This is a genomic window from Sphingobacterium lumbrici, assembly GCF_006476045.1.
Taxonomy (GTDB): domain Bacteria; phylum Bacteroidota; class Bacteroidia; order Sphingobacteriales; family Sphingobacteriaceae; genus Sphingobacterium; species Sphingobacterium lumbrici.
On the sequence record NZ_SRZY01000011.1, the window covers coordinates 57,672 to 115,342 of the forward strand.

56 protein-coding genes (2 of these 56 cut by a window edge) are annotated in these 57,671 nt (G+C 37.2%); 33 read left to right on the forward strand and 23 right to left on the reverse strand.

What is annotated here, in order from left to right; all coding sequences use genetic code 11:
- From miaA to E4F24_RS02245, 3 genes are all read right to left on the reverse strand, one after another.
- On the reverse strand, positions 1-209 hold the 5' portion of the coding sequence (miaA, locus tag E4F24_RS02235; RefSeq protein WP_140936969.1) for a tRNA (adenosine(37)-N6)-dimethylallyltransferase MiaA. 736 nt of this gene lie to the left of the window's left edge; 209 of the gene's 945 nt are visible here — the first part of the coding sequence; it begins with the start codon at positions 207-209; its stop codon lies off the left edge, out of view.
- Entirely contained in the window at positions 206-1,378 is a 1,173-nt protein-coding gene (locus E4F24_RS02240; RefSeq protein WP_140936970.1) for a Gfo/Idh/MocA family protein, read from the reverse strand. Before E4F24_RS02240 ends, miaA begins: the two co-directional genes overlap by 4 nt.
- Before the next feature lie 100 nt (positions 1,379-1,478).
- Entirely contained in the window at positions 1,479-2,234 is a 756-nt protein-coding gene (locus E4F24_RS02245) for a hypothetical protein (RefSeq protein WP_140936971.1), read from the reverse strand.
- A gap of 161 nt (positions 2,235-2,395) precedes the next feature.
- Between E4F24_RS02245 and def the strand changes: the two genes are divergently transcribed.
- On the forward strand, positions 2,396-2,983 hold the full coding sequence (def, locus tag E4F24_RS02250) for a peptide deformylase (protein WP_140936972.1): 588 nt from the start codon (positions 2,396-2,398) through the stop codon (positions 2,981-2,983).
- 61 nt (positions 2,984-3,044) lie between these two features.
- Here def and E4F24_RS02255 read toward each other — a convergent pair whose 3' ends face one another.
- Positions 3,045-4,097, reverse strand: coding sequence for a sugar phosphate isomerase/epimerase family protein (locus E4F24_RS02255; RefSeq protein WP_140936973.1), 1,053 nt, complete (start codon positions 4,095-4,097; stop codon positions 3,045-3,047).
- Between the two features lie 214 nt (positions 4,098-4,311).
- Positions 4,312-5,541, reverse strand: coding sequence for a glycosyltransferase (locus E4F24_RS02260; protein WP_140936974.1), 1,230 nt, complete (start codon positions 5,539-5,541; stop codon positions 4,312-4,314).
- Positions 5,542-5,614: 73 nt separating this feature from the next.
- Between E4F24_RS02260 and miaE the strand changes: the two genes are divergently transcribed.
- Entirely contained in the window at positions 5,615-6,196 is a 582-nt protein-coding gene (gene miaE / locus E4F24_RS02265) for a MiaE family protein (protein ID WP_140936975.1), read from the forward strand.
- Here the strand turns inward: miaE and E4F24_RS02270 are convergent, their stop codons facing one another.
- Positions 6,197-6,838: a DUF6266 family protein gene (locus tag E4F24_RS02270; RefSeq protein ID WP_140936976.1), complete on the reverse strand. Its 642-nt coding sequence runs from the start codon at positions 6,836-6,838 to the stop codon at positions 6,197-6,199.
- Positions 6,839-7,124: 286 nt separating this feature from the next.
- Between E4F24_RS02270 and E4F24_RS02275 the strand changes: the two genes are divergently transcribed.
- From E4F24_RS02275 to E4F24_RS02300, 6 genes are all read left to right on the forward strand, one after another.
- On the forward strand, positions 7,125-8,162 hold the full coding sequence (locus tag E4F24_RS02275) for an LLM class flavin-dependent oxidoreductase (protein ID WP_140936977.1): 1,038 nt from the start codon (positions 7,125-7,127) through the stop codon (positions 8,160-8,162).
- A 99-nt stretch (positions 8,163-8,261) separates the two neighbouring features.
- Positions 8,262-8,648, forward strand: a complete 387-nt coding sequence (gene apaG, locus E4F24_RS02280) for a Co2+/Mg2+ efflux protein ApaG (protein WP_140936978.1) — start codon at positions 8,262-8,264, stop codon at positions 8,646-8,648.
- Positions 8,649-8,730: 82 nt separating this feature from the next.
- On the forward strand, positions 8,731-9,396 hold the full coding sequence (locus E4F24_RS02285; protein WP_140936979.1) for an NAD-dependent epimerase/dehydratase family protein: 666 nt from the start codon (positions 8,731-8,733) through the stop codon (positions 9,394-9,396).
- A complete protein-coding gene (locus E4F24_RS02290) occupies positions 9,393-11,261 on the forward strand; it encodes an ABC-F family ATP-binding cassette domain-containing protein (RefSeq protein ID WP_140936980.1) in 1,869 nt (622 codons plus the stop codon). Before E4F24_RS02285 ends, E4F24_RS02290 begins: the two co-directional genes overlap by 4 nt.
- Before the next feature lie 53 nt (positions 11,262-11,314).
- Entirely contained in the window at positions 11,315-13,174 is a 1,860-nt protein-coding gene (gene mnmG / locus E4F24_RS02295; RefSeq protein ID WP_140936981.1) for a tRNA uridine-5-carboxymethylaminomethyl(34) synthesis enzyme MnmG, read from the forward strand.
- 86 nt (positions 13,175-13,260) lie between these two features.
- Positions 13,261-14,931, forward strand: a complete 1,671-nt coding sequence (locus E4F24_RS02300; protein ID WP_235891137.1) for an Ig-like domain-containing protein — start codon at positions 13,261-13,263, stop codon at positions 14,929-14,931.
- Between the two features lie 10 nt (positions 14,932-14,941).
- Here the strand turns inward: E4F24_RS02300 and E4F24_RS02305 are convergent, their stop codons facing one another.
- Positions 14,942-15,454: a gamma carbonic anhydrase family protein gene (locus E4F24_RS02305; RefSeq protein WP_140936983.1), complete on the reverse strand. Its 513-nt coding sequence runs from the start codon at positions 15,452-15,454 to the stop codon at positions 14,942-14,944.
- Between the two features lie 3 nt (positions 15,455-15,457).
- Complete coding sequence (gene nadB, locus E4F24_RS02310) at positions 15,458-17,050, reverse strand: L-aspartate oxidase (protein ID WP_140936984.1); 1,593 nt, start codon at positions 17,048-17,050, stop codon at positions 15,458-15,460.
- 487 nt (positions 17,051-17,537) lie between these two features.
- On the opposite strand from nadB, the gene nadA reads away from it, so the two are divergent.
- From nadA to E4F24_RS02325, 3 genes are all read left to right on the forward strand, one after another.
- Positions 17,538-18,536 (forward strand): quinolinate synthase NadA, encoded by a 999-nt coding sequence (gene nadA / locus E4F24_RS02315; RefSeq protein WP_140936985.1) that lies wholly within the window; start codon positions 17,538-17,540, stop codon positions 18,534-18,536.
- A 93-nt stretch (positions 18,537-18,629) separates the two neighbouring features.
- Positions 18,630-19,679: a thiamine-phosphate kinase gene (thiL, locus tag E4F24_RS02320; protein ID WP_140936986.1), complete on the forward strand. Its 1,050-nt coding sequence runs from the start codon at positions 18,630-18,632 to the stop codon at positions 19,677-19,679.
- A 20-nt stretch (positions 19,680-19,699) separates the two neighbouring features.
- Positions 19,700-20,086: a hypothetical protein gene (locus tag E4F24_RS02325; RefSeq protein WP_140936987.1), complete on the forward strand. Its 387-nt coding sequence runs from the start codon at positions 19,700-19,702 to the stop codon at positions 20,084-20,086.
- Between the two features lie 46 nt (positions 20,087-20,132).
- On the opposite strand, the gene E4F24_RS02330 is transcribed toward E4F24_RS02325, so the two are convergent.
- Positions 20,133-21,740, reverse strand: coding sequence for an acyl-CoA carboxylase subunit beta (locus E4F24_RS02330; RefSeq protein ID WP_140936988.1), 1,608 nt, complete (start codon positions 21,738-21,740; stop codon positions 20,133-20,135).
- 164 nt (positions 21,741-21,904) lie between these two features.
- Here E4F24_RS02330 and E4F24_RS02335 point away from each other — a divergent pair, with 164 nt between their 5' ends.
- The 3 genes from E4F24_RS02335 (at position 21,905) to E4F24_RS02345 (ending at position 24,671) form a co-directional block, all read left to right on the forward strand.
- Positions 21,905-23,029, forward strand: coding sequence for an acyl-CoA dehydrogenase family protein (locus E4F24_RS02335; protein ID WP_394344447.1), 1,125 nt, complete (start codon positions 21,905-21,907; stop codon positions 23,027-23,029).
- Positions 23,019-23,870 carry a beta/alpha barrel domain-containing protein gene (locus E4F24_RS02340; protein ID WP_140936990.1) on the forward strand — a complete coding sequence of 284 codons (852 nt, stop codon included), beginning with the start codon at positions 23,019-23,021 and terminating at the stop codon, positions 23,868-23,870. Before E4F24_RS02335 ends, E4F24_RS02340 begins: the two co-directional genes overlap by 11 nt.
- Positions 23,871-23,966: 96 nt before the next feature.
- A complete protein-coding gene (locus E4F24_RS02345) occupies positions 23,967-24,671 on the forward strand; it encodes an enoyl-CoA hydratase/isomerase family protein (protein WP_140936991.1) in 705 nt (234 codons plus the stop codon).
- Here E4F24_RS02345 and E4F24_RS02350 read toward each other — a convergent pair.
- On the reverse strand, positions 24,668-25,420 hold the full coding sequence (locus E4F24_RS02350) for a segregation and condensation protein A (protein WP_140936992.1): 753 nt from the start codon (positions 25,418-25,420) through the stop codon (positions 24,668-24,670). The two genes, E4F24_RS02345 and E4F24_RS02350, sit on opposite strands and share 4 nt — an antisense overlap.
- A 204-nt stretch (positions 25,421-25,624) precedes the next feature.
- On the opposite strand from E4F24_RS02350, the gene dxs reads away from it, so the two are divergent.
- Both dxs and dnaA read left to right on the forward strand, forming a co-directional pair.
- The gene (gene dxs / locus E4F24_RS02355) at positions 25,625-27,553 is read left to right on the forward strand and encodes a 1-deoxy-D-xylulose-5-phosphate synthase (protein ID WP_140936993.1); all 1,929 of its coding nucleotides are present in this window, start codon (positions 25,625-25,627) and stop codon (positions 27,551-27,553) included.
- Between the two features lie 361 nt (positions 27,554-27,914).
- Positions 27,915-29,342 (forward strand): chromosomal replication initiator protein DnaA, encoded by a 1,428-nt coding sequence (gene dnaA / locus E4F24_RS02360; RefSeq protein ID WP_140936994.1) that lies wholly within the window; start codon positions 27,915-27,917, stop codon positions 29,340-29,342.
- 72 nt (positions 29,343-29,414) lie between these two features.
- Here dnaA and E4F24_RS02365 read toward each other — a convergent pair whose 3' ends face one another.
- The 6 genes from E4F24_RS02365 to E4F24_RS02390 all read right to left on the reverse strand — a co-directional run bounded on the left by E4F24_RS02365 (position 29,415) and on the right by E4F24_RS02390 (position 34,644).
- Positions 29,415-29,789, reverse strand: a complete 375-nt coding sequence (locus E4F24_RS02365; RefSeq protein ID WP_140936995.1) for a hypothetical protein — start codon at positions 29,787-29,789, stop codon at positions 29,415-29,417.
- A 185-nt stretch (positions 29,790-29,974) separates the two neighbouring features.
- Entirely contained in the window at positions 29,975-30,361 is a 387-nt protein-coding gene (locus E4F24_RS02370; protein WP_140936996.1) for a hypothetical protein, read from the reverse strand.
- A gap of 151 nt (positions 30,362-30,512) precedes the next feature.
- Positions 30,513-31,556 (reverse strand): tetraacyldisaccharide 4'-kinase, encoded by a 1,044-nt coding sequence (gene lpxK, locus E4F24_RS02375; RefSeq protein WP_235891138.1) that lies wholly within the window; start codon positions 31,554-31,556, stop codon positions 30,513-30,515.
- Positions 31,553-32,017, reverse strand: a complete 465-nt coding sequence (locus tag E4F24_RS02380) for a gliding motility lipoprotein GldH (protein WP_140936997.1) — start codon at positions 32,015-32,017, stop codon at positions 31,553-31,555. Before E4F24_RS02380 ends, lpxK begins: the two co-directional genes overlap by 4 nt.
- A 21-nt stretch (positions 32,018-32,038) precedes the next feature.
- Positions 32,039-33,388, reverse strand: coding sequence for a PSP1 domain-containing protein (locus E4F24_RS02385; protein ID WP_181182339.1), 1,350 nt, complete (start codon positions 33,386-33,388; stop codon positions 32,039-32,041).
- A gap of 137 nt (positions 33,389-33,525) precedes the next feature.
- Positions 33,526-34,644 carry a DNA polymerase III subunit gene (locus E4F24_RS02390; protein WP_140936998.1) on the reverse strand — a complete coding sequence of 373 codons (1,119 nt, stop codon included), beginning with the start codon at positions 34,642-34,644 and terminating at the stop codon, positions 33,526-33,528.
- A 154-nt stretch (positions 34,645-34,798) separates the two neighbouring features.
- On the opposite strand from E4F24_RS02390, the gene dnaN reads away from it, so the two are divergent.
- The 7 genes from dnaN (at position 34,799) to E4F24_RS02425 (ending at position 40,714) form a co-directional block, all read left to right on the forward strand.
- Positions 34,799-35,923 carry a DNA polymerase III subunit beta gene (dnaN, locus tag E4F24_RS02395; RefSeq protein WP_140936999.1) on the forward strand — a complete coding sequence of 375 codons (1,125 nt, stop codon included), beginning with the start codon at positions 34,799-34,801 and terminating at the stop codon, positions 35,921-35,923.
- Between the two features lie 11 nt (positions 35,924-35,934).
- Complete coding sequence (locus E4F24_RS02400; protein WP_140937000.1) at positions 35,935-36,594, forward strand: DedA family protein; 660 nt, start codon at positions 35,935-35,937, stop codon at positions 36,592-36,594.
- 168 nt (positions 36,595-36,762) lie between these two features.
- Positions 36,763-37,341 (forward strand): CAP domain-containing protein, encoded by a 579-nt coding sequence (locus E4F24_RS02405; RefSeq protein ID WP_140937001.1) that lies wholly within the window; start codon positions 36,763-36,765, stop codon positions 37,339-37,341.
- A 53-nt stretch (positions 37,342-37,394) separates the two neighbouring features.
- Positions 37,395-38,270 (forward strand): YicC/YloC family endoribonuclease, encoded by an 876-nt coding sequence (locus E4F24_RS02410; protein ID WP_140937002.1) that lies wholly within the window; start codon positions 37,395-37,397, stop codon positions 38,268-38,270.
- Between the two features lie 2 nt (positions 38,271-38,272).
- Positions 38,273-38,851, forward strand: a complete 579-nt coding sequence (gene gmk, locus E4F24_RS02415; RefSeq protein WP_140937003.1) for a guanylate kinase — start codon at positions 38,273-38,275, stop codon at positions 38,849-38,851.
- The gene (gene nadD / locus E4F24_RS02420) at positions 38,841-39,422 is read left to right on the forward strand and encodes a nicotinate (nicotinamide) nucleotide adenylyltransferase (protein WP_140937004.1); all 582 of its coding nucleotides are present in this window, start codon (positions 38,841-38,843) and stop codon (positions 39,420-39,422) included. Before gmk ends, nadD begins: the two co-directional genes overlap by 11 nt.
- 11 nt (positions 39,423-39,433) lie before the next feature.
- Positions 39,434-40,714, forward strand: coding sequence for a chloride channel protein (locus E4F24_RS02425; RefSeq protein ID WP_140937005.1), 1,281 nt, complete (start codon positions 39,434-39,436; stop codon positions 40,712-40,714).
- 63 nt (positions 40,715-40,777) lie between these two features.
- Here the strand turns inward: E4F24_RS02425 and E4F24_RS02430 are convergent, their stop codons facing one another.
- Both E4F24_RS02430 and kduI read right to left on the reverse strand, forming a co-directional pair.
- Positions 40,778-41,542, reverse strand: a complete 765-nt coding sequence (locus E4F24_RS02430) for an SDR family oxidoreductase (RefSeq protein WP_181182370.1) — start codon at positions 41,540-41,542, stop codon at positions 40,778-40,780.
- Between the two features lie 20 nt (positions 41,543-41,562).
- Positions 41,563-42,411, reverse strand: coding sequence for a 5-dehydro-4-deoxy-D-glucuronate isomerase (gene kduI, locus E4F24_RS02435; protein WP_140937007.1), 849 nt, complete (start codon positions 42,409-42,411; stop codon positions 41,563-41,565).
- 262 nt (positions 42,412-42,673) lie between these two features.
- On the opposite strand from kduI, the gene surE reads away from it, so the two are divergent.
- The 7 genes from surE to E4F24_RS02470 all read left to right on the forward strand — a co-directional run bounded on the left by surE (position 42,674) and on the right by E4F24_RS02470 (position 50,467).
- Complete coding sequence (gene surE, locus E4F24_RS02440; protein ID WP_140937008.1) at positions 42,674-43,453, forward strand: 5'/3'-nucleotidase SurE; 780 nt, start codon at positions 42,674-42,676, stop codon at positions 43,451-43,453.
- A 104-nt stretch (positions 43,454-43,557) separates the two neighbouring features.
- The gene (locus E4F24_RS02445; RefSeq protein WP_140937009.1) at positions 43,558-43,818 is read left to right on the forward strand and encodes a hypothetical protein; all 261 of its coding nucleotides are present in this window, start codon (positions 43,558-43,560) and stop codon (positions 43,816-43,818) included.
- Positions 43,819-43,822: 4 nt separating this feature from the next.
- Positions 43,823-44,689: a menaquinone biosynthesis family protein gene (locus E4F24_RS02450; RefSeq protein ID WP_140937010.1), complete on the forward strand. Its 867-nt coding sequence runs from the start codon at positions 43,823-43,825 to the stop codon at positions 44,687-44,689.
- Between the two features lie 214 nt (positions 44,690-44,903).
- Positions 44,904-48,203 (forward strand): preprotein translocase subunit SecA, encoded by a 3,300-nt coding sequence (secA, locus tag E4F24_RS02455; protein ID WP_140937011.1) that lies wholly within the window; start codon positions 44,904-44,906, stop codon positions 48,201-48,203.
- A 13-nt stretch (positions 48,204-48,216) separates the two neighbouring features.
- Positions 48,217-48,669 carry an SPOR domain-containing protein gene (locus E4F24_RS02460; RefSeq protein WP_140937012.1) on the forward strand — a complete coding sequence of 151 codons (453 nt, stop codon included), beginning with the start codon at positions 48,217-48,219 and terminating at the stop codon, positions 48,667-48,669.
- A 12-nt stretch (positions 48,670-48,681) separates the two neighbouring features.
- Positions 48,682-49,872, forward strand: coding sequence for a M20 metallopeptidase family protein (locus E4F24_RS02465; protein WP_140937013.1), 1,191 nt, complete (start codon positions 48,682-48,684; stop codon positions 49,870-49,872).
- Between the two features lie 28 nt (positions 49,873-49,900).
- On the forward strand, positions 49,901-50,467 hold the full coding sequence (locus tag E4F24_RS02470; RefSeq protein WP_140937014.1) for a hypothetical protein: 567 nt from the start codon (positions 49,901-49,903) through the stop codon (positions 50,465-50,467).
- Between the two features lie 55 nt (positions 50,468-50,522).
- On the opposite strand, the gene E4F24_RS02475 is transcribed toward E4F24_RS02470, so the two are convergent.
- Positions 50,523-51,821, reverse strand: a complete 1,299-nt coding sequence (locus E4F24_RS02475) for a M20/M25/M40 family metallo-hydrolase (protein ID WP_140937015.1) — start codon at positions 51,819-51,821, stop codon at positions 50,523-50,525.
- Positions 51,822-52,071: 250 nt separating this feature from the next.
- Here E4F24_RS02475 and E4F24_RS02480 point away from each other — a divergent pair, with 250 nt between their 5' ends.
- The 3 genes from E4F24_RS02480 to E4F24_RS02495 all read left to right on the forward strand — a co-directional run bounded on the left by E4F24_RS02480 (position 52,072) and on the right by E4F24_RS02495 (position 54,660).
- Positions 52,072-52,386, forward strand: coding sequence for a rhodanese-like domain-containing protein (locus E4F24_RS02480; RefSeq protein ID WP_140937016.1), 315 nt, complete (start codon positions 52,072-52,074; stop codon positions 52,384-52,386).
- A gap of 250 nt (positions 52,387-52,636) precedes the next feature.
- A complete protein-coding gene (locus tag E4F24_RS02485) occupies positions 52,637-54,052 on the forward strand; it encodes a Glu/Leu/Phe/Val family dehydrogenase (protein ID WP_140937017.1) in 1,416 nt (471 codons plus the stop codon).
- A gap of 422 nt (positions 54,053-54,474) precedes the next feature.
- On the forward strand, positions 54,475-54,660 hold the full coding sequence (locus E4F24_RS02495; RefSeq protein WP_140937019.1) for a DUF6358 family protein: 186 nt from the start codon (positions 54,475-54,477) through the stop codon (positions 54,658-54,660).
- Positions 54,661-54,748: 88 nt separating this feature from the next.
- Here E4F24_RS02495 and gcvT read toward each other — a convergent pair whose 3' ends face one another.
- The 4 genes from gcvT to E4F24_RS02515 all read right to left on the reverse strand — a co-directional run.
- Positions 54,749-55,828 (reverse strand): glycine cleavage system aminomethyltransferase GcvT, encoded by a 1,080-nt coding sequence (gene gcvT / locus E4F24_RS02500; protein ID WP_140937020.1) that lies wholly within the window; start codon positions 55,826-55,828, stop codon positions 54,749-54,751.
- Positions 55,829-56,024: 196 nt separating this feature from the next.
- A complete protein-coding gene (locus E4F24_RS02505) occupies positions 56,025-56,858 on the reverse strand; it encodes a DUF6929 family protein (protein ID WP_140937021.1) in 834 nt (277 codons plus the stop codon).
- Positions 56,840-57,550 carry a pseudouridine synthase gene (locus E4F24_RS02510; RefSeq protein ID WP_140937022.1) on the reverse strand — a complete coding sequence of 237 codons (711 nt, stop codon included), beginning with the start codon at positions 57,548-57,550 and terminating at the stop codon, positions 56,840-56,842. Before E4F24_RS02510 ends, E4F24_RS02505 begins: the two co-directional genes overlap by 19 nt.
- Positions 57,550-57,671: the end of a hypothetical protein gene (locus tag E4F24_RS02515; RefSeq protein WP_140937023.1), read on the reverse strand. It continues 247 nt past the right edge of the window; 122 of the gene's 369 nt are visible here — the last part of the coding sequence; its start codon lies beyond the right edge, outside the window — the gene reads right to left on this strand; its stop codon occupies positions 57,550-57,552. The genes E4F24_RS02510 and E4F24_RS02515 overlap by 1 nt, the downstream gene beginning before the upstream one ends.

Below are 57,671 nucleotides of genomic sequence, written 5' to 3' on the forward strand. Positions count from 1 at the left end.
TCTTGCAGATCTTTACCTGTGCCAATATCCATACCGCGGTAAACTTGGCGGGAATCGGCACTGATGATTTCAGCATCGAATATCTGTGCTAATGCTACGGCTAATTTAGTTTTTCCACTGGCTGTGGGGCCTAATACAATTAATATATCTTCAGACAGAAAGGCTGTTTCTGTCTGAAGATAGTTGACTACAGATTGGATGTTTATCACACCACAAATTTAGTCCATTTTTCTGTACCACTGTTGCTTTCTAGTACCGTATCAATAAATGCCATACCACGTACACCGTCTGCTACATTCGGAAAATCCAATTCCTCAGGTTTAGGTTGAATACCATCCCTTTTTGCAGACACTGTTGATGCAAAGTTCCGGTAAATATTAGCAAAAGACTCTAACAATCCCTCGGGGTGACCGGCCGGAATGCGTGTATTGTGTATTGCAAAAGAGCTCAATGTGTAAGGTGCTGCATACGCATTGCCCGTGCGATAAATCTGACGCGGTTGATCCAACATTTTTATAATAAGATTATTAGGGTCCTCATTAGCCCATTCCAATCCACCATTTTCACCATAGATACGTATACGAATAGCATTTTCTTCACCTGCAGATATTTGTGAGGCCATCAATACACCTTTGGCACCATTATCAAACCTAAGTAATACAGAACCATCGTCGTCCATTTGGCGTCCTTCTACGAAAGTGGTCAAATCCGCACATAATTCAGTTATCCGCAATCCCGAAACATACTCTGCTAAATGAGCAGCATGTGTACCAATATCCCCCATTACCAAAGACTTTCCCGATCGCTTTGGGTCTGCTCTCCATGCAGCACCGGAATTGCCTTCCCGTTCCGTCAAACGGCTTAACCAACCTTGGGGATATTCGACAACAATTTTTCGGATTTTTCCAAAATGGCCGTCTTTCACCATAGCTTTCGCTTGCTTTACCATTGGGTATCCGGAGTACGTATGCGTAAGACATAAAGTCCTTCCTGTACGATCCGTGATCTCTTGAAGTTGCTTTGCCTCTTCTAACGATACCGTCATTGGTTTTTCGACCACGACATCAAACCCATTTTCTAACGCCAGTTTTGCCGGTTCAAAATGTAAAAAGTTGGGCGTCACAATAGTTAGAAAATCCATTCTCTCTCCTTCTGGCAGAAGAGCTTCCTTCTCGATCATTATTCTATAATCTGGATAGATTCGATCTTCTGCTACAAATAACTCTCTACCTGATTTTTCGGAAACAGAGGGATTTACACTAAAAGAACCACAAACGAGTTCAATTTTTCCATCCATAAAAGCAGCTATTCGGTGCACAGCACCGATAAAGGCGTCATTTCCACCGCCTACCATTCCCATACGAAGTTTACGTGTCATATTATTTTTGTTTGTTTTGTTTCGTTGATGTAATCTTAAATTTAGGCAAAATTGCTTTTAAATGCAATTTCTTTAAAAAGGACAAAATACTAAAAAGAGTTTAAAGGATAAGCTTTAATTTTAAACTTCCTTTATTTTCAACCCAATAATCACCTTCTTGATTGTTAGCAACTAAACTCTTGTCAAATACGCGAAAGCCATTTCTTACGAGAATCAGCTGTGGTTGGGTTTTATGGATTGGCTCGAAACCAATTTTTTCCAATGAAGAATCTTGACACCAATCCAGATCAGCATAAGTCATAATGTCTCCTGGTTTAAAGTTATTACTAAATGCCTTTATTAATTTAGACAACCCACCAATTACGATATAGGGCCGTTTGTGACAAAACCGAAGCAATTCAAAAGATCGGTAATCTAGCGGTGTATCATTCATTTTTCTACCCCCACTGAATACAGCTATCGATACCAGATCTCCCTTATAATATAGACCATACCTGTATTTTCCGGGTAAAGCAGATTGGAGATGATGGTCTTCCTGAAATTCCATAGATACCCGCTTATCAATCCGGGCGACCACGGTATCTCTAGCATAAATTCGATTGCCAAACCCAAAAACACTTACTAACCGAGCTACTAATTTTTCGGATGAAGAGACTACTATATCGTAATCGATATGAATTGTTTTTCGGAGAGGGTCATTCGGTAGACGTGAAGACTGCGGATAATAAAAAACCAGATGGAAATTTTCAAAACGCAAAGCAATTGTTCTTTCCTCCACAAACACCGTAAAATCCAGCGGAATCCGCTGACTTATTTTTTGGATAAATCCCAATACTATTTGCTCGTGATCGCTCATGGCTATAAAATTACTAATTATTCGTTCAGAACCTTATCACAAATAATTGGTAACTTTGCGCTTTAAAAATAAGCAGATGGAATCTGCATGAGCTGGCAAAAAAAGGCCGTTGTAAATATAACTCATGCAAGCTTCATCACCTTTAAGACAATTTATTTGAGATGAAATTACCTATTGTAGCGTATGGCGATCCCATATTACGAAAAAAGACCGCCGAAATAGATGAAGATTACCCAAATTTAAAAGAGTTGATCGACAATATGTTTGAAACAATGTATTCGGCTCGCGGTGTGGGCCTTGCTGCCCCACAAGTAGGTTTGCCGATTCGACTTTTTGTTATTGACGCATCACCCTTTGCGGAAGATGATGAAGACGGAGCGGGAGATCCATCGTTGATGGATTTCAAAAAAGTATTAATAAATCCAATTATAATAGAGGAAACTGGAGATAAATGGGGGTTCAACGAAGGTTGTTTAAGCATCCCGGACATTACCGAAGAAGTACAACGACCCGCTAATATTATCATCAATTATTTGGACGAAGATTTTGAAGAGCATGAAGTTGCTTTATCCGGACTTGCGGCACGTATTGTACAACATGAATACGATCATATCGAAGGAAAACTATTTATTGATAAATTAGGCCCTGTAAAAAAGGCGATGTTAAAAAGCAAGTTGGATGCTATTTCAAAGGGAAATGTTAGGGTATCCTACAAAATGAGATTCCCTTTTGAGAAAAAAGGGCGATAATTATAGAAAGGTCATTAAAGTTTTTAATGGCCTTTCTATAAAATAATAAACTAACAATCGGTTATAATCCTAATATCTTTCTGTTAAAATTCGCATCGGTTTCCGCTCCGGCAAAATCATCAAATGCCTTGTCTGTTACATGTATTATATTTTTGCGAATAAATTCTGAGCCTTCGCGGGCTCCGTCTTCTTGGTTTTTGATACAACATTCCCATTCCATTACCGCCCATCCGTCGAAATCGTATTGCGTTAACTTGCTGAAAATAGTTTTGAAGTCTACTTGACCATCGCCTGGGGAACGGTACCTTCCTGCACGATCTGCCCAGCTCTGATATCCACCAAAAGTCCCTTGTCTTCCCGTCGGATTAAATTCTGCATCTTTCACATGGAAAGCCTTAATTCGTTCATGGTAAAAATCGATGTATTGAATATAATCTAATTGCTGCAATACAAAGTGTGATGGATCATATAATAGACATGCCCGAGGATGTTGATTCACTTTATCTAAAAACATTTCATAGGTAACTCCATCGAATAAATCTTCTCCCGGGTGTATTTCATAACACACATCTACTCCACATTCGTCAAATACATCTAAAATAGGTGTCCATCTTTTCGCCAATTCCGTAAAAGCTTCATCTACTAATCCTTGTGGACGTTGTGGCCAGGGATGAAAATATTGCCACAACAACGAACCACTAAATGTTGCATGTGCGTTCAATCCCAAATTCTGTGATGCCTGAGCAGCATATTTTAGCTGCTGAATAGCCCATTCCGTTCTCGCTTTTGGATTATTTTTCACTTCAGGCACAGCAAAAGAATCAAATAATTCGTTATATGCCGGATGAACAGCGACCAATTGCCCCTGCAAATGCGTAGATAATTCCGTAATATCCAAACCATAAGAAGCTATTTTACCCTTTAGTTCGTCGGCATAGGTCTTACTCTCTGCGGCAAGCTGCAGATCAATAAACCGCTTATCCAATGTAGGTATTTGAATTCCCTTAAAGCCCAAATCGGCGGCCCATTTACAAATACTATCCAATGAATTGAAAGGAGCTTTATCTCCTATAAATTGTGCTAAAAAAATACCTGGTCCTTTGATTGTTTTCATTTAGTTTGATTTTAGATAGTTGATGAAGTCTTCTTTCTGTAAAGCTGCCTTACAACAACTGTATGTCTCTTTGATGATTAAACTTACGATGATAAAGATAATAAATATCATGCTAGAATTTAAGCTAAACATCGTCGAATAATAATTTAGAAGAAGGATTAATTTACGATTAACACAACTTACCCAAAATTTAATCAACGACTAGAACACACAGCTAAAGTTCCGTCTTCTTGTTTTTTTCTGCTATCCAAAGCGCCATATATTTTATGGCCTGATGTTGATGATGAAGTAGAATCTGCCCCATAAAGTTTTCATCTCTATCCTCCATCAAACGGCTTATTTTAACTGCACACAGGGATAAAAGTACAGTACCATAAGTTGGGTTAGCATAGCGATCATTCAGAATTTGCACCCCCTTACATTGGCTATTACTCCAAAGCTCTTTATTATGATATAGCTCAACTGCCTTTTCCACAAACTCGGAATATTCATTGCATATAAAACCATTCCATTCGCCTTCTACCGACATGGATTCGGCACCTACAGAAGAACTCACAGTAGGTGTTCCCGCTTGCATACTATCCACAAATTTACCCTTTGCCCCTGCCCCAAAAGGAATAGGAGCCAACAGTACCCGGTATCGTTCTAATTCCCGCCGTGCATCTTCAGCTCTTCCTTTTATATAAAATCCTTCCTCGGGTTTATGCAACTGGAACACTTTCTGTGAAGCATAAGCTCCATAAATATGTAATTCAGCAGAAGGAATCCTCTTTCTCAATGCAGGCCAAATTATCCTTTTCAAAATCTCAACAGTTCGCCAATTCGGTTCATGAATAAAATTACCAATAAACACAAAGTGTCGACGTTCTTCAAAACTCAACCACTTCTCGACCTTATCCGCTAAAATTTCATCTTCCTGAAAAGGCAAATAGTACAAAATGTTTGACGGTATATTAAATTCACTCTCTAAAAGGTCCATTTCATTTTCTGATATGATAAGTGAAATATCGGAACGTAGAATAGAAGCTATTTCCCTTTTTGCGGTGTCTGATTTTATATTAAGAGGTTGTCCCTTTTTGTACACTTCCTGTCTGGCCAGTCGTAAAAAATGTAAATCTTCTGTATCTAATATACGTAGTGCCTTAGGACAATATTCTGCAACACGCCAGCCATACTGTTCTTCGGCCATGAAACGATCGAATAATACCACATCCGGTTGAAGTCGACTAATGAACTCATCAAACGAGCTGTGATTTAACCGAATAACATGTTCGTGAACACCTAATTCTATTAAATTATGTGCATAATCTGATTTTCCTGCAGCAGAAGCAAAATGTACTTCATAGGAATCCAAGAACAATTTAATCAGTTGTAACATCCTCCACCCCGCAGCAGATGACGTTGGCTCTGGCCAAACAAGTCCTATGAATAAGATTTTTCTCATCTTCCGAAATTAACTATTTTATTTTGCGTATAACATATCTTTATCTAAGTTTGGATTCAGAAATCGAATGACTATGCTTGGTTTAAAACTATTAACAGATCCGCGTTGGGCAAATATTGCAGAATCAAATTTGGAAGAAATCTTGACCGATCATGCCTGGTGTGAACAAAAAGCAGCATCTAATGCCATTTCATTGATTACTCAAAATTCAGAATACGAGGATTTGGTACATGAACTGACTGCTATCGCTATCGAGGAAATGGAACATTTTAAGATGGTGATCGACATTATCAAAGAAAAAGGATATACATTAGGTCGCGAACGTAAGGATGATTATGTCGGCCAATTGATGAAATTTTCTAAGAAAGATGGCTCGCGCAATCAGGCCTTTATCGATAGACTACTATTTGCCGCAATGATTGAAGCCCGAAGCTGCGAGCGTTTCCGTGTGCTGACCCAAAATATAAAAGACGAGAGCCTGGCTAAATTCTATTATGATCTTATGGTATCAGAAGCCAATCACTATACCACCTTTTTAAACTTTGCGCGCAAATATACGGTTGACGTAGATGTGGATAAGCGGTGGAAAGAGTGGCTGGACTTTGAGGGTCAGCTTATTCAATCGTATGGAAACAAGGAATACATACACGGATAATTATCCCACAACTCCTAGATAAACTGAATCAGATAAAACTTCCTTAAATGTGTTAACAATGCCTACGTACACATGTACCGGATTTTGGCTAATCGCCAACAGCTTAGATTCTATAATGCATTGACCCGCATTTACTTCGGTCACTGCAATCTTCAGATCAGCCTCAACACCATCAACTTCATAAATAAGTACGTTCAATTTATAAAAGGAACTTTGATAAGCTGGATTCACCTGCCAACGAAAATGCAGACTGTTCCCCTCCTGTTGCACTTCACATTCCCTGGGAGGCTCTAAGCTACCCCTAAAGACCAAAACCTTTTCTGGGTTAACAAACGGCTTCTGTTGCTCGTTTAACTCCATACAATCTTTGCGCACATGCGATTGGGCTAATTGTACTGCTCCTACACGGGATCCTTTAGGTGCGATCTCTTTATAACCGTAACGTAATACGGGGTAAATTGGACCCAAAAAATTTGCCATGACTTTCATCTTTTCCCTATTCAATAACTCAGCTTCGCTTGGTTCCCTTGTTCGATGCTTTCGTGGTGATCGAATAATATTCTGTCCGTTCAATATGTACCCAAACACACTGCCTACTTTTCCGACAAAAGCACCATTTGGTCCATCTTTTTGTATTGCCATAATTCTTATTGGATTAGTTATCTGTTAAAATTAGCTATAATTTCGCACTTTACGATCCAATTAATTCACTTTTAAATAGTAATAGTAAAGGTATATTATGGTTATACCCCTATTAACCCCCTGTAATACCCCTGTTATATCTAGATTATACCCTAGTTAATTCGGAAAACAAACCCTTGTTATATTCCAACAAAAGCAAAAAAGTTACAATTCTCAAATTCTTAATCTAGTTCAAGAATTATTCGCAATCCCGGACGTACCTTTGTTTTATAAAGGAGGAAAAATTATGCTAGAATTAGGAATAGGTATGTTTGGCGATCTTCAAATAGATCCCAAAACAGGAGAAATCCAATCCACTCAACAACGTCTTCAAGAAATTATTGAAGAAATTAAGTTAATGGATGAAGTTGGTTTAGATTTTTTCGGAATGGGAGAACACCACAGACCAGACTACGCTGTTGCTTCCCCTGAAATTATTTTGGCAGCGGCTTCAACTGTTACCAAAAACATTAAACTAGGAAGTGCGGTGTCTGTATTGAGTTCTACAGATCCGGTAAAACTATACCAAGATTTTGCAACCGTAGATTTACTTTCAAATGGCCGAGCTGAATTGATGGCAGGCCGAGGCTCCTTTATTGAATCATTTCCTCTGTTCGGATATGACCTGAAAGATTATAGTGAACTTTTTGAAGAAAAATTAGACCTACTCCTAAAAATAAATAATCAGAACCCGATTAACTGGACGGGAAAATTCCGTAAATCGTTGATTAATCAGGACGTATTGCCCCGTGCTGTGGACAATCATTTGCCGATTTGGGTGGCTGTTGGGGGAACTACTTCGTCTGTTATCCGAGCTGGAAAACTAGGTCTACCGGTTATGTTTGCCATTATAGGTGGAGCTTGGGAGCAATTTAAACCGCTCTTTGAATTGTACGAACAGGCATACGCTGATAACGGTCATGATATATCCAAATTTCAGGTTGGTGTTCACATGCACGCTTTTTTCGGAGAGAGTAGCCAAGCTATAGCCGATCAATATTATCCGGTCTATTCTGCTCAGATGAATAGAATAGGAGCATCAAGAGGTTGGCCTCCCTATCAACGTTCTCAATTTGATTTCGGCAGATCTCCACACGGTCATTTGATTATAGGAGATGCGAATGAGGCTATAGAGAAAATCCTCCGCGTGAAAGAAGCCTTTGGTTTGACCCGTTTTTCGGCACACATGGATGTGGGCAGTCCATCTCATAAAGAGATGATGAAAGCGATTGAATTATATGGGAATAAAATCGTACCAAAAGTGCGCGAAGCAAGTAAAGTGTAGATACATCTTTGCAGATTTGCGAATCTGCAAAGATGTTATCATATTCACCGCGACTATATTTTGTATATAAAAACAAATTTATCTAAGTTTGATCCAAATATGATTACGCAATCAACATTTGGAATAAAAGTCTCCGTAGAATGTATCTATCAGCCGGAATATTCTAATCCTACTAATATGCATTTTATGTTTGCCTATCGGATTACGATCGAAAACACCAGTGATCATACCGCTCAGCTGATCAGCAGGCATTGGGAAATTTTCGACTCTATTGGCGAACATAAAAAGGTTGACGGTGAAGGTGTGGTAGGCGAACAGCCTACGTTGGCTCCAGGAGAACTACATCAATATGTTTCCGGTTGCAATTTGAAAAGCGATATTGGCTACATGGAAGGGTTTTATACAATGGTCCGCGAAGTCGATGCGGCTATTATTCATGTTGATATTCCACGTTTTCATTTAATAGCTGACTTCCGGCTCAATTAACAGACATTTGTAAAAACATTACCTCTCCTGTTATTTTCCCCTCTAAAAAAGAATATTTCATTACTTTTGTACTTGGGTAAGTATGTCTACGAAAAAGTATAACGCATTAGTATTGGGTGCCAATGGATTAGTTGGGAGCCAACTTCTCGATTTATTATTGAAAAATGATAAATATAATACCGTATATGCTGTATCCAGAAAAGGAATAGATCGGGATAATCCTAAGCTGGTACAAATTATAGCAGATTTTGAAACTATAGGAGAAAAAATCACATCTATAGAAGTCGATCATTTGTTCTCCTGTTTGGGAAGTACAAAAAACAAGACACCAGACAATGCGGCATATTATCAAATAGACCACGGCTATCCCATTAAAGTTGCAGCTATTCTTAAGAAGAACGGCTGCCAATTCGTTGCAATAGTTTCCAGTATGTTAGCAAATCCTGATTCTAAAAACTTCTATTTACGATTAAAGGGAGAGACAGAAAGAGATTTGATTGCAGAAGCGATCGAAAGCACAAATATTTTTCGTCCTTCCCTGCTTAAGGGAAATAGAAGTGAAAGTAGATTTTTTGAAAAAATTGCAAGCATATTCAGTAGTTTAATGGATATGCTATTGATCGGTAGATTCAAAAGTTTACAGAGCATAGATTCGGCCAAGGTAGCTTCGGCAATGGTACATATCGCTACTTTTTCGAGCAAAGGGGTTTACATTTACAAAACAGAAGAAATAAAAAAAATAGCGTGAGTATATTAGGTACAGAACAGGTAAGTCATTCTTTCAACGACAAATGGCTCTTTAAAGATTTACATTTCGCACTACAGCGAGGTGAGAGGGTCGCTTTGGTAGGGATTAATGGCACAGGAAAATCCACCCTTTTAAAAATACTTGCTGAAGTATTTCCGCCGAATCAAGGTAAAGTGGTGAAAGAAAAAGGAATTCGCATAGGTTATCTACCTCAGGAACCTGATTTCACCGGATTAAATACAATCAATGATTTTATATATAGTGCAGATAACGAACAGCAACAGCTAATAAAAGAATATGAACAACTAATTGACAGTCAGATCATTGACAATAACAAATTAGCTGATATTACCGATAAACTAACGGCCTTAAACGCCTGGGAATACGAACATAATATCAAGACTATTCTTAACAGATTACAGATTTCCAATTTTGATCAACGAATAGATAATCTTTCTGGTGGGCAGAAAAAACGTCTTTCATTGGCTAAGCTATTAATTGACGAGCCGGATGTATACATTTTAGATGAGCCAACCAATCATTTGGATATAGAGACCATTGAATGGCTGGAGAAGTTGCTAACTACTGGCAACAAAACTGTACTAACAGTTTCACATGACAGGTATTTTCTGGACAATATCTCTTCCGAAATCCGCGAATTAGATAAAGGGCAACTTTTCATTTACAAAGGTAATTACGCCTATTATTTAGAAAAGAAATCTGATCGAGAATACAATGATGTGCTTTCTGCAGAAAAAGCCCGGAATCTATTACGAAAAGAATTAGAGTGGATGCGAAGACAACCTCAAGCTCGAGGAACGAAATCCAAGGCACGGATTGAAGCTTTTTATGATTTAGAAGACAAATCTAAAGGGCCCCGTCAAAACGATAAAGTACAATTGAGTGTTAAGGTATCCCGTCAAGGATCAAAGATTCTTGAAATTGAAAATATAAATAAATCCTATAACAACAAAGACGTTATATCTAGCTTTAGCTATATCTTCAAAAAAGGGGATCGTATTGGATTGGCTGGTAAAAATGGCTCTGGTAAAAGTACATTTTTAAATCTTATTACGAATGAGATCCTACCAGATCATGGTAAGATTGAAATTGGAGAAACAACAAAGTTTGGATACTACAAACAAAGTGGTCTTCAATTTAATGAAGGTGAACGTGTATTGGATGTAGTAAAGAACATCGCCGAATATATCCAAATGGCAAACGGAGATACACTTACAGCGTCCCAGTTATTGACGTTATTTCTCTTCCCTCCCGAAAAGCAGTTTGGAATGGTAAGCAAACTAAGTGGAGGGGAAAAGAAACGGCTTCATCTTATGCGGGTTTTAATGGCTAATCCTAATTTTTTAATTTTGGATGAGCCTTCTAATGATTTAGACATAGACACATTAAATGTACTGGAAGAGTTTTTACTTAATTTTCCCGGAGTACTTGTTTTAGTATCACACGACAGGTATCTAATAGATAAATTAACCGAACAACTTTTTATTTTCGATGGAGAAGGAACTATCACTATTTATAATGGTAATTATGCCGATTTCAAATTGGAGCAAGAACAAAAAATAAAAGAAGAAAAGGCACTTAGCAAAAACAAGAACACGGCAACGATCCTCCCTCCTGTTGAAAACACATCAAAAAAGAAATTGAGTTACAAGGAGATCAAAGAGTACGAAAATTTAGAACTGGAAATCACTAAACTGGAAAATAGTATAGTTGACAAAACTAATTTATTGTCTGAAATAACGGATCATATTAAGTTAGCTGACATCGCCTCCGAAATTGAAAATCTAAAATCATCACTCGATAAAAAATCAGAGCGTTGGTTGGAATTAGCAGAATATATATAAAGTTTCACGTGAAACATATCGATATGTTTCACGTGAAACCACAGAATTGAAATATGTTTAAAAAATATAATGTTATTGTTGTGGGAGCTGGGCACGCCGGTTGTGAAGCTGCTGCTGCTGCCGCAAATTTAGGTTCGTCCACCTTGTTAATAACGATGAACATGGGTGTCATTGCACAAATGAGCTGCAATCCAGCTATTGGCGGAGTTGCCAAAGGTCAAATCGTGCGCGAAGTAGATGCAATGGGAGGATACACCGGTATTATTGCCGACAAGTCTACCATTCAATTCCGGATGCTAAATAAATCTAAAGGACCTGCTATGTGGAGTCCTCGAACACAAAATGACAGAATGCGTTTTGCGGAAGAATGGAGATTACAGTTAGAGTCCTTGCCTAATTTAGATATGTGGCAGGATACCGTCAAAGAAGTAATCGTAGAAAATGGTCAGGCCAAAGGTGTAATTACTTCAATGGGTATCCGTATAGAATCGGACTCTGTAGTTCTTACTAATGGAACTTTTCTAAATGGTATAATCCATATCGGCGAAAAAAAATTCGGCGGAGGCAGAACAGGTGAAAAATCAGCTACAGGACTTACAGAACAATTAGTATCTCTTGGCTTTGAGTCCGGTCGCATGAAAACTGGTACCCCACCACGAATAGATGGTCGGAGTCTGAATTACTCGCTCATGGAAGAACAGTGGGGAGATGAAAAAAAAGGTAGATTTTCCTATACAAATGTAGAAATGCCAACCGAACAACGCTGCTGCTGGATTACCTATACCAATGATAAAGTACATGAAGTATTAAAGACAGGCTTTGAAAAATCTCCTATGTTTACCGGACGAATTAAAGGTCTCGGCCCTCGTTATTGTCCGTCTATAGAAGATAAAATAAATCGCTTTGCCGAACGTGAACGACATCAAATATTTGTAGAGCCGGAAGGATTCAAAACTGTAGAAATATATGTAAATGGATTTTCGACTTCCCTACCTGAAGATGTACAGCTAAAAGCATTGCAACTCATTCCAGGATTCGAACAAGCTAAAATGTATAGACCGGGATATGCCATTGAATATGACTACTTCCCTCCTATGCAACTTGACCTTACACTGGAAACACAACGCGTAAAAAAATTATTTTTCGCCGGGCAAATTAACGGAACTACAGGTTATGAAGAAGCAGCAGCTCAAGGTTTCGTCGCTGGGGTAAATGCACATCAGCGAGTAAATGATTTACATGAACTCATTTTAAAAAGATCTGAATCTTATATAGGTGTGCTTATCGACGACTTAGTTACTAAAGGTACAGAAGAACCTTATCGTATGTTTACCTCCAGAGCCGAACATCGTTTGTTGCTTAGGCAAGACAATGCAGATATCAGGCTCACCCCTCTGGCACACAAATTAGGTCTGGTATCTGACGAAAGACTACAAACTGTACAAGCAAAAATTAATAATTCAGACGCTATTGTAGACTATATGAAACTAAATAGCGTTAGTACAGATCGTATGAATCCTATGCTTGAAAAACTAGGATCAAGTACCTTAACACAAAAGTCGCGTCTATTTAATATATTAACACGACCTCAAGTAGGAATTCTCGATATTGCTGAAGCGGATTCCGACTTCAATACATTTCTCAGTACATTTAATGAAGAAACCATTGAGCAGGCTGAAATTAAAGTAAAATACGACAGCTATTTTGAAAAAGAAATGGAAATCGTAAATAAGATGAAAAAGATGGAAGATAAAGAAATCAATCCGGATTTCGACTATTCTTCTCTAACCTCGTTATCTATCGAAGCACGTGAAAAGTTATTCAAAGTAAAACCGAGAACTTTAGGCCAAGCGTCCAGAATATCCGGTGTTTCTCCATCTGATATCAGTGTTTTAATGGTACACATGAGCTAACAAACTTTAAATCAGTATATTAACTACAAAAATAAAAGAATTAATATTAAGCTATATACGGCAGTATTTTTAAAAAAATGAAACAGATGTCCGAAATATATAAAAATAGCTCAAAGAGCTTAAAAAGTAGTAAATTTCAAAAACTAGCTGTTTTAAGCTTTCTCTTTCTTATATCACTTACACTTTTCCGTTGTGCCAACATGCAACGACCTACTGGTGGACCAAAAGATTCTTTACCCCCAAAACTCTTACATGAGTCTCCCACAAACCTTACTACAAATTTTAAGGCATCAGAAATTATACTCACATTCAATGAATTTATAAAAATCAATAACCAATTCAAAGAATTCAGTATCTCGCCGGATTTAGACAAACAGCCTGAATATAAGATTCGTAAAAGAAATCTTCACATTAAACTACCTGATACACTTGAGAATAATACTACCTATACTATCAACTTTGGGAAAGGGCTAGTAGATTATAATGAGGGTAATCCAATTATCAACTACACCTATGTATTCGCTACCGGACCTGAATTAGATTCCCTAACCATATCCGGATCAGTTAGAAATGCATATACAAAGGTATTTAATGAAAAAATAGATAAAGATGTTCGCGTCCTTCTAATTCCTACTCGACAAGATTCAATCTTCGGTAAGAAGAAAGCTTCAATATATACTAATGTAGATACCAACGGAAACTTTACCTTCAGAAATCTGAGAGAAGATACCTATCGCATTTATGCACTACAGGAACAGAATAATGATAGAATATATAACAGTCCTGATGAAGCAATCGGATTTCTAAAAGACAGCATCGTATTGACAACCGATATTTCGGATATCCACTTAGAATATTCAAAAGGAAAACCGAAATCACACCGAACACTAGAAAAGAAAATAGAAAAAGACGGACGAATACTACTAACTTTCAACCAACAATTAAATGATCCCGACCTTAAAATAATTGATCCTAATATATATGATAATAAAAAAATTGTCAATTACTCAAATTATAACGATTCCGCATTTATCTATTTAGAAAAACTGGATTTCGATTCGGTAAAACTACAACTATCTGATAATAACATTATTATTGATACCATTCTAATTCGTAGAGGAAAAAATGATAAATACGAACGATTCATTACACCTTTGTTAAACATATCAAATAAAGTAGATAAAATAACCCATATTACTCTCACAAGTAAATATCCCATAGCTTCTGTAGATAAAAACAAAATACAACTGTTAGAAGATTCGGTGTCCAGAAGAAATTTCCAATTACAACAAGATAGCTTAAATAGTAATTTATACCACATCAGATTCAATTGGAGAGCGAATAAAAATTACGAATTGGTATTAGAGGAAAAGGCTATGTTAGGTCCTTTTGATGATTTCAATAAAGAGGTTAAAACAAAATTTACACTTGATGAATCCGATAATTATGGAGATATTACCTTTCAAATAAGTGGTTTGGATACGTCTTCCAACTATATCGTTGAGCTAATAGATGAATCAAAAACAAAAGTATTTAATAAACGAATTATCAAAAATCAATCGACCTTAACGTATACTAAATTTCCGGGAGGAAAATACTCTATCAGAATCATACAGGATATCAACAAAAATAATAGATGGGATGGTGCCAATGTGTATACATTAGAGCAAGCAGAACCCATTTGGTACCTGAACAAAACTTTTACCATTCGTGCAAACTGGGAACAAAATGAAAAGATTACAGTAAAATTCGAATAGTAATACAGTTTTAATCAGAAAACCAAGAGCTATATAATACGTAATTATGTGGTAGCTTCTTTAACAAATTAAGCTGATCATCCGTTAACGGCTTAATTTTCTTAGCAGGAACTCCTGCATATAGATAGCCCGATTCACATATTACGTCTTCTAACACAACAGACCCCGCAGCTATAATTACATTTGATTCAATAATAGTTCTATCCATTACAATAGCTCCCATTCCTATTAAGGTATAATCATGGATCGTACAACCGTGAATGATAGCATTGTGGCCTATATTAACATAGTTACCAATATCTGTTCCATTCCGTTCATAAGTACCATGAATAGTCACGTTATCCTGAATATTAGAATAGTCACCTATTTTAATATAGTTAACATCTCCCCTAACTACAGCGTTAAACCAAACAGAACAATGCTGACCAATAGTTACGTCTCCAACAATGGTACAATTAGGAGCTATAAAGCTGTTCTCTCCAATGAATGGAAAATGTTCCTTAACCGGTAATATAATCGCCATATCTTATAAAATAGTATCTTCTAACACATCTGCATGATCCGGATAGTCTGTCGTGTAATGTAATCCCCTACTTTCTTTCCTCTTCATAGCAGATTTAACAACTAAATATGCTACCTGAATAACATTTCTCAGCTCACAAAGTTTAACAGAAAGCTTTGTCTTCTTATAAAAAGATTCCGTTTCCTCATGCAAAAGCCCTAATCTACTCATCGCACGTTCTAAACGAAAATCAGATCGTACTATTCCTACATAATCACTCATAAATTTTTGTGTTTCACGTAGATTATGTGTCACCAATATATCTTCATTCGAAAGCCGCGTATTCGAATCATCCCAATCGGGAACATTATCTTGAAAATCTAAGGTCGAAAATCGAGCACTTGCATCTAAAAAAATCCGATGTGCATACACCGCTGCTTCTAGTAATGAATTAGAAGCCAAGCGATTGGAGCCGTGCAATCCCGTAGAAGAGCACTCTCCACAGGCGTACAGATTCTGAATTGATGTAGCACCAAATTCATCAACCAATATCCCGCCACATAAGTAATGCGCCGCTGGCGTAACTGGTATAAAATCAGTAGTCATATCTAACCCTATAGAAAGACATTTCTCATAAATATTGGGAAAATGAGAAAGTAAATCGGATTTGCTTCGATGAGTAATATCCAAATACACATAATCTAATCCCGATTTTTTCATTTCCGAATCGATAGCTCGTGCTACAATATCCCGTGGTGCTAACGAACCTCGCTCATCGTATTCTTCCATAAAAGAATCTCCATTCGTCCTTCTTAAAATACCGCCGAAACCTCTCACTGCTTCAGAAATAAGGAAAGCAGGATACTCGCTTGGATTATATAACGAAGTAGGATGAAACTGGATAAACTCCATATTTCTAACCTTGCCCTTAGCCCTGTACACCATAGCTATTCCATCGCCTGTGGCAATTGTAGGATTAGTCGTACTTGCGTATACATGTCCGGCACCTCCTGTTGCCATTAATGTTATCTTTGCAAGAAACTTTTCAACACGATTCGATCTGGTATTAAAAGCATATATACCATAGCAATTAATATCTTCGGACTTTTTATCCACGTGTTCCCCAAGATGGTGCTGCGTAATCAAATCTACCGCAAAATAATGGGTAAGTATTTCTATATTCTCATTCTCATGCACCTGACTTAACAGCGCACGTTCTATTTCATATCCAGTGATATCCTTATAATGTAAAATACGATGTTCAGAATGCCCACCTTCTTTGGCTAAATCATACTCACCGGAAGCCTCCTTATCAAAAGAAGTTCCATAAGCGATAAGCTCCTCTATTCGTGCCGGCCCTTCTTTAATAACATTTTCCACAACTTGTGGATTACATAATCCATCACCTGCAGTATGCGTATCCTGAATATGCTTTTCAAAGCTATCTGTCTGATCTATAACTACTGCTACTCCACCTTGTGCATATTTTGTGTTAGATTCATCTTCACTAGCCTTGGTGACAATCAACACTTTTCCCAACTTAGCGGCTTTCAACGCAAAACTTAAACCAGCTATACCTGAACCAACTATTAAAAAATCAACCTTTCTGAAAGACATACCGTTTCTTATATATATCCATTATTGTATAAGACAACAAATTAACAAAATATGTGGAAAACGTGTAGACAAATAGTGAATTAAATTTGAAAACTATTTATTAGTCCACAATTCACACAAACTTCACACATATATTAAGTAACTATTACCTCAACTTAAAGATAATATTAACAAATTTAAAACTTCAAAAACTTCACATAAAAATATGGAAAATAAAAAAGCATAAATATTACATAATTGATAATCAGTACTAAATAGAATTGAAAATGTGAATAACATGTTAATAAAAACAAGTTATCTATATAAAAAAATAAATATGATCTAAATTCTCCCCATTTTCCACATGCTAATAAACAATAAGATTCTTCTTTATAAAAAGAATTATTATTTATTGAAAAAAAGGAATGTGGATTTCGTTTGAATTTCTTTGTTTACTTTTGTGAAGTTGATTAATCAAAATAATTAACGACAATTTAGAGAAGAGATAATGAATACGACTTTTGAAAGAGATTTAGAAGCAAAAGGATTTATAGATTTGGATGTAGACCCAACGATTGATCTGGTTTCTGAAATCGCCAAACTGAAGAAAGAAAAGAATGCTGTTATTTTAGCTCATTACTATCAGGAATCTGAAATTCAGGATATAGCAGATTATATCGGGGATAGCTTAGGTCTCTCACAACAGGCCGCTAAAACGGATGCTGATGTAATTGTTTTTGCCGGTGTACATTTTATGGCAGAAACGGCTAAAATTCTTTCTCCGACAAAAAAGGTTTTATTACCAGATTTGAAAGCAGGATGCTCTTTATCAGATAGTTGTCCACCACACCTGTTTGCTAAGTTTAAGGAACAATATCCTGACCATTTGGTCATCACCTATGTAAATTGTACGGCAGAACTAAAGGCTTTATCAGATATAGTGTGTACTTCGAGTAATGCAGTACAAATTGTAGAAAGTCTACCTATAGATCAAAAAATTATTTTCGGGCCGGATCGGAATTTAGGCGCTTATGTCAAAAAGAAAACCGGACGCGACCTCGTATTGTGGAATGGAGCTTGTATGGTACATGAGATTTTTTCTCAAGACAAGATAGATGCTTTGCGAGAAGCTTATCCCGAAGCAAAATTTATTGCACATCCAGAATGTGAAGATCATATTTTGGCTAAAGCGGATTATATTGGATCTACTTCCGGAATGTTGAAATTTACAATTGAAGATCCCAGTCAAACATATATTGTGGCAACGGAATCGGGAATTTTACATCAGATGCAAAAGGCCAGTCCAACTAAAACGTTTATTCCAGCGCCTCCCAATAACCTATGCGCATGCAATGATTGTCCGTATATGAAGTTAAATACATTGGAAAAATTATATAACTGTTTGTATTACGAGCAACCTGAAATTAACTTAGCAGAAGATGTTATTCTTAGGGCTCAGAAACCCATTGAACGTATGCTGGATATTTCGGCGCAATTGGGATTGTAGCTTTATGTCAGATATTAGTATTTAGACATTAGATCTTTTTTACTTTTAATCTTTGACTTTTATTTTTTTAACTTAATACTTTTGAATTAGATAATGTTTGATAATAAAGATAGGACAGATATTAATGAGTTAGGCGAATTTGGTCTAATAAAATATTTGACAGAAGCTGTGGAAATTACGGAATCTTCAACCGTAAAAGGAATAGGTGATGACGCTGCTGTATTGGATTTTAGCAACAAGAAGACCTTAATTTCTACGGATTTATTGTTGGAAGGTATACATTTTGATTTGCGCTACGTTCCACTCAAACATTTGGGTTATAAAGCTGTTCAGGTTAATTTAAGTGATATTTATGCGATGAATGGCTTGGCTTCGCAGATTACTTTTTCAATAGGTCTTTCTTCCAAGTTCCCCTTAGAGGCTGTTGAAGAAATATATGAAGGTGCATTGATTGCCTGTAAAAAATACAATGTCGATTTAGTAGGTGGTGACACCTCGGCTTCGGCACAAGGCCTTGTGATTTCGGTAACAAGTATCGGGTATGCAGATACGGATAAAATTGCTTATCGCTCGGGTGCGAAGGAAGGTGATTTACTATGTGTTTCGGGAGACTTAGGTGGGGCTTATGTAGGACTACAATTATTGGAACGCGAAAAGAATATTTTTCTTGAAAATCCTGAAATTCAACCGGATTTAGAAGGTAAAGATTATATCATTGAAAGGCAATTGAAACCAGAAGCCAGAAAAGATGTTGTTCAATTATTTGAGGCATATAGTATACAGCCTAATGCGATGATTGACGTTTCTGACGGTTTAGCATCTGAAATATTACATATCTGTAACGCTTCTAAAGTGGGGTGTAAGCTTTATGAAGAGAAAATACCGTTAGATCCAATGACCTACGAGACTGCTCGTGAATTTGGCTTAGATCCGACCGTGTGTGCATTGAGTGGTGGTGAAGATTATGAGTTGCTGTTTACTGTTCCACAGGATCAATACGATAAGATTAAAAATCAACTTGATATTTCTATTATTGGTTATATCACGGAGGAGCATGCCGGATGTGAAATGATTTCAAAATCAGGACATGTACACCCGATTACAGCCCAGGGCTGGAATGCTTTTAGAAGTAAAAATTCGTAATTTAAAAAAAATATAAAATCATGAAAAAATTAGTATTCTTTTTATTCCTTGCATTAGTTTTAGTAGCCTGTAAATCTAAAGAAGGAAAAATTTTCGCTTTTGTTGAGGAATTTAATAACTCAGAGATTAATAATCCCCTGGTGAAGCTATCTAAAGCATATTACATCAATAAAAAGGAAGCTAATATCGACTTTATTTTAAATGCTACAGATTCAACCATAACGAATGATATTTTAAAAACTTCTTTTCCAAAAATTCTAGATCAGGTCGTCAGTACACATCCAGAGTTGAATAACTTAGTAAAAGATGATGTGATTTTTAACTTAAGAATATATAATCAGTTTGGTACGAAGGTAATAGAATCACCATTGAATAAAGATAATATTAAACATTTTAATGTATTTTGATATTGAATGTAAAGTAGTGAAGTCGGATAGGCGTAACAAATAACAATTATGTCTGTATTACACCTACATTATACCTTTCTGCAACAGGATTATAATTAGCTGCTTCAATACCCATGGATATAATTTTACGGGTATCTTTAGGATCAATAACACCATCTACCCATAAGCGGGCAGCTGCATAATAGGGACTCAGTTGTTCATTGTATTTGGTTTCAATATCGTTTAGTAATTTATTTTTATCCTGTTCTGTAAGTTCCACACCTTTAGATTTTAAAGTTGCCTCCTGTATTTGAAGTAAAGTTTTTCCTGCTGATGCGCCACTCATAACCGCCATTTGTGCTGTGGGCCAGGCATAGATTAATCTTGGATCAAATGCTTTTCCGCACATAGCATAATTACCTGCACCATAACTATTTCCAACTATAAACGTGAATTTTGGTACTACTGAATTGGCCATTGCATTTACCATTTTCGCTCCGTCTTTAATTATTCCATTGTGTTCCGAACGGCTTCCGACCATAAAGCCCGTTACATCCTGAAAAAATACCAATGGAATTTTCTGCTGATTACAGTTCATAATAAATCGAGCAGCTTTATTTGCAGAATCTGAATAGATGACTCCTCCCATCTGCATTTCTGTTGCGTTGCCTGTCTTTTTTGCTTTTACAATTTCCCGCTGATTTGCTACAATTCCGACTGCCCAGCCGTCTACACGGGCTAATGCACATATAATCGTTTTGCCGTAATCTTTTTTATATTCTTCTAATGAATCTTTATCTACGATCGCATCCAGTATATCAATCATATTATAAGGTTTGAGCCGATCTTCTGGTAATTGTTGATAAATATGTTGAAAAGGAAAGGCAGGGGCTTTAGGTTCGATACGTGAAAAACCAGCGTAGGGATTATTTCCAAATTTATCGATAATGTGCCGAATGGCATCCAAACAACTTTCATCATTTGGGTATTTGTTATCTGTAACACCCGATATTTCGGAATGTGTACTAGCTCCTCCTAAAGTTTCATTATCAATAATTTCACCTATTGATGATCGTACAAGATATGATCCAGCTAGAAAAACAGATCCTGTCCCCTCCACTATCATCGCGTAATCGGACATTATCGGTAGGTAGGCTCCTCCAGCTACACAGGATCCCATTATTGCTGAAATTTGTGGGATTCCCATTGCCGAAATTTTAGCGTTGTTCCTGAATATGCGACCAAAATGTTCTTTATCCGGGAAGATTTCATCTTGCATGGGTAAATATACACCGGCAGAATCGACCAGATAGATAATTGGAAGACGATTTTCCATAGCAATTTCTTGCGCTCTGAGATTCTTTTTGCATGAAATTGGAAACCATGCTCCAGCCTTTACGGTAGCATCATTTGATACAATGACGCATAATTTATTTTTTATATAACCCAATATAACTATAACACCACCATTCGGACATCCCCCATCCTCTTTATACATTCCATCTCCGGCAAAAATTCCAATTTCGGTATATGGTTTATTCTCGTCCAAAAGGTAAATAATCCGTTCCCAGGCAGTTAATTTTCCTTTTTCTCTATGTTTTTGTATTTTATATATACCGCCACCTAATTGAAGTTTTTCTGTTTTTTCTTTTAGTAATGTCAATAGTTTGTCCATACAGTTATATTAAAAAAATGTTAATTTTAAATAGTTGAAAGAATATATATTTATAAATATCATAAAATATTATTTGTTTTTTATAATATTTGTAAATATATATTTTAACCCTATATAAACTTAAGCAATATTTCATTATGTACGAATTGAAAAATACAGAACAAATGGCTTTAGTACGAGAAAGTGCTCGTCAATTTGCGCAAACTCATATTAAACCTTATATCATGGAATGGGACGAAAGCCAATATTTTCCTGTTGAACTATTTAAGAAAATGGGTGAGTATGGTTTTATGGGTGTTTTAGTTCCGGAGAAATACAATGGTACAGGTTTAGGTTATCAAGAATATATCACTATTTTAGATGAAATATCTAAGGTATGTGGTTCGATAGGCTTGTCTGTTGCTGCACATAATTCTTTGTGTACCAATCATATTTTATCATTTTCGAATGAGGAGCAAAAGCAAAAATATCTTCCTAAATTAGCTTCTGCAGAATGGATCGGTGCTTGGGGACTGACAGAAACAGGATCGGGATCGGATGCAGGTGGATTGACGACGACTGCTGTAGTGGATGGAGATTATTTTATTATAAATGGATCGAAGACTTTTATTACACATGCGATTAGTGGTGACGTGGCTGTCGTTATGGTTCGTACGGGAGAAAAGGGTGATAAGCATGGTGTGACAGCTTTTATCATTGAGAAAGGAACACCCGGTTTTACTGCCGGAAAGAAAATTGATAAATTAGGAATGCGGGCATCAGAAACCGCTAGTTTGTTTTTTGATAATTGTAGAGTGCATAAAAGTCAGGTCATTGGGGAGGTGGGTAATGGATTTGTACAGGCTCTAAAATTACTCGACGGAGGAAGGATTTCTATTGCTGCGCTATCATTAGGAATAGCACGAGGCGCTTATGAATGTGCATTAAGATATGCAAATGAGCGTGAACAGTTTAATCAGAAAATATTCGATTTTCAGGATGTAGGATTTACTTTAGCAGATATGGCTACAAAAGTTGAAGCATCTGAACTACTCATCCGTCAGGCAGGATATCTGAAAGATATGGGTAAAAGCGTGACGAAGGAAGGTGCAATGGCAAAATTATTTGCTTCTGAGACTGCTGTAGAAGTCTCAAATCAAAGTGTACAGATCCACGGTGGGTACGGATTTACAAAGGATTTCCCCGCAGAGAAATTTTTTCGGGATGCAAAGTTGTGTACAATTGGTGAGGGTACAAGTGCAATTCAAAAGATGGTTATTTCCAGAGAAATAAAAAAGGATGTTAAGTAAGTTGGATATTCAATTGGTGGACTGTCCGCGAGATGCAATTCAAGGTATAGATCATTTTATTCCTACAGAAAAGAAAGCTAAATATATTAATCAATTAATTGGAAGTAAACTTTTCGATTATATTGATTGCGGAAGTTTTGTTTCACCTAAAGCGGTACCTCAAATGAGAGATACAGGGTTGCTGATTGATAAAATTAAAAAAGATGATTACACGAAACTAATTGCTATTATAGCAAATGAAAGAGGAGCTGAAATAGGGAGTCAATTCGATAAAATTGATTATTTGGGATATCCTTTTTCTATTTCTGAAACGTTTCAACAGCGAAATACCAATTCGTCTATATCGCAAGCCTATGCTAAGGTTGCAGCATGCAAAAATATCGTAGACCGTACAGCATCCCAGCAATTATTGATTTATATTTCTATGGCTTTTGGTAATCCATATAGAGATCGATGGCATCCGGATATCGTGTTGGAATGGGTTGGAAAACTTAAGGACCTAGGTATACGCAGATTTTCAATAGCTGATACCACATCTGAGGCATCTCCTTTAATGATAAAAGAACTTTTAGGAACTTTATTTGTTAATTTTCCGGAATTGGAATTTAGTATTCATTTGCACAGTACGGCTGAATCAGCGCTTTTAAAAGTTAACGCGGCTTATGAAGTGGGATGTAAGACATTTGAAGGAGCAATACTTGGGTACGGGGGATGTCCATTTGCACAGGATGATTTAATAGGTAATGTACCTTCGGAACTGCTTTTAGATAGGTTTGGAAGAGGAAACCCAACGCAAATAACAACATTATTAGCAGGTTTTCAAGATTTAGTTAGGAGTTAGGAGTTAGGAGTTAGGAGTTAGGAGTTAGGAGTTAGGAGTTAGGAGTTAGGAGTTACAGAAAAAATAACGGATAAAGTTACAAGAAGCTATCAAATAATGGAGTATAATTTCATAAGAGTAGAAAAACAGGATTTCAGATTTATTTTGACATTGGCTCGCCCGGAAAAGCGAAATGCGTTTACACCAACAATGGTCAACGAAATAGCGCATGCGTTTGAATTGGCCAATGCTGATGATGCCATTAAAGTGGTAATAATTAAAGCTGAAGGTCCGGTTTTTTGTGCAGGAATGGATCTCAATACATTTGAAAACGAAACACTTGATACTCCTAATCCGTTCATTCCGAATCAGGATGTTTCCTTAGGACAGGTATTTGATAGTCTTCTAAAGCCTTCGGTAGCGATAGTAGAGGGAAATGTTATTGCGGGTGGCTTTCTTATTATTCTTGGTTGCAGTTATGTCTATTGTAAAAAAGAGACACAGTTTAAACTTCCGGAAGTCGCTTTGGGTCTTTTTCCGTTTCAGGTGATGGCAAGTTTACTTAAAGTAATGCCCGAAAAAAAGGTATTACAGCTATGTCTACATACCGAATATTTTGATGTGGAGAAAGCCATAGCCCTTGGTATTGTCGACGGGTTTATAGAAGACAATATCATTGAATCGCTTTTAGCGACCTTTGAAAACAGAAGTAATAAAGCATTAATGGCTGGTATTCAAGCATTGAGACATATACCTACGAAGCAAAGAGAAGAACAATTTGCATACCTCAAAAACTGTTTGGATAATTTGAATAAGCACTAATTTAATTCAACTGCTCTTTTCTCCACTGAAAAATTATTATATCCAATTCCCACTTCAATTTCCAATAGTTTTTGCTGGAGCATCTCAAGTATAGCGAGGAAATTAAAGACAAAATGTACTTTGTTTTCGGAATGCTTTAAAATGTTTTGGAAGTCGAGTTTTTTATTCAGTTCTATTAACTGTGAAATAGCCTTCTTTTGTTGCTCGATAGTATAAGGAAATTTGACGACGGTATGGGTCACAGGAAGTACGCGGTGTGTAAAATGATGCATCATTTTTTCATAAACCATCATCAACTTATATAAGTCAAAGGAGGAAAGTTCTTCTTCCGTGATTTGACGTTTCGTATTCTTTAAATCATAGGTAATATTACCTCGAAAATGTAGCTTTGATCTTCTATTCTCAGCCTCTTTGAGGTGTTCACATACTTCTTTGAACTGCTTGTAGAGAATCAGTTTTTGAACGAGCTGTTCTTTCAGGTCGATCTCGTTTTCATTTTCATCAAGATCCGGTCTTGGAAGTAGCATTTTGGCTTTAATACGCATTAACGTAGAAGCTACAAAAATGAATTCACTGGCTAGTTCAATATTCAACGATTGCATCTTTTGGATATAATCCAAAAAGTCGTCTGTGATCCTGGAAATAGGAATATCGTGTATATTCAATTCATCACGCTCAATAAAGAACAATAATAAATCAAAAGGACCTTCGAACTGTGCTAATTTGATTTCGTAACTAATAGCTTCCATAAACGCTGCTAAACTTGATTTTTTTTACAAACTTAGATAAATTTATATACAATTAATTACTTGCTTCATAGCGGAAATATTATTTTTAGCTGTAGACGGATTATATAGGGAAATAGGGTTGACTAAACATTTATTTGTTTATATTGTTCTACTATTTATAGAATTAATTGTTACTTTGTATCTTATTTTGAAATTTTTCAAGTTATGCAAGTAGAGGCAGGAGCACTCTTACAGAATATAATCTATCCATCTGATTTACGAGAACTTAAGGAATCTGATTTAGAGGAAGTTTGTAAAGAGCTGAGGCAATATATAATTGACATCGTATCTGTTAACGGAGGACATTTCGCTGCTAGTTTAGGGGTGGTTGAGTTAACTGTCGCGTTACATTATGTTTTAAATACCCCTTATGATCAGATTATATTTGATGTAGGTCATCAAGCTTATGGGCATAAAATATTAACAGGTCGGCGCGAAATGTTTCATACCAATAGAATACTAGGGGGTCTTTCGGGATTTCCTAAACGTAGTGAAAGCGAATATGATTCATTTGGTGTAGGACATTCGTCGACGTCGATTTCGGCAGCTTTAGGTATGGCCGTAGCTTCAGAATATAAAGGAGAGAAAGACAGACAACATGTCGCTGTTATAGGCGATGGTGCTTTGACCGGGGGGATGGCTTTTGAAGCGCTAAATCATGCGGGCATAGAAAAATCAAATTTATTGGTTATCCTGAATGATAATTGCATGTCAATTGACCCGAATGTGGGTGCATTAAAGGAATATTTAACCAGTATCACGACGTCAAAAAGCTACAATAGATTTCGTGACGATCTGATTTCGGTATTAGCTAAAATTTCAAAAAATGGTCCTGATGCATACGGATGGGCTAAAAAATTGGAACAAAGTATAAAAGGAACATTATTAAAGAATGCAAACCTATTCGAATCGCTGAACTTTAGATATTTTGGTCCGGTAGATGGGCATGATATCAACAAGTTGGTAAAAACGATAGAAGATCTAAAACATATTCCGGGACCAAAATTATTACACGCAGTTACGGTCAAAGGAAAGGGATATGCATTGGCTGAAAAGGATCAAACGAAATGGCACGCCCCTGGTTTGTTTGATAAAATTACAGGAGAAATTAAGAAATCTTCGTTGGATCAACCTAAGCCACCAAAATATCAAGATGTTTTTGGATACACATTAGTGGAATTGGCAGAAGTGAATCCAAAAATTATGGGTGTGACACCGGCTATGCCTTCTGGTTCGTCTATGAATATTATGATGAAGGAAATGCCTACCCGTGCTTTTGATGTAGGTATAGCAGAACAACATGCTGTTACCTTTAGTGCCGGTATAGCCGCACAAGGGTTAGTTCCTTTCTGTAATATTTATTCATCGTTTATGCAGCGAGCCTACGATCAGGTAATACATGATGTAGCGTTGCAGAAGCTGAATGTTGTATTTTGTCTCGATCGCGCAGGTTTGGTAGGTGCCGATGGCCCTACGCATCACGGGGCATACGATATTGCCTATATGCGTTGCGTTCCGAATTTGATCGTGTCATCGCCAATGAATGAAGAAGAGTTGCGTAATCTGATGTATACATCACAATTGGAAGATAAAGGACCTTTTGTAATTCGGTATCCAAGAGGTAATGGTGTAATGGTAGATTGGAAACGACCTTTTAAAGAAATTAAGATTGGTAAGGGACGTAAGCTTGTAGACGGAGAGGAAGTTGCTATTCTAACTTTCGGTCACATAGGTAATGAAGCCACGAAAGCATTATCGGTTTTAAATACAGAAGGGATTCATCCTGCTCACTACGATTTACGGTTTGCTAAACCATTAGACGAGGAGTTATTGCATGAGGTATTTCAAAAATTCGGTAAGGTGATAATTGTAGAGGACGGTTGTTTACCTGGTGGAATTGGATCAGCTGTAATAGAATTTATGACAGATCATAATTATCAGGTACAAGTGAGGCGTTTGGGAATTCCAGACAGTATTGTAGAGCATGGTGAACAGTCTGAACTTTGGGCTATTTGCTATTACGACGCAAAAGCTATTATTGAAGAATGTCGAAAAATGGCAAAAGCAATGCCTACGGATGCTATGGTAAGTTAGTTGTTGTTTGTCAACAAAAAAATAATTGAGCCACAAGTATTTGTGGCTTATTTTTTGTGGTAAAATCTACTAAATTTTTATAGTTATAGTTTTCCACAATTTTTATAGTTAACTTCGGTTCAAACTCAAAATTTGATTAAAATTTTGCTAAATTTTTGGTTGTGGAAAAGTATAAGTTGGCAGGTATTAATTTGCTAAAAACAACCATAAAATCACTTTAACTATTTATTATATAAACAGTTATGTTTTTTTTGACTTTTTAATTTTTTAGCTGAAAAATTTTTATCATCTTCGTTGTAAGGAAAAGTTATAAACACTTTTTATATCATTAATTGGTTATCAAGTTATTAACAATTTAGGAATGGAAAAAACGTATACAGGTGTTTGGAATAGCTGTCTTCAGGTTATAAAAGACAATATCCCTGCACAAAGTTTCAAGACATGGTTCGAGCCTGTAAAAGCTGTTCGTTTGGAAGGAAACGTTTTAACTATTCAAGTCCCGAGTTTATTTTTTTACGAATGGTTAGAAGAACACTACGTAGGTATTCTTCGTAAGACTGTTAAAAAGTTTTTAGGTGAGCAAGGTCGCTTAGAATACAACATCGTAATTGAAAAGTCTTCCACTAATATACCTTATACGACTAATCTTCCTTCAACTGGAAATGGTGCGGAAGCAAAGAAGCAATCAATCCCGGTTCCGGTAGCACTTAATAAGAATATCAAAAATCCTTTTGTTATTCCTGGGTTAAAAAAATTGCAAGTAGATCCACAGTTAAATCAAAATTATACGTTCGATAATTTTATTGAGGGCGAATGTAATCGTCTTGCTCGCTCAGCCGGATATGCTGTTGCCAATAAACCAGGAGGTACTTCTTTTAATCCGTTAATGATTTACGGAGATGTGGGATTGGGAAAAACGCACTTAGCTCAAGCTATTGGAAATGAGATTAAGAAAAATCTTTCGGATAAGCTTGTCATTTATGTTTCTTGTGAAAAATTCTGTCAGCAGTTTGTAGATTCATTGAAAAATAATACGATCAATGACTTCGTTAACTTCTATCAAGCGATGGATGTAATTATAATGGATGATGTTCACAATTTTGCAGGAAAAGAAAAAACACAAGATATATTCTTCCATATTTTTAACCATTTACATCAATCAGGTAAGCAAATTATTCTGACTTCAGATAAGGCACCCAAAGATTTGTCCGGTTTAGAAGAAAGATTACTAAGTCGTTTTAAATGGGGATTGTCGGCAGATATTCAGATTCCGGATTTGGAGACGAGAATGGCTATCTTGAAAAAGAAAATGTATTCCGATGGTATTGAATTGCCGGATAGTGTCGTAGAATATGTCGCTACACAGATTGATAATAGTGTTCGAGAGTTAGAAGGTGCTATGGTGTCTTTATTGGCTCAGTCAACATTGAATAAAAAAGAAATTGATTTGAACTTAGCAAAGTCAATGTTGAAGAATTTTGTTAAGAATACGAACAAAGAAATTTCGATGGAATATATTCAAAAATTAGTCTGTGAATATTTTGAAGTCCCTGTTGAAATGGTCAAATCAAAGGTTCGTAAACGTGAGATCGTACAGGCTCGTCAAATTTCTATGTATCTGGCTAAAAATCATACAAAATCATCATTGAAATCAATTGGTAACTTCTTTGGAGGCAGAGACCATTCAACGGTTATTTATGCCTGTCAAACAGTAGAAGATTTAATTGAAACAGATAAAAAGTTTAAAACTTACGTGCAGGATATCCAAAAGAAGCTGAAAGCATCATAGGCTATAATGTTCACAAAAAAAGCGATTCATGAAAATGAATCGCTTTTTTTGTGAACAAACGGTTTTATTTAACTATTTCACCAGCTCAGTAGTAGATTTTTTTTTCGATTTTTTCGCATTTCGCTCTTCAATGTATTTAGCGAATTCGGGTTTTTGTTCGTCCGTTAACAACTCTGTTATTTTTTCATCTGCTGTTGCGGTTAATATCGAAATTTGTTTTTTAACGACATCTTCTGATAATGTAGTATCTGCTTTTAGGGCATATTTCGTTGTTGTTAGTTCTAAAATAATATTATATACCGAAGCCTGTTGCTCTTCTGAGAGTATCAATTTCTCAGTGAGCTTGGTCACTATTTCTGTTGTTTTTTCCTCTGGTGTACCTTGTTGAGCGAATGTTAATGTAATCGCAAATAAAAGACTCAGTCCTGTTAAAATTAATTTTTTCATAGCATTAATTTTTAAAGTGTTTAAATATTATATTTTTAACTACTGTTGATATGATAACACCTAAATCCACAGCTTTGTTATATTAAATGTATTTATTTTGTTACAATTTAACATCATTTAACAAATAGAAAGGGTGAATAATTTTTATTATTTACCCTTTCTATTTGTTGATATTCAGAATGTTATTATTCTTTTCTCGGTTGTCTGCGTTGTGATCTTTCTTTTTGCACTTCTTCGTACTTTTTGATTTGATCTCCGGTTAGAAATGATTTAATCTTTGTGTCATACTTATCTCGATAAGATTTGATCTGTTCCATGCGTTTGTCTCTGTCTCCATCTCCTTGTTGGAATAAGGCTTGAAGCTCTGTGGTCTGTTTGAGAGAATATTTATAAATGGAATCGCGTTGAGTTTGATCTAAATTTAACAGGGTACCCAGTCTTTCTACTTCTGCTTTGGCTCTTTCTTCAGGCGTTCTATTTTGGACTGTTCCCTGACGGTTTCCTCTTTCTTGAGCTATAGTTACCGATGCTGATAAGAATATAGCTACTAATACTAACATTAAATTTTTCATATATGTATTGTTTAATTTTTATTTTCCAAATGGAATGTTCATGTGTGTTTGTCTATAAAGAAGATATAAACATATTATCAATATATAAAAATCATGATTTTATTCTATATAAGTGCATTAAAATAAGAAGTTTAGTAAAGATTAACCTTTGTTAATGTTTATTAACACTTTGTGTAAGAGAAACGTATTCTAACACCTTTCTATCGAATATTTCTTTATCTGCTATAAAATCTAACTGGATTGGAATATAGTAGACAGGAAGAGCTGCTAGGCTATCTTTGTGAAGACGATGTATATCTTTCTCTGTAGTAATGATTATTCTATTCCCTTGTAGGTTTTGAAAAGCAGAGTTGATTTTGATATAGTCAGCTTCGCTATAATTATGATGGTCGGGGAAGGTTAATTGTTTAACGGAAGCTACTTTGTCAAGGAGATATTCTTTTAAGGGCTTTGGATTAGCTATACCTGTCAGTAAAAGAATATGATAAACCGAGAGATCTAATTCTACAGGCAGATGATCACGATTTCTTAATTGATTGTATTCAATATTGGAATAAAGTATCGGTGCATCGGAATGCTTTCTGATTTGATGTTCTATTTGCTGTTGTTGCTCCAATGAAAGTCGACGAGGGCATTTCGTTATCACTATTAAATTTGCCCTGGACGAAGCTGAAAAATTATCTCTAAAATTACCGGTTGGAAGTGTTATGATTGTAGAGAATAGCGATCTAAAATCAAAAAGTAGAATAGCAAATCCGGGTTTTAATCTGCGGTGTTGATAGGCATCATCCAGAAGAATAACTTGATGGTTGTTTTTTAAGATTTCAACCCCCTTGCACCTATCTTCACAAACTGCTACAGTGAGTTTTCTAAATTTATTTTTGAATTGCAAAGGTTCATCCCCTACTTCTACAGCTGTAGAAGTCATTTCAACATAGCGAAACCCGGACGTTTTACGACCATATCCACGACTTAAAGTTGCTAGTGTATAATGTGACGATAATAAACGGACAAGGTATTCCGTCATCGGACTTTTACCTGTCCCTCCTATCGCTAAATTCCCAACTATGATGGTGGATACATCAAATGATTTGCTTTTTAGTATGCCTTTGTCGTAAAGTTTATTTCTAGTCCATACAATGAGGAGATAGAATAGGCTAATAGGCAACAATATCCATCTTAGGACCGGGATCATTTTTTCACGAGCTTAATACCTACATTGATGATGTCTTTTAGCGGATTTTCACGCATATTTTGTTCGACGGCAAATTCATATTTCCCTGTATCCGGGAAAGTAAAATTTTCTTTTGCTAAGTATTGGTTTTCGTAAACACCTCCTGCCGAATTGCTTAACCATCTGCCATCTAATTGAGCCAGTACAATTTCTTTTCTATACGCGGTATCTTTTAACCCCTTTCCTTTTTCATGAAGTAAGATAAATAGGTTAGAAAAATTATAGTCCGCACTATGTCTTAAATTGATATACATGTCATATCTGACCGTAGCATCATCAATATTTACTTCAAATTTTTGAATATCGTCATAAGACCAGGAATAGTTGGGTATCGTTGAACTATTTTCATAGTAAGCCCCATCTATACAAGAAGAAAGCAAAGTAATTACGTAAGCTGCGACTAAAAGATGCTTGTATATCATACCAAAATTTGGCGAGATTTACTACTCGCCAGTTTTATTTGATTTATCGTTGTTTCTATTCCTATTGCGATTATTGAATCGTCTTTTTGGTCTTGACTGATTTTCTGTATCCCCCTCACTTTTCTTTTCAGCTTGTTTTTTTTGAGCTTGATTTTTAGGGAGCTGTTTCTTTTCGACAGGTGAATTTTCTTTCTTTTCAGCAGTTGTGTTAGCGGGACTTTTTGGCTTACTTTTCTTCTTTTTCTTTTTTCTATTCTTTTCATCTAGACGAGTAAGACTGTCTTGTCCAACCACATTCTCATAATCCAAAACAACAGGTTTTTTTACTTCTTGCTTTTCGGGAGTGTATTCTAAAGTTTCCGGTTTTACACCGCCTTTATTCATTTCAGCAAATTCTTTTACTTTATCAATCGATAAAGGAATCCAGTTCTCCACTCCTGGATAAGAAAACCACATTGTTTTTTTGAAAATATCTGTTTTTTGTAGGTAAGCCATCCCAGCTAAAGTTTCCAAACGATCTACATCATTAGGAATATCTTTAAGTGCATCCATATAGCTGTCCAGTTCATAATTTAAACAACATTTCAACTTGCCGCATTGTCCTGCTAATTTAAGTGTATTTAAAGATAAATTTTGGTAACGTGCAGCTGAGGTCGATACCGTTTTGAAATCGGTAAGCCAGGTAGAGCAACATAATTCTCTTCCACAGGATCCAATTCCTCCCAGTCTACTTGCTTCTTGGCGCATACCAATTTGTCGCATTTCAATACGGATACGAAAAGATTCGGCCATTCTTTTAATTAACTCACGAAAGTCAACGCGACCTTCTGCTGTATAATAAAAGGTTGCTTTTGTTTTGTCTCCTTGATAATCTACATCCGAAATTTTCATGGAAAGCCCTAAATCCAAAGCAAGTTTACGTGCTTTGTGCATGGTTTCCCATTCCAGTTCTTTTGCCGCATTGAACTTAGCGACATCTGCTTCATTGGCTTTTCGGTACAGTTTTTTTACTACTGAATCCGATGTAATGTTGTTTTTTTTGAGCTGTAATCTTACCAATTCACCTGTCAAAGAAATGTGTCCAATATCATACCCTCCGGTAGAAGGTTCTACAGCGACCATTTCACCCATTTCTAAGTAGATATTGTCTGTATTGACAAAAAAATCTTTACGAGATCCTTTAAAACGAACCTCTACGATATCAAATGGTTTATAATTTGAAGGCAAATCCATGTCGGAAAGCCAGTCGTATACATCTAATTTATTACATCCGCTGGTCATACATGAGCCATTATCCTGACATCCTGCTGGTACAGAGCCTAATTTGCTACTGCTTCCACAACCTCCGGATGAGCAACTGCCACATCCCATATTTTTATTTTATATATATTGAGCCCCCTTCGGGAACGTTTGATATTTCCTCTATCAATTAATTCTCAAAGGCAGAGGAGAAACCGAAAATTTGCTTTTATAATCAACCGAACTATAATCGCTTTATAAAAGCAAATTTATCTAAGTTTGAACAATAAAACTAATTGCAAAGATAAATCTAAAAATAATATTTTAGGATTTGCATTTCTTTCAATTGCATAATGTGCTTTTTCAAGCAACCCTATCGCTTCTTCTAATTGTTCAAATTGATAAATTCCACTAAATTTTTCTACAAAAGTCAATTCTTCTTGCTGCAAAAACACTAAATCGTGTAAACCCTGTTGCGTCAATATAATTTGACGCATCATATTAATGGCATAAAGTAAGAAACTTTTTTGGTTTTCCCGTCCTAATTTTGCAAGATTTTCATCGCACAAGTTAATAATTTCCGATCCGGCATCTGAATAAATATTGCGAAGCCAATAAACGAACAGATCGAACGTTTTATTTTCGTTTTCCTGTTGAGTAAGATTTAACGCTTCCTGGATATTTCCATCTGCAATAAATGCAATCTCATTGGCATTTTTAGGATCAAGATTTTTGTTTTCAATAAGAAAGTTTTTGATTTTATCGTGTTGTAATTTATTGATCTTGACCAGTTGGGTACGCGAAATAATGGTATTAATTATTTTATCCTGATTTTCTGCTACGAGTAAAAACAGCGTTTTTTCAGGTGGTTCTTCAATTAATTTCAATAAAGCATTCCCTTGCGTGTCTAAATATTCAGGCAACCACATAATTAATACTTTGTATTCCGCCTCAAAGGATTTAAGACTTAGCTTTTTAATGATACTGTGCGCTTCTGCAATGTTGATATTTGCTTGCTTATTTTCCGCATCGAGTTGATCTCTCCAAAATGATAAGCCCATGTAAGGGTTTGCGATAAACGATTTACGCCAATTTTCAATATAGGTCGTTGCGGTTTCATCTTTACCTTTTGCAAAGAACGGATAAGAAAAATGCAAATCCGGATGGATAAGTTTTTCGTATTTCCGACAGGAGGGACATTGTCCACAGCTGTCATCCTCACCTTTATCTTCGCAATTTACATATTGTGCATAGGCTACCGCTAAGGCGAGACTTCCAGAACCTTCCGGCCCTAAAAATAATTGCGCATGACTTACCCGGTTTTCTTTCACCGTGTTGAGTAAATGTGCTTTAATGATTTCGTGTCCTATAATCTCTTTAAACCGCATAGCTATTCGTTACAAACTTAGATAAAATGCTTTGTATTCACGAAGCGCTGATAGAAAAAACACAATTCGCGATCATACGACAACCTTTCATCGGTATTGTAAAGATTTGATAATTTTTCTGTATTATTGCATATAAAAAAATAGCAAATCAGAAATGAGATTTATTGTATCTACATCAGTTTTATTAAAGCAATTGCAAGCCATTAGCGGAGCTTCTAGTAGCAGTACTGTGCTGCCGATATTGGAAAACTTTTTGTTTGAAATCAAAGATAATACGCTTACTATTTCGGCTACGGACTTACAAACCAGTATGGTTACTTCTCTGCCAATAGAAGCGAAAGAGGAAGGCCGTGTAGCTATGCCCTCTAAAATTTTGATAGATACGTTAAAAACTCTTCCGGATCAGCCGGTAGCATTTTCAGTAGACGCGAACACATTGGCTATCGAAATAAGTGCCGGAGACGGAAAATATAAATTAAGTGGTGAGAATGCTGATGATTTCCCTAAAATCCCTGTCGTAGAAAATGTGACCACGGTGAACATTGTAGCCCCTATATTGGCGGAAGCAATCAACAAAACGATTTTTGCAGTAAGTAATGACGAATTGCGCCCTGCTATGTCGGGAGTACTTGTGCAACTGGGAGATCAACATATAACTTTCGTGGCTACGGATGCACATCGTTTGGTCAGGTACCGTCGAACAGATATTAGTACTGAAAAGCCAACTTCTATTATCCTTCCAAAAAAAGCATTGGCTTTATTAAAGTCTTCACTTCCGTCGGATGATGTGACAGTATCTATTGAATACAACAATACAAACGCATTCTTTAAATTTGGAAGTATTCATCTAATTTGTCGATTGGTAGATGAGCGATATCCGGATTACGAAGCCGTGATTCCTCAGGTAAATCCCAATAAGCTTACCGTTGACAGATTGTTATTCTTAAATACCCTTCGACGTGTGGTAATTTTTGCAAATAAGACAACACATCAGGTAAGATTGAAAATCAATGGCAGCGAGTTACATATTTCGGCAGAGGATCTGGACTTCTCAAATGAAGCGCATGAAAGATTAAGCTGTCAATTTGAAGGCGAAGATTTAGAAATTGGCTTCAATGCTAAATTCTTGGTAGAGATGTTAAACAATTTAAATTGTGAAGAAGTTGTATTGGAAATGAGTACGCCAAATAGAGCGGGATTATTGGTGCCGGCTATAAAGCAAGATAATGAAGATATCCTGATGTTGGTGATGCCTGTGATGTTAAATAATATCGGTTAAATCATTCGATTTTGGAATTCATTCATTCGCTAATAGATTTTATACTCCATATTGATGACCATCTTGTGGAGATCGTTAATGATTATCGGTATTGGACATACCTGATTTTATTCTTAATAATTTTCGTTGAAACGGGTGTTGTAGTTATGCCTTTTTTACCTGGAGATTCCTTGTTGTTTGCAGCCGGCATGCTGGCGGCCCAGCCTAATGAGCTTAATGTATGGATTATGTTAATCCTATTATTAATCGCGGCGATTACCGGAGATTCTCTTAACTACGCTATAGGAAAGAACTTTGGGATGCGGATTACGAAGTTCAAGCTTTTCGGTAAGCAAATGGTAACAGATGAGCAGATTGCCAAAACACATTCCTTCTATGAGAAGTATGGTAGCAAAACGATTGTCATTGCACGATTTGTTCCGATTGTAAGAACCCTCGCTCCTTTTGTTGGAGGTATAGGAAAAATGAACTATGGAACATTTATTACCTATAATGTAATAGGAGCTCTTCTTTGGGTTGTTGGAATTACATTGGCGGGATACTTTTTAGGGAATATCCCTATTATAAGAGATAACTTCTCGAAAGTAGTATTGATAATTATTTTTCTTTCTATACTCCCGATTCTGTTCGAAGTCGTTAAAGAAAAATTTTACACAAAAAAGGAAGCTTAATATGCTTCCTTTTTTGTGTAAAAATAAGTTGCTCCAAATAATCAAAAACGCGTATTAAATTTCACCGTACAACATTCATATATCCCACAATAGAATTCATTCGACAGAGTTCCATACTGTTTTAAACGTTATACTCAGTAGATAGTCTGTAATAGAAATATATTTTTCATGCGAATTCTTATTTTATTAATTTCTCTTTTCTTTTTTACAACAGGTCGTGCTCAAAAGAAGAATATCATTGTCGACAAGGTTCAAGCTAAAGAGGCTTATGTGTTATTAAATGATATTCGAATGAATCCAAAGAAATATGCCAAAGCGTTGGGAATATCTGATATTTCGAAAGTAACAAGCACAAAATTAGTATGGAATGATGTTTTAGCCGAAGTAGCCGAATTTAGGGCTTACGATATGGCTAATCATAATTATTTTGATCATGTTTCGCCCAAAGGACTCGGACCAAACTATTATATCGCGAATGCTGGATATTCCCTGAATAACGATTGGCTGAAGAAAAAAGCTGCAAATAACTTTGAATCCATTGCTGCCAATCATCCTACTGCTTCAGATGGAATAAAAGCGTTTATTATTGGGAAAAATTCTCCCGGATTTATGCACCGAAAGCACGTTTTGGGAATGGACGGATGGAACGGATCTCTTGTCGATATCGGTATTGGCTTTGTGCGCGTACCTGTTGGCTCACGGTATACAAGTTATCTATGTGTTTTGATCGCGAAACATGATTGGTAGCCGGGGAATTTTTCGGGTGTTTTCGGAGACATGAATATTTCATACCTTTGCGTATGATAAAATCAATGACAGGATATGGTGTTGGCTCGAAAGAAAACGAGCAGGTAAAATATACCGTAGAAATCAAATCTCTAAATTCTAAATTTTTGGAGTTAGGTATCCGTCTTCCAAAGGCGGTTTCAGATAAAGAACTGACTTTGCGCGGTGAGTGTAGTAAACTTATTGAACGGGGTAAAGTCAATGTGATGATTTCTTCAGAATATACTGATCAAACAGCAAAAGCCTCTACGATCAATGGCGACCTGCTTAAAAAGTATTACACACAGCTTCAGGAAATCGCTTTCCAAGTGGGAGATAAACAAGCGTCTTTGTTTGATTTGGCTTTAAATATGCCCGAAGTGGTGACGAATAATGAGGATGTGGTGGATGAAGAAGAGGGAAAAATTTTAATGGCAGCTTTTCACCAGGCTATTGAAAAATTCAACACTTTTCGTTTAGACGAAGGTAAAGTACTAAAATCGGATTTAGAAAGCCGGGTTAAAATGATTTTATCTTTTTTATTGGAGGTGGAGTCGATAGAAGGGGATCGTATTCCCTTGATCCGCGAGCGAATTAGTCAGTATATGGATGATGCCGTTGGAAAAGAGCATATTGATAAAAACCGTTTCGAACAGGAATTGATTTTCTATATTGATAAATTGGATATCACCGAAGAGAAAGTTCGTTTGAAAAGTCACTGTAATTACTTCTTGGAAGCCTTGAATGCAACGGATTCAAACGGAAAAAAGCTAGGGTTTATTTCTCAGGAAATGGGTCGGGAAATCAATACATTGGGATCTAAAGCGAATCATGCGGGTATTCAGCAAATTGTGGTACGGATGAAAGAGGAGCTGGAGAAGGTTAAGGAACAATTACTAAATGTATTATAGTAATGAATGGTAAATTAATAATTTTCTCTGCGCCATCAGGGGCTGGAAAAACAACGATAGTAAGACATATTTTAGGGAAATACGGGGATAAGCTTGAGTTTTCAATCTCTGCGAGTACGCGCGCTCCACGGGGAACAGAAGAGGACGGAAAGGATTACTATTTTATCTCAAAGGACGATTTTCTGCATAAAATTGCGAAACACGAATTTATCGAATTTGAGGAAGTGTATGCGGGTACTTTTTATGGTACATTGCGCTCGGAGCTGGAGCGTATATGGGCTTTGGGCAAGCATGTTATTTTTGATATTGATGTGATAGGCGGATTACGTCTCAAATCCAAATATCCGGAAGATGCGTTAGCTATTTTTGTCAATCCCCCCTCTTTGGCTGTTTTGAAAGAGCGCCTTTCGGGTCGCGGTACGGATTCGGAAGAGAAACTGAAGGAACGTTTTGCGAAAGCAGAACTGGAATTATCTTACGCCGATAAATTTGACGTGATATTGAATAACTTTGACCTGGATACAGCATGTAAAGATGCTGAAAAACTGGTGTTGGATTTTTTAGAGGATAATGGTAAATAGAAAAATTGGTTTATTCTTTGGCTCGTTCAATCCCATTCATATAGGTCATTTAATTATTGCAAATTATATGGCTAATCATACAGAACTGGATGAAGTATGGTTTGTCGTGTCTCCCCAAAATCCGTTCAAGGAAAAGAAAAGTTTGGGAAATATGTACGACCGATTGGAAATGGTAAACTTAGCCATTGCCGATACGGAAAACCTTAAGGCCTCGGATATCGAATTTAAATTACCACAACCTTCTTATACTATAGATACCCTAATGTATTTAGGGGAGAAATATCCAACCAAAGATTTCTTCCTGATTATGGGAGAAGACAATTTAATCGGTCTTCCGAAATGGAAAAATGCCGACATTATTCTGCGGGATTATAAAATAATAGTTTACCCCCGACCGGGATATTTAGAAAGTGATTTAAAAAATCACCCTTCTGTTATCATGACGGAAACGCCCGTGATGGAATTGTCCTCTACTTTTTTGCGCAGATCGATAAAAGACGCCAAAAACATTAAATTTTATACACCGGATAAGGTCATTGATTTTATAGAGAAAAAGGGGTTGTATTTATAATTCCTTTCAATATGAGAACAAAAGTAGTCGTATATAATTATTTTAAGCTGATTCTTGCTTCGCTTTTCATCGGTTTAATCTCCTCTTTACTGGCTGATTCCTTAAAACATATTACAGAAAATTACCAGCATCGAATACTTGAGAAAGTTGGGCAGATTAATCCCGCAATATATATTATTTTACCCTCTATTGGTATTACTATTATATATTTTTTGCGCAAATACGCTTTTAAAAATCGTCAAAACAAGGGTATTAAAGAGATTTATAGAACCTTGGAGACTCGAAAAGATGATTTGCCTCTTTTCAAAATACCGTCTCATTATTTCAATGGATTTCTCACCGTTATTTTCGGGGGTTCTACCGGTATTGAGGTTTCAACTGTCGTTGCGACAGCTACAGTGGGAAATGTAGTTCATAAGAAGGGTAAGGTTGCCTTTGCTTATAAGAACGAATTGATCTGTGCTGGAGTTGCCGCTGGAGTAGCAGTTTTATTTGCTAGTCCTATAGCCGGATGGCTATTTGCAATAGAGGTAATTTCGAGAAAACTAAGCAAGCCCGTTATGGTGAGTTGTACTACATCGGTTTTAGTAGCATGTGTTTTCGTTTATTTTTTCGATAGTGGTATGTTATTACCTTTTCCAGTAGATCGATGGAACTGGGACGCCCTTCCATACGTATTCGTCTTAAGCTTGCTTGGAGGTACATTAGCACTTTACTTTACCAAAATCGTTATTTATATAAAAGGTATCTTTGGAAACATTAAAAGTAATTTTATACGTGTTAATCTGGGGGCATTAGTTGTGGGTACGATGTTATTTTTTGTACCCTATTTGTACGGCGATAGCTATCATGGTCTTAAAGATGCGATATCTGTTGCTATGAATGAAACATTTAATATTTCGTTTGGCTTACTTCTTCTTTTTATGGTGATACTGAAACCTTTGGCGGCATCTCTTACGTTGGGTGCTGGTGGAGATGGGGGTGTCTTTGCCCCTAGTATAGTTTCCGGAGCTTTTTTGGGACTTTTCTTTGCACAACTATGTAACACGTATTTTGGTACAGAGTTGATTTTAATAAACTTTGCGTTATTTGGGGCTGCGGCTACGTTGTCTGCAGCAATTCATGCGCCGTTTACCTCATTATTTCTCATTTGTAGCATCGCCCCCGGAGGATTTATTCTCTTTGTTCCTTTGATACTGAGCTGCTTTGTTGCCAAAATGTTTGCCAAGTGGCTTTATCCGTTTAACGTATATACTTATAAAGAGGGAAAGCCTAATATATTGTTGAAATGAGGTTTCTATTTTGGAGAGGTATGATACAGGGGAAGTTATTCCTTCCTCTGTATCATAGGGTTTTTAACGCCCCATCCAACCCCCGTCTACAGTGAGAATAGTACCGTGTACATAATCAGAAGCTTTTGAAGCTAAGAATACTGCCGGACCTTTAAAATCTTCCGGTTCTCCCCAACGTGCTGCGGGAATACGACCCAAGATTGATGCTGAGCGTTCCGGATCTTCACGAAGAGCTTCCGTGTTATCGGTAGCGATATAACCAGGAGCGATCGCATTTACATTAACGCCTTTTGAGGCCCATTCGTTAGCAAATGCTTTTACCAATGAGCCAACAGCGCCCTTAGAGGCAGCGTATCCAGGCACATTAATTCCTCCCTGGAAAGTCAATAGCGAGGCGGTAAATACAATTTTACCTGAACCACGCGCAATCATATCTTTACCTATTTCGCGGGTTAAGATAAATTGGGCGTTTTGGTTGATTTCTATAATTTCATCCCAATATTCATCTGGATGTTCTGCTACAGGCATACGTAGGATGTTTCCCGCATTATTGAATAGAATATCAATTTGTGGATGTTCCGTTTTTACTTTTTCAATAAACGTATAAAGCTCTTCGCGTTTTGAAAAATCACATTGGTAGGCGTAGAAGTTTCGGCCGATAGCCTTGATCGACTGCTCTACCTTGGAATTTTCCAGTTCTAGGGTGGCAGATACTCCTATAATATCTGCTCCAGCTTCTGCCAAAGCTTCTGCTAAAGCTTTACCGATACCTCTTTTACACCCCGATACGAGTGCAACTTTTCCTGTTAAATCAAAAGAATTTAATATAGACATTATATGGTTTATTATTATTTTAGATCAGTAATAGCACTTTTATCCATATCATCGTAGTCCATGTTTTCTCCGGCCATACCCCAAATGAAGGTGTAATTGCTTGTTCCGGCACCGGAATGGATAGACCACGGTGGAGAAATTACAGCTTGTTCATTTTGCATCCAGATATGGCGGGTCTCATTGACAGGCCCCATAAAGTGGGAAACAGATTGTCCTTCGGGCACGTCAAAGTAGAAATAGACTTCCATGCGGCGGTCGTGTGTATGAGCCGGCATGGTGTTCCAAACAGAACCCGGTTTTAATTCGGTCATTCCCATCTGCAATTGGCACGTCTGGATGACAGTATGCAATAACATCTGATTAATTGTACGGTGATTGGCTGTTTCTAACGCACCTAATTCGATTTTATTCGCTTCGGCTTTGGTTACACGCTTTGTTGGGTAGCTATGATGAGCCGGAGTAGAGTTTAAATAAAACTTTGCAGGTTTGCTCGAATCGTTACTGATGAAATAAATTTCTTTGGCTCCTTTTCCAATATATAACGCTTCTTTGTAGTTCACCTCAAAAGTTTCCCCATCGACTTCTACTTTTCCATCTCCCCCGACATTGATAATGCCTAGTTCACGGCGGGCTAAAAAGTAAGGTTCTTTTAACAATGGTTCGATCGTTTCGAGTTTTAGTTTCCCATTGACGGGAAGTGCACCTCCGGCCATATAGCGATCATAATGCGTATATACAAAGTGGACCTTATCTTCGAAGAAAAGTTTATCGATTAAAAAATTTTCACGAAGACCTTTCGTGTCTAAGGATTTCGCTTCGTTGGGTCCAATGGCATATCGGCTCTCAAACGTAATGTTACTCATAGTTTAGCTGAAATTTTGAAATAAATTCTAAACTTAAATAAAATTAAGTTGATATGCAATATAATTGGATTACATACCAATGTAAGCAATTGGTTTATCGGGTTCTGTTTTCCATTTCCTGTTGGAATTTTTTATAGCAGAAATCTATTTTTTAAAAAACATTTACACGCAGGGATGGAAATCAACTTTTTCTCTTTAAATATAATATCAGCCATACCGAGATTTTACAATCTCTTAATTTTTTTCTTTCTAACTTCGCACTATGGCTAAAAAGAAACCGATGATTTTGGTCGTCAATGACGATGGTATTACGGCACCGGGTATTAAAGTGCTGCTTGAAGAGATGCAAAAAATAGGCAATGTCGTGGTGGTTGCTCCGGATAGTCCGCAATCGGGAATGGGACATGCCATAACGATCGGGAAGCCACTCCGTTTGGATAAAATTGATCTGTATGAAGGCGTGGAGATGTATGAATGCTCCGGTACACCGGTAGACTGTGTCAAGCTAGCTGTAAACAAAATTTTTAAAGGTAAAAAGCCTGATTTATGTGTATCGGGGATCAACCACGGGTTGAACTACTCCATTAATGTGCTATATTCGGGAACAATGTCGGCCGCAGTGGAGGGTGCCATAGAAGATATTCCATCGATAGGATTTTCATTAGATGATTTTTCTCATCATGCTGATTTCTCCCATTGCCGACCGTATGTACGGGCTATTGCCCAACAGGTGTTGGATAATGGTTTACAAAAGGCAACTTTGTTGAATGTTAATTTTCCGCATATCAGCAAAGCGTTAAAAGGTATAAAAATATGTCGACAGGCAACTGCCAAGTGGTTTGAGGAGTTTGATGAACGTCTGGATCCGTATAACAGAGAATATTTTTGGATGACCGGCAAATTTCAATTGTTAGATAGAGGAGAGGATACTGATGCACATGCGCTAAGCAACGGTTATGTTTCCATTGTTCCTACACAATTTGATATGACAGCACATCATGCTATTCCGGAACTGAATTCTTGGAGTTTTGATGTCAAATAAAATATGAAACCATCAAGATTTTCGGAACACATTGTGGAATGAATAATCTGATCCCTGCCTGCGGTAGGCAGGGACTCGTCACCGTTTAAGAAAAAATTATACAGATGAAAGATTCGTTAATTCAAGGCATATTAATTGGTGCTATAGCCCCTTTTATAGCTTTTTTGCTCACTGTTTATACTGATCTTGAGATCATGCTATCTTCAGATAAACCCATTTTTTTATATGTCATAACAGCAGGTATCAATCTAATAGCAACGCGGATTATGTTTAAAAAAGGATATGATGCTACCGGGCGGGGGCTCGTATTGGTCACTTTTATTGGTGTATTACTGCTTATCTTTGGAACAAAATTAAAAATTTAAGAATATGGAACTCACATTGGGCTTTTCACCCTGTCCGAACGATACATTTATTTTTGATGCATTGATACATCATAAAATAGATACAAAAGGATTGACCTTTTGTGTGAAGTACCATGATGTAGAGACCCTCAATGATAAAGCGTTTAATAATGAGCTGGATATTACAAAACTCAGTTATCATGCTTTTGCGTACGCAGTTCAGCAATACGAATTGCTGGACGCAGGCAGCGCTTTGGGTTTCGGTGTTGGTCCGTTATTGATTACGAAAAGCGAGGATTTAGCGAACAGGTTAAAAGCATACGCAGGAAATGATTTACCGGTAGCATTACAGGATTTGCGGGTTGGCATTCCGGGCAAGTACACCACTGCTAATTTTTTATTGGGATTAGCTTTCCCTGCCCTCCAGAATAAACACGAGCTGGTATTTTCGGATATCGAACAGGCTTTATTAGATAATGAGATCGATTTAGGATTGATTATTCATGAGAATAGATTCACATATCAGGACAAAGGGCTTTTTAAAGTAGTGGATTTGGGTGATTTCTGGGAGAGAACGACGAATAATCCCATTCCTTTGGGTGGTATTGTCATCAAACGGGAGCTTCCTGTTGAAGTTAAATTGTTGGTCAATCAGCTTGTTAAGGAAAGTGTGGAATACGCTTTTGCCAATCCGAAATCCGGATTGGAATACATTCGTTCGCATGCACAGGAAATGGAAGAAACAGTCATGTACAAACATATTGAATTGTACGTCAATAAATACTCAATACATTTAGGAGAGAATGGTCGGTCTGCTGTGACGACATTATTCGAAAAGGCCCGTACTGTGGGGCTTATTCCGCAAATCGAGAAGAATATTTTTCTGATATAAAAAGCCTTCATGATCTGTCAGGACAACAACAGTTATCGAGAATTTCATGAAGACTATTGGCGGCAAATACTGTTGGAAAAAAAAAGATAAAAAAATAGATATCATAGTGTAAGTTATCATCCTTAATAAGTAAATTTGCCCGATTAGTGCCAAATTGTCGCAAAAAAAACTTTGGATTTAATTTTGAGTACTAGAACTGAGATAAAAAAATATTATGTTAAAATTTCTAAGTAAACTTTTTGGTAGTAAGTCTGAGCGGGATATTAAGGTTATCCAGCCGTTAGTTACCAAGATCAAAGAAGAATACACTAAACTGGCCGACCTTACGCATGATGAGCTGCGCGCAAAGACCACCGAATTTAAAAACCGAATCCAAGAATATTTAAAAGACATCGATACTGAAATTGCAGCATTGAAAGAAAGTGCGGATGAAAGTACATCTGATATCTCCGGAAAAACAGAAATCTATGAAAAAGTCGATAAGCTGACTAAGGATAGAGATAAGAAGCTGGAAGAGATATTGTTAGAGCTTCTTCCGGAAGCTTTTGCTGTTGTAAAAGATACGGCACGTCGCTTGACTGAAAACACAGTTATCGAGGTTACAGCTAGTGATTTTGACAGAGACTTGGCTGCCCGTAAACCGAATGTAACTATTCAAGGAGATAAAGCACTTTGGAGCAATACGTGGAATGCTGCGGGAACAGAAGTTACGTGGAACATGGTACATTATGATGTACAGCTTATAGGCGGTATTGTTTTACATCAAGGAAAGATTGCGGAAATGTCTACTGGTGAAGGTAAGACATTAGTAGGGACCTTGCCCACCTATCTGAATGCGTTGTCAGGACAAAGTGTACATATTGTAACTGTCAATGATTACTTGGCAAAGCGTGACTCCGAGTGGAATGGTCCTTTGTTTGAATTTCATGGGCTAAGCGTGGATTGTATTGACAAACACCAACCAAATTCACCACAACGTCGCAACGCATACAAATGTGATATTGTTTATGGTACCAATAATGAGTTTGGGTTTGATTATTTGCGTGACAATATGACGCAGACGCCTGAGTCGATGGTACAGCGTAAGTTGCATTTTGCTATGATTGATGAGGTTGACTCTGTATTGATCGATGATGCACGTACCCCATTGATAATCTCGGGCCCTATCCCAATGGGCGACCAGCATGAGTTTCATCAATTGAAACCACGTATCGAAAAGTTGGTGAACGCGCAAAAAGCATATATCAATACGGTATTGAATGAGGCTAAGAAAGCGATTACATCCGGTGATACCGATGTTGAAAAAGGTGGTTTAGCTTTATTCCGTGCTTACCGCGGTCTTCCTAAAAATAAAGCATTAATTAAATTCTTAAGTGAAGGTTCCAACCGTCAAGTTCTTCAAAAGGTAGAAAACTACTATATGCAAGAACAAAACCGTCACATGCCAAAGGCGGATAAAGAACTGTTTTTCGTTATTGACGAAAAAAATAACCAAGTAGAACTTACTGAAAAAGGGATTGAATTAATTACAGCTTCAGGTGAGGATACCAGTTTCTTCATCCTTCCCGATGTAGGTACAGAAATCGCTGATATTGAAAAAGCCGATATTCCATTAGAAGAGAAAGCTTCCCGTAAAGAAGAATTATTGAGAGATTATTCGGTAAAGGCAGAACGTATTCATTCTATTAATCAATTGTTGAAAGCTTATACGCTTTTTGAAATTGATGATCAATATATTGTAGATGAGGGAAAAGTAAAAATTGTAGACGAGCAAACGGGACGTATCATGGATGGTCGTCGTTACTCCGATGGATTGCACCAAGCTATTGAAGCAAAGGAGAATGTAAAGGTAGAAGATGCTACCCAGACATACGCTACAATTACCTTGCAGAATTACTTCCGTATGTACCACAAGCTTGCGGGTATGACGGGTACGGCTTCTACGGAGGCCGGAGAGCTTTGGGAAATCTATAAATTGGATGTGGTAGAAATACCAACAAATAGACCAACACAACGTGACGATAGACAAGATTTTATTTATCGTACAGCGCGTGAGAAATATAATGCCGTCGCACAAGAAATACAACTCCTTACGGAGCAAGGGAGACCAGTATTAGTGGGTACTACTTCGGTAGAGATTTCCGAATTATTAAGTCGGATGTTGAAGTTGAGAGGTATCAAACACAATGTATTAAATGCAAAACTTCATCAAAAAGAAGCGGATATCGTAGCTGAGGCCGGACACCCAGGACAGGTAACTATTGCAACGAATATGGCCGGACGTGGTACGGATATTAAATTGACAGAAGAAGTAATTAATGCTGGCGGGTTAGCCATCATTGGTACAGAACGTCATGAATCTCGTCGTGTTGACCGTCAGTTACGTGGTCGCGCAGGTCGTCAAGGAGATCCGGGGTCTTCTCAATTCTTCGTTTCATTGGAAGATCCGTTGATGCGTCTATTCGCTTCTGAGCGTATATCCAACATCATGGTGAAAATGGGAGTCGAAGAAGGTGAAGTGATGCAACATAGTATGTTGACGAAATCTATCGAAAGAGCACAACGTAAAGTAGAGGAAAATAACTTCGGTATTCGTAAACGTCTATTGGAGTACGATGATGTCATGAACTCACAGCGTACCGTAATTTATACAAAGCGCAAAAATGCTTTGTTCGGTGAGCGTCTTGATGTCGACTTGAACAATACAATTTACGATGTTACGGAGGATATTGTTACGGAATCGAAAGAAGGAGGTTCTTATGAAGAGTTCCAAATAGAAGTCATTCGTTTGTTTGCAATTGATCCTGCTATTTCTGTGGAGGAATATACTTCTAGTAACATTCCTACGTTAGCGGATAAGCTTTTTACGCAAGTAATTACACATTACGAAAATAAAGCTAAAAATATAGCTACGCAGACGTTGCCTGTTCTCACCAATGTAATGGCAGAGCGAGGTGATATGATAGAAAATGTGGTTGTTCCGTTTACAGATGGAATTCGTGGCATACAAGTTGCGACAAATTTGAAAAAAGCGGTTGAATCTAATGGATTAGAAGTATTCAAATCGTTTGAGAAAGGAATTGTATTAGCGCTTATTGATGAAGCCTGGAAAGAGCATCTTCGTGAAATGGATGACTTGAAACAATCTGTACAGAATGCAGTTTATGAACAGAAGGATCCAATTATCATTTATAAAATGGAGGCTTTCAATTTGTTCAAATCCATGCTTGCTTCTATGAATAAGGATATTGTTAGTTTCCTGTTCAAAGGAGAAATACCGGGTCAGCAACAACAAGATATACAAGAGGCTCGTCCTATCCGAGTCCAACAAGCTAAGGTTACCGCAACTAAAGAGCAATTAAGTTCGCCAACAGGTGTAAGTGACGAGGATATGGATACACGCGTACCGCAAGTTACCCAACCGATCCGTAAGGAACAAACTGTGGGGCGTAATGACGAATGTCCGTGTGGTTCAGGTCTTAAGTATAAGAACTGTCACGGAAAAAACGGTTAAAAAATATAAAGTGATGCTGAAAAGAGGTTTGGTTTTATGTGTTGTACTTGTCGTGATATCTACTGTAGCTAAGGCGCAGGGAGGTACCGTAGAAGTGGCAAAAGATTCGTTAATTACATTATTACAAGAATATAGATCAGCACATGAAATCAACCCTACAGCTACACGTACCATTAGTCTAGGTACGAAACCCATAGACAAAAAGACAGCAACTCGTGTAAAACGTAAGGGCTTTAGGGTTCAGATATTCTCTGGGGCAAGCCGTAATGAGGCTTACGACGTGCAGAGTCGTTTTAGAAGTCAATATGCTGATGTGGATAGCTATATTAATTACGACGAACCCAATTATCGGGTTAAAGTCGGCGATTTCAAAAGTAGAGCTGAAGCAAATAACTTTATGCATGTTTTACGTTCACAATACAGTAATGTTTTCGTTTTTGTTGAAGACATTTGGGTCTGGGAATAAAAAATCTATATCATGTCCGATTTAAAGGATACCATCAAATCTTTGTCTCAAGAACTGTTTGCAGAAACAGTTGCCTCGAGACGCCATCTCCACAAAAATCCTGAACTTTCGTTTGAAGAGTTTAATACGGCTGCCTTTGTAAAAGCAACGCTGGATGAAATAGGAATCTCTTATACGTCTATGGCCAATACGGGAGTTGTAGGTATTATAACCGGAGAACTGCCTTCTGACCGTGTTATTGCGTTGCGTGCTGACATGGATGCGTTGCCTATCACAGAAGTAGAAGGAAGAGAATACGGTTCGCAGCAGGTGGGTGTGATGCATGCCTGTGGGCATGACGTGCACACTTCTTCTTTATTAGGCGCGGCAAAGATTTTATATCGTCTTAAATCTACGTTTGGCGGTACGATAAAGCTTATATTCCAGCCGGGAGAAGAGCGTCTTCCCGGAGGAGCTTCTATCATGATTAAAGAAGGTGTCTTAAAAAATCCTGAACCACAAGCGGTTATAGGTCAACATGTAATGCCGTTTATAGAAGCAGGTAAGGTTGGTTTTCGAGCAGGGAAATATATGGCATCCTGTGATGAACTTTTCATGACGGTACGGGGAAAAGGCGGTCACGGAGCACAGCCTCATCAAAATATTGATCCCATTGCTATTACAGCGCAAATTATTACGGCTCTTCAGCAGGTTGTTAGCCGTAGTGCTGACCCTCGTATACCGACTGTACTCTCTTGGGGTAAGATCGTAGGTAACGGTGCGACAAATGTTATTCCGGACGAAGTGTATTTAGAAGGGACATTCCGAACTTTCGACGAGATGTGGCGTGCCGAGGCACATGAAAAAATTACGAAGATGGCCGAAGGAATTGCAGAAAGCATGGGCGCGAGCTGTTCGATAGAAGTGCGAAAAGGTTATCCATTTTTGATAAATGAACCCGAGCTAACAGCGCAATCCAGAGGCTTTGCTCAGGAGTTTTTGGGAAATGAAAATGTTATTGAGTTGGACCTATGGCCGGCAGCGGAAGATTTCGCATATTATTCACAGGAAACCAATGCTTGTTTCTATCGTTTGGGAACTGGAAATGTGGCGAAAGGAATTACGTCTGCTGTCCATACACCTACATTTGATATCGATGAAGCTGCATTGGAAACGAGTATAGGTCTTATGTCCTATATAGCAATCAAGCAGTTACAGCAGTAAGATTCTTGACAGGTAGGTTTTAAAAAAAATGTCTTCTCATCATATAGTAAGAGAAAATCAAGAACCGGCACTGATTGTGGAATCGGTAACGGATTTAGATGCGGAATATATTGGTCAATTGTTGGAATGGTGCCCTACCGTTTTTACCAATGACTATACTATCGATTTCTTTCTGGCGGATGACATCAAGGTAGACGTTGTTGTTACGAATCAATGTAATAATCTATATGTACAGGAACAGATAAAAAAAGTCCCACTCCAACGAGAATTTATTGCTGATGCGCTGCAGTATTTGGTTGTTAATAACTATAAAGCCGTTAATATTATTTGTGATGAAATTCCGGATGTGGTTTTTTCTTTTTGTAAGCAGATAAACATTGTGTTATTTATTGGCGGTAAAAGGTATGTTTTTGTAGAAAGGGAATACAAAAAGTGGAAACAAAAGGGGGAAAAACTTTTTGTAATGGAGGACCGATTAAAATCGGTGATTGGCATTCAGAAGGTATCCATAAATACATTTATTACGGAGCAAGATGGATTTATTTGTCTGGCCTTTAATACATCCGAATTTGTTTGGATAGGAGAAGAAATCTAATGTTTACTATCGAAAAGGTTGCTGCCGAAGATGTTTTAATTATTCATAAAGCTTATTATTCTTTTAACTTTTCCACTCGTGATGGTGTCTGTGTGCCATCTACGAGCCCCTTAGCTCCTATTGCAATAGCCTCAATGCTCGATTTTATATTGTCGAGATTCAGTGTGCCCACTTCATCTTTTACGGTATGATAATAGATGTCTTTGTCGATTTGGGAAGTAGAAAAAGTATGTGCAGGGACACCTAGCGCGGCAAGTACTGCATTGTCACTGCGGTAGAATAAATTTTGTTGAGGATAGGGATCCGGATGGAATTGAAACGTCGAACCCTGTAGGTTAGATTGCATCAATTGACCCAAGTTAGAGGCACTATATCCCGTAACGTATAATGTATTTGGGCCGAATTTAGAATCTTTACCGATCATTTCAATATTAATCATCGCCACTACTTTCTCCGGGTCTATCTCATTTGAAAAATATTTTGAGCCGTACATGCCAATTTCTTCGGCTGTAAAAGCGACAAAAATCAATGTTCTTTCGTTGTTGTTGAGCGCGGTATAATATTTAGCTAAACTAATCATAGCTGTAACACCTGAGGCATCGTCATCAGCTCCATTGGCAATGGAGTCTTGACCATCTGCTTGGATTACACCAATATGATCGTAATGGGCGGAGAATATCACAAATTCTTCGGGTTTGCTTTTGCCAGGAAGGATACCTGCCACGTTAAATAATGGAAAATCCTGGATTTTATTTTCGGCCTGAACATCAATAGAAGGGCTCTTCTCATTGGTAACAATGAATACTTTGGCAGGAGAATGTTGTTCTGTTGATGGAGTCATATTTTCCCGTCCATATATTTTATTAAATCGCAAAATCATTTCAGCAAAAGAGGGATGCACCAATACAATAGCATCTTCAGGAGAGGTTGCTATTTCTCTAAACCTGATGGCGAAATCTTCTCCCTTATTTATTCTTAATGTGGAACCATGTTCTTTTAGGTTTATGACAGGATTATTTCCGAGGATGAGATATTTACTTTCTGCAAGTATCTTTTTATTAAGGGTTACTTTTTGACTTTTTCGTGTGATCTTTCGAATGGAAAAAGTCTGTCTATAATTGTGTTCGGCATAAGGTTTTAGTCCGATAGTCTTAAATTCATTGGCAATAAAATCTGCCGATTTGGCTATTTCCGGGGTAAGCGAATGTCTACCCCTCATATCATCCGAAGCCAATGTATTCAGGATACGGGCTATCTCTTCGTTACTCGAAACAGGTTTTGCCGAATTTGGCTGAGCTAGCGCACAGCACAATGAAAAGGAAAAGCCAAGCAGTAGACAGGTGTGCTTTATCATGTAATTAAAAGTTTTGAGCAAGTTAGCATTTTTAGAAATGTAATGACCCGGTAAAATGTGAATATTGAAAAAAAATACACTATTTCCGTTATAAATTCGTTTGTGTTCATTTATTGATCATGTGTTTGCCTCCATGTGCATTCATGAAATTACTACGTTAAGTTGTTCACTCGTTTACCTCAAACGAGTTCACTGTGTTCCGTTTGCTAATTCAACGCATTTTATCTAAGTTTGATTAAAATAGAAAACTATGAAAGAAGTTACTGTTCAAGAATTAAAGTCAATGATGGATCGAAACGAAGAGTTTCAATTAATCGATGTTCGTGAACCTTTTGAATATGAAGTATCTCATTTAAATGGGCTTAATATTCCGCTATCCGGTGTTTTGATTGAAGCTGAGAAAATTGCTAAGGATATTCCTGTAATCATCCAATGCCGCTCCGGGAAACGGAGTGCCCAGGCGGTGATGTTACTGGAGCAACAAGGCTACACGAACCTTTCCAATCTAAAGGGTGGTATTTTAGCATGGAAAGAAGAGATTGATCCTGAATTGGATGTATATTAGCTACATCGGTATTAAGAAAGGAAAAAAAGGGAATAAAATGTAGTTTATTCCCTTTTTCTTTTTTGTCAATTTAGTCGAAAAAATCTAGCAAGATCCCAACCAATTCTAGTCTTTGTTTGTTATTTTATAATAATATGACACCATCGCTGAAAAGTTGTTAAAAGTTTATTTTCAGCTGATTTTTAAAGATTTATCTACCAAAAATTGGTAATTTTATCGAAAATTATAAACAGAATAAATAAACCATTTTATGTCTACAAGTGAATATAGTTTTTTCAAAGGAGTAGAGCGAAGCTTTGATAAGGCGGCTAAATTTACGCGATTTTCAGCCGGGATATTGGAGCAGATCAAAGCATGTAATTCGATATTGCGTGTCAAATTTCCGGTTCGTATCGGTGATGGTGTGGAAGTGATAGAAGCCTATCGTGTACAGCACTCACACCACAAGTTACCTTGTAAGGGAGGGATCCGTTTTAGTATGGAAGTAAACCAAGATGAGGTGATGGCTTTGGCAGCACTGATGACTTATAAGTGTGCTATTGTGAATGTGCCTTTTGGTGGTGGAAAAGGGGGTATAAAAATAGATTCTAAGAAGTATAGTGTATTCGATTTAGAGAAAATCACTCGTCGCTATACTTCCGAATTGTGCAAAAAGAATTTTATGGGGCCTGGGATCGATGTTCCCGCTCCTGATTATGGCACGAGCGGTCGGGAAATGAGCTGGATAGTAGATACATACTCTTCTTTAAATCCCAATGATGTTAATGCCATGGCCTGTGTTACAGGTAAGCCTATTTCGCAGGGCGGTGTTAGAGGCCGTGTAGAAGCAACAGGTCTAGGTGTGTTCTTTGGCATTCGAGAGGCTTGTTCTTTTGAAGAAGATATGGCAAAGTTGGGTCTGACCAAAGGAGTAAGAGGAAAAAGAGTTATCGTGCAGGGATTAGGAAATGTAGGCTATCACGCCGCTAAATATTTTCAGACTGCCGGAGCTATTATTGTGGGATTGATTGAATACAATGGAGCCATCTACGATGCAAATGGAATAGATGTCGATATGGCGCAAGCGCATCGTGCCAAGAACGGTTCATTGTTGAATTTTCCTAATGCCAGAAATATAGAAAATGTATCCGAAGGACTAGAACAGGCGTGTGATATTCTTATCCCAGCCGCTCTGGAATCGGTAATCCATAAGGACAATGCCTCCCGTATTCAAGCAAAAATCATTGGTGAAGCCGCAAATGGCCCATTGACTCCGGATGCGGATGAGATATTGCTTGCAAAGGGGGTACTGATTATTCCGGATATGTATCTGAATGCTGGTGGTGTAACTGTTTCTTATTTTGAATGGTTAAAAAACCTGAGTCACGTACGCTATGGTCGTTTGGAAAAGCGATTTAGCGAAAATAGATATGCCGAGATTATTAGCTCTGTTGAAAATATGACAAATAAGAAGATTTCTGATGTAGAGCGTAAGATCATCCTTAAAGGTCCGGACGAGATCGATCTCGTACACTCGGGGCTTGAAGATACGATGATGGGGTCTTATCAAGAAATAAGAGAAATCTATGTCAATACACCTGGTGTGAATGATATGCGTACAGCTGCATTTATCTGTGCAATTAATAAAATAGGAGTTTCTTACGAAGAACTGGGTATATTCCCGTAAACAAAAAGCAGGAAATTACAATAAGTATAGTGTCCGGTTGGTCGTGTAAACAATTTTTAGAAAAGACAAGATCAGCTTTGTATGGGGCATCTATAAAACTTCGTGTATCTTTGTAGCATGAAACTTACGAATCTATTTCACCAAACTAAGCAAGCATTCTTCTTTAGTTTGGTGTTTTATATAATAGGGACTCTAATGGTGATCCTCAAGGTATCTTTTGCTCCGGTTATATTTAGTATTTCACTGCTAATTTCGCTTATATGGGTATTTCTGGTACTTCGGGAAATTATGCTTTCTCGATATATTGATCCTTCCGAACGATTCATGTTAATCCTATTTATTATATTTTTAAATATCATTGGGGGAATCGTTTATTTTTATTTTATTCGAGAAAGAGTTATACAACAAAAAGGAGCAAAAAAATGAAGAAGCAAATTATATTAAACGTACTACTTAATCTTGGGATTGTTTTTCTAATTATGAGTGGAGTTGCTGCGTATAAAAGTGGAAATATGCTGATTCTTGGATTGGCTATCGCAATTGGTGTAGTACTGATCTATCTAAAAATGGTACTCTTAAAATATGTTCGAAATCAGGTTAAGAGATAGTTACGGAAACCTCCTTTGACGAAGTAAAAGAAGAATAAAAAAACGGGTTAATTTTACGTTAACCCGTTTTTTATTTCTAATGATTATTTTATTTTACAAAAGGAGGTTTTTTGATTACCGCTTTTACCTTTTGATTACGGATATTGATGTAGATTTCGGCACCTTCCTTTGCGAAGGCGGTATTGACATAACCGAGGCCAATAGATTTTTTCAATGAAGGAGATTGCGTTCCCGAGGTTACACGACCGATTACGTTACCCTCAGCATCTACGATTTCATAATCGTGGCGAGGGATGCCTCTATCAATCATTTCAAAGCCAACCAATTTCTGTGCAACGCCATTTTCTTTTTCTGCTTTAAGATTAGCTGAATTTACAAAGTCTTTCGTGAATTTCGTTACCCAGCCTAAGCCTGCAGCGAATGGTGAGGTCTTGTCATCAATGTCATTACCATATAAGCAGAATCCCATTTCCAACCGCAAGGTATCGCGCGCACCTAGTCCTATTGGTTTGATACCATAAGCTGCGCCGGCTTCAAATATCGCTTTCCACACTTTCTCTGCATCTTCGTTCGCAACATAGATTTCGAAGCCTCCGGCGCCGGTGTATCCAGTCGCTGATACAATTACATTGTCTACTCCAGCGAATTTGCCTTTTTGGAAGGTGTAATATTCCATTGGCGCAAGGTCGATGTCTGTTAGCGATTGTAATGCGTCTGCTGCTTTAGGACCTTGGATTGCTAACAACGAAGTTTTGTCGGAGATATCTTTCATATCAACACCTTCGGTATTGTATTTACTGATCCAGTTCCAATCCTTTTCAATATTAGAGGCATTTACCACCAATAAATACGTCGTCTCGTCTATGCGATACGTCAAAAAGTCGTCTACGATACCACCGTCTTCATTTGGAATATATCCGTATTGTACTTTGCCATCGTAAAGTTTAGCGGCATCATTAGAAGAAATCTTTTGGATCAGGTCCAATGCTTTTTCTCCTTTTAATATAAACTCGCCCATGTGACTTACATCGAAAACGCCGACAGCTGTCCGTACAGTCTCGTGTTCATCATTAATACCAGAATATTGCACGGGCATATTAAAGCCAGCGAAAGGAACCATTTTAGCACCTAATGATATGTGTAGGTCTGTTAAAGCAGTATTTTTCATTTGTTTTATATTTATATTTTTAGGACGTGATGAAACACATCGATGTTCAAAAAATCACTCCTTGCAGGTGTTTGCTGATTTTATTGAGCATGTAAGTTTCATTTTATTTATATTAAGTAATGTTTTTTTACAAAAATAGTTATTTAAATAACAATAAAGACGATCTTTTTATGATATTAGTAATTTGCGCAATCGATTACTTTTGTACAGTGAGTTTGTAGATCGTTGTTTCAAGACTTTCATCATCCGGATCTTCACAGAGCAAAAAAAGTAATTTATGCTCATCTTCTTCCATCAACGTGATCCCTTCGAATTTATGGGAGGTAGATATCATTGTTAGATCTTGAACTTGTTTGGTTTCAAGGTCTATTTTACCAAATAGGCTTCCCCCTTTTTCTCCATCTTCATAAGTGGATTCTGTACCTTCTATCGCTGCCAAAAAGTAAATGCTGTTACCGATAAGTATAGCATCTGTGAAGCCGGCTATTCCTTTTTCAAAACGAGGGAGAACAACAGGAAAAAACTGCGCGGGATCTTTAAATTTTAAATCTATCCGAATAATGCCATTTTTTCCAGCAGGACCATTTCCTCTGTTGAAAAGATAATAATGATTATGGTGGATGAAGGAGCCTTCGATATTTAGGTCCTCGTCTACAATAGATAATGATTCCTTTACGGCTTGAAACTTATCTGTCCATGTTTGATGTATTACGGGATCAGGTTTACTTAGATTTAGCTTGAAAAGATGATTTCTATTCTTTGTAGAGGCAGAACCGAATATGTAGAATGTATCCTTGTGTTTAAAAATAGATTCGATGTCCAATTTACTCGCTTTGCTCACCTGTTCATTATTGCCGTTATCATCGTAAAGTAGGTGCTTTTCGAGGCGATTTTCTGTAATAAGATAGGTATAGAGATAATTGCTGTTGTCGGCTATCAGAAAAATACTGTTATTTTCATAATGTAAGCCCGAAGCCGCACCTACGCCTGAAATGGTCAAAAATATTTCGATTAAGAAATTGCTAAGCATGATTGTATCGGATTGGACATAGTTAGTATCTCAAGCACACGATGAAATTCAGGCTGAAGAGAAGCTTCAATATGTATATTTTCTTGCGTATGAGGGTGGATGAAGTTAAGTGATCGCGCATGCAGCATCATGGTGTCCATTTTAAATGTTTCCTTCCAAATTTTATTCTGCTTGTTGCATCCATGTGGTCTATCGCCTATTATGGGGTGAAGAATGTGTGCAAAATGTCTTCTTAACTGGTGCATTCGTCCGGTTTCGGGACTTGCTTCCACGAGTGAATAACGTGAAGTTGGAAATTTTCCGGAAGGAATATCAATTTCAGCCTGAGCGAGCTTTTTAAAATGTGTTATGGCTTCTTGTATCGTACCGTTCTCTTTAGCTAAAGGATAGTCTATTGTACCCTCTTCGGCACAGAAGCCTCTTAATATTGCGATGTATTTTTTTTCTATTGCTTTATTGGCGAATAAGGGCTGAACCAGTTGATCTGTCTCTTTATCCAGCGAAAATAAGAGGACACCGGCGGTCTTTCTATCGAGACGATGTGCCGGATACACTGTTTTACCAATTTGATCCCTAAGGAGTTGTAATGCAAATAGCGATGTATCTGCAGCAATGGAGGATCTGTGTACCAATAGACCGTGAGGTTTATTGATCGCAATGAGATTTTCGTCTTCGTAAAGTATCTCTAACATTACAGCTTTTTGAGAATGTCTATGATCTCTTCTGCTTTTTTATCAATTTTTGGACTAAACCATATATTTTTAAAAGCACCACCTCCTATCGGCGTTTCTTCCTCCTGCCATTTAAGACTTA

Coding starts and splice junctions, on each gene's coding strand:
- E4F24_RS02410 (WP_140937002.1), top strand. CDS start 37,395: ATGATAAAATCAATGACAGGATATGGTGTTGGCTCGAAAGAAAACGAG.
- E4F24_RS02390 (WP_140936998.1), bottom strand. CDS start 34,644: ATGCGGTTTAAAGAGATTATAGGACACGAAATCATTAAAGCACATTTA.
- E4F24_RS02470 (WP_140937014.1), top strand. CDS start 49,901: ATGTCTTCTCATCATATAGTAAGAGAAAATCAAGAACCGGCACTGATT.
- def (WP_140936972.1), top strand. CDS start 2,396: ATGAAATTACCTATTGTAGCGTATGGCGATCCCATATTACGAAAAAAG.
- E4F24_RS02330 (WP_140936988.1), bottom strand. CDS start 21,740: ATGGACAAACTATTGACATTACTAAAAGAAAAAACAGAAAAACTTCAA.
- miaE (WP_140936975.1), top strand. CDS start 5,615: ATGCTTGGTTTAAAACTATTAACAGATCCGCGTTGGGCAAATATTGCA.
- E4F24_RS02270 (WP_140936976.1), bottom strand. CDS start 6,838: ATGGCAATACAAAAAGATGGACCAAATGGTGCTTTTGTCGGAAAAGTA.
- E4F24_RS02335 (WP_394344447.1), top strand. CDS start 21,905: ATGGCTTTAGTACGAGAAAGTGCTCGTCAATTTGCGCAAACTCATATT.
- E4F24_RS02465 (WP_140937013.1), top strand. CDS start 48,682: ATGTCCGATTTAAAGGATACCATCAAATCTTTGTCTCAAGAACTGTTT.
- gmk (WP_140937003.1), top strand. CDS start 38,273: ATGAATGGTAAATTAATAATTTTCTCTGCGCCATCAGGGGCTGGAAAA.
- E4F24_RS02275 (WP_140936977.1), top strand. CDS start 7,125: ATGCTAGAATTAGGAATAGGTATGTTTGGCGATCTTCAAATAGATCCC.
- thiL (WP_140936986.1), top strand. CDS start 18,630: ATGTTTGATAATAAAGATAGGACAGATATTAATGAGTTAGGCGAATTT.
- E4F24_RS02510 (WP_140937022.1), bottom strand. CDS start 57,550: ATGTTAGAGATACTTTACGAAGACGAAAATCTCATTGCGATCAATAAA.
- dnaN (WP_140936999.1), top strand. CDS start 34,799: ATGAGATTTATTGTATCTACATCAGTTTTATTAAAGCAATTGCAAGCC.
- E4F24_RS02380 (WP_140936997.1), bottom strand. CDS start 32,017: ATGATATACAAGCATCTTTTAGTCGCAGCTTACGTAATTACTTTGCTT.
- E4F24_RS02285 (WP_140936979.1), top strand. CDS start 8,731: ATGTCTACGAAAAAGTATAACGCATTAGTATTGGGTGCCAATGGATTA.
- nadB (WP_140936984.1), bottom strand. CDS start 17,050: ATGTCTTTCAGAAAGGTTGATTTTTTAATAGTTGGTTCAGGTATAGCT.
- nadA (WP_140936985.1), top strand. CDS start 17,538: ATGAATACGACTTTTGAAAGAGATTTAGAAGCAAAAGGATTTATAGAT.
- E4F24_RS02300 (WP_235891137.1), top strand. CDS start 13,261: ATGTCCGAAATATATAAAAATAGCTCAAAGAGCTTAAAAAGTAGTAAA.
- surE (WP_140937008.1), top strand. CDS start 42,674: ATGGCTAAAAAGAAACCGATGATTTTGGTCGTCAATGACGATGGTATT.
- E4F24_RS02445 (WP_140937009.1), top strand. CDS start 43,558: ATGAAAGATTCGTTAATTCAAGGCATATTAATTGGTGCTATAGCCCCT.
- E4F24_RS02340 (WP_140936990.1), top strand. CDS start 23,019: ATGTTAAGTAAGTTGGATATTCAATTGGTGGACTGTCCGCGAGATGCA.
- E4F24_RS02260 (WP_140936974.1), bottom strand. CDS start 5,541: ATGAGAAAAATCTTATTCATAGGACTTGTTTGGCCAGAGCCAACGTCA.
- E4F24_RS02495 (WP_140937019.1), top strand. CDS start 54,475: ATGAAGAAGCAAATTATATTAAACGTACTACTTAATCTTGGGATTGTT.
- apaG (WP_140936978.1), top strand. CDS start 8,262: ATGATTACGCAATCAACATTTGGAATAAAAGTCTCCGTAGAATGTATC.
- lpxK (WP_235891138.1), bottom strand. CDS start 31,556: ATGATCCCGGTCCTAAGATGGATATTGTTGCCTATTAGCCTATTCTAT.
- E4F24_RS02425 (WP_140937005.1), top strand. CDS start 39,434: ATGAGAACAAAAGTAGTCGTATATAATTATTTTAAGCTGATTCTTGCT.
- E4F24_RS02245 (WP_140936971.1), bottom strand. CDS start 2,234: ATGAGCGATCACGAGCAAATAGTATTGGGATTTATCCAAAAAATAAGT.
- E4F24_RS02505 (WP_140937021.1), bottom strand. CDS start 56,858: ATGCTTAGCAATTTCTTAATCGAAATATTTTTGACCATTTCAGGCGTA.
- E4F24_RS02480 (WP_140937016.1), top strand. CDS start 52,072: ATGAAAGAAGTTACTGTTCAAGAATTAAAGTCAATGATGGATCGAAAC.
- dxs (WP_140936993.1), top strand. CDS start 25,625: ATGCAAGTAGAGGCAGGAGCACTCTTACAGAATATAATCTATCCATCT.
- E4F24_RS02450 (WP_140937010.1), top strand. CDS start 43,823: ATGGAACTCACATTGGGCTTTTCACCCTGTCCGAACGATACATTTATT.
- E4F24_RS02365 (WP_140936995.1), bottom strand. CDS start 29,789: ATGAAAAAATTAATTTTAACAGGACTGAGTCTTTTATTTGCGATTACA.
- E4F24_RS02305 (WP_140936983.1), bottom strand. CDS start 15,454: ATGGCGATTATATTACCGGTTAAGGAACATTTTCCATTCATTGGAGAG.
- E4F24_RS02370 (WP_140936996.1), bottom strand. CDS start 30,361: ATGAAAAATTTAATGTTAGTATTAGTAGCTATATTCTTATCAGCATCG.
- E4F24_RS02485 (WP_140937017.1), top strand. CDS start 52,637: ATGTCTACAAGTGAATATAGTTTTTTCAAAGGAGTAGAGCGAAGCTTT.
- E4F24_RS02385 (WP_181182339.1), bottom strand. CDS start 33,388: ATGGGATGTGGCAGTTGCTCATCCGGAGGTTGTGGAAGCAGTAGCAAA.
- E4F24_RS02345 (WP_140936991.1), top strand. CDS start 23,967: ATGGAGTATAATTTCATAAGAGTAGAAAAACAGGATTTCAGATTTATT.
- secA (WP_140937011.1), top strand. CDS start 44,904: ATGTTAAAATTTCTAAGTAAACTTTTTGGTAGTAAGTCTGAGCGGGAT.
- E4F24_RS02240 (WP_140936970.1), bottom strand. CDS start 1,378: ATGACACGTAAACTTCGTATGGGAATGGTAGGCGGTGGAAATGACGCC.
- gcvT (WP_140937020.1), bottom strand. CDS start 55,828: ATGAAAAATACTGCTTTAACAGACCTACACATATCATTAGGTGCTAAA.
- mnmG (WP_140936981.1), top strand. CDS start 11,315: ATGTTTAAAAAATATAATGTTATTGTTGTGGGAGCTGGGCACGCCGGT.
- E4F24_RS02255 (WP_140936973.1), bottom strand. CDS start 4,097: ATGAAAACAATCAAAGGACCAGGTATTTTTTTAGCACAATTTATAGGA.
- E4F24_RS02460 (WP_140937012.1), top strand. CDS start 48,217: ATGCTGAAAAGAGGTTTGGTTTTATGTGTTGTACTTGTCGTGATATCT.
- kduI (WP_140937007.1), bottom strand. CDS start 42,411: ATGAGTAACATTACGTTTGAGAGCCGATATGCCATTGGACCCAACGAA.
- E4F24_RS02350 (WP_140936992.1), bottom strand. CDS start 25,420: ATGGAAGCTATTAGTTACGAAATCAAATTAGCACAGTTCGAAGGTCCT.
- E4F24_RS02325 (WP_140936987.1), top strand. CDS start 19,700: ATGAAAAAATTAGTATTCTTTTTATTCCTTGCATTAGTTTTAGTAGCC.
- E4F24_RS02405 (WP_140937001.1), top strand. CDS start 36,763: ATGCGAATTCTTATTTTATTAATTTCTCTTTTCTTTTTTACAACAGGT.
- dnaA (WP_140936994.1), top strand. CDS start 27,915: ATGGAAAAAACGTATACAGGTGTTTGGAATAGCTGTCTTCAGGTTATA.
- E4F24_RS02475 (WP_140937015.1), bottom strand. CDS start 51,821: ATGATAAAGCACACCTGTCTACTGCTTGGCTTTTCCTTTTCATTGTGC.
- nadD (WP_140937004.1), top strand. CDS start 38,841: ATGGTAAATAGAAAAATTGGTTTATTCTTTGGCTCGTTCAATCCCATT.